The organism is Shinella pollutisoli (genome assembly GCF_024609765.1).
Classification (GTDB): Bacteria; Pseudomonadota; Alphaproteobacteria; order Rhizobiales; family Rhizobiaceae; genus Shinella; species Shinella pollutisoli.
Genome location: NZ_JANFDG010000030.1, coordinates 1 through 54,818, shown reverse-complemented (window position 1 = coordinate 54,818; position 54,818 = coordinate 1). Strand labels below are relative to the sequence as shown.

The 54,818-nt window shown below is 68.2% G+C and carries 53 protein-coding genes (1 of these 53 running past the window's edge); 39 read left to right on the top strand and 14 right to left on the bottom strand.

Going from position 1 to position 54,818, the window contains the following annotated elements; genetic code table 11:
* The 17 genes from ubiT to NNZ72_RS20930 all read left to right on the top strand — a co-directional run.
* Positions 1-384 carry the 3' portion of a ubiquinone anaerobic biosynthesis accessory factor UbiT gene (gene ubiT, locus NNZ72_RS21010; protein ID WP_257317560.1) on the top strand. Its footprint begins 129 nt before the window's first position, so 384 of the gene's 513 nt are visible here — the last part of the coding sequence; the start codon falls outside the window, past its left edge; its stop codon occupies positions 382-384.
* Positions 375-1,352 carry a ubiquinone anaerobic biosynthesis protein UbiU gene (gene ubiU, locus NNZ72_RS21005; protein ID WP_257317559.1) on the top strand — a complete coding sequence of 326 codons (978 nt, stop codon included), beginning with the start codon at positions 375-377 and terminating at the stop codon, positions 1,350-1,352. Before ubiT ends, ubiU begins: the two co-directional genes overlap by 10 nt.
* Positions 1,353-1,451: 99 nt before the next feature.
* On the top strand, positions 1,452-2,387 hold the full coding sequence (gene ubiV, locus NNZ72_RS21000; protein ID WP_257317558.1) for a ubiquinone anaerobic biosynthesis protein UbiV: 936 nt from the start codon (positions 1,452-1,454) through the stop codon (positions 2,385-2,387).
* Positions 2,388-2,656: 269 nt separating this feature from the next.
* Complete coding sequence (gene napE, locus NNZ72_RS20995; RefSeq protein WP_371747800.1) at positions 2,657-2,839, top strand: periplasmic nitrate reductase, NapE protein; 183 nt, start codon at positions 2,657-2,659, stop codon at positions 2,837-2,839.
* A gap of 9 nt (positions 2,840-2,848) precedes the next feature.
* Positions 2,849-3,349 carry a ferredoxin-type protein NapF gene (napF, locus tag NNZ72_RS20990; protein WP_257317556.1) on the top strand — a complete coding sequence of 167 codons (501 nt, stop codon included), beginning with the start codon at positions 2,849-2,851 and terminating at the stop codon, positions 3,347-3,349.
* Positions 3,342-3,626 (top strand): chaperone NapD, encoded by a 285-nt coding sequence (locus NNZ72_RS20985; protein ID WP_257317555.1) that lies wholly within the window; start codon positions 3,342-3,344, stop codon positions 3,624-3,626. The genes napF and NNZ72_RS20985 overlap by 8 nt, the downstream gene beginning before the upstream one ends.
* Positions 3,601-6,105, top strand: a complete 2,505-nt coding sequence (napA, locus tag NNZ72_RS20980) for a periplasmic nitrate reductase subunit alpha (protein ID WP_257317554.1) — start codon at positions 3,601-3,603, stop codon at positions 6,103-6,105. Before NNZ72_RS20985 ends, napA begins: the two co-directional genes overlap by 26 nt.
* Positions 6,075-6,566, top strand: a complete 492-nt coding sequence (locus NNZ72_RS20975) for a nitrate reductase cytochrome c-type subunit (RefSeq protein WP_257317552.1) — start codon at positions 6,075-6,077, stop codon at positions 6,564-6,566. The genes napA and NNZ72_RS20975 overlap by 31 nt, the downstream gene beginning before the upstream one ends.
* Before the next feature lie 2 nt (positions 6,567-6,568).
* The gene (locus tag NNZ72_RS20970; RefSeq protein WP_257317573.1) at positions 6,569-7,273 is read left to right on the top strand and encodes a NapC/NirT family cytochrome c; all 705 of its coding nucleotides are present in this window, start codon (positions 6,569-6,571) and stop codon (positions 7,271-7,273) included.
* 101 nt (positions 7,274-7,374) lie between these two features.
* Positions 7,375-8,580 carry a PepSY-associated TM helix domain-containing protein gene (locus tag NNZ72_RS20965; protein ID WP_257317551.1) on the top strand — a complete coding sequence of 402 codons (1,206 nt, stop codon included), beginning with the start codon at positions 7,375-7,377 and terminating at the stop codon, positions 8,578-8,580.
* Positions 8,577-9,122 carry a PA2404 family protein gene (locus NNZ72_RS20960; protein WP_257317550.1) on the top strand — a complete coding sequence of 182 codons (546 nt, stop codon included), beginning with the start codon at positions 8,577-8,579 and terminating at the stop codon, positions 9,120-9,122. Before NNZ72_RS20965 ends, NNZ72_RS20960 begins: the two co-directional genes overlap by 4 nt.
* On the top strand, positions 9,119-9,445 hold the full coding sequence (locus NNZ72_RS20955; protein ID WP_257317549.1) for a hypothetical protein: 327 nt from the start codon (positions 9,119-9,121) through the stop codon (positions 9,443-9,445). Before NNZ72_RS20960 ends, NNZ72_RS20955 begins: the two co-directional genes overlap by 4 nt.
* Positions 9,442-10,032 carry a DUF6162 family protein gene (locus NNZ72_RS20950; protein WP_257317547.1) on the top strand — a complete coding sequence of 197 codons (591 nt, stop codon included), beginning with the start codon at positions 9,442-9,444 and terminating at the stop codon, positions 10,030-10,032. The genes NNZ72_RS20955 and NNZ72_RS20950 overlap by 4 nt, the downstream gene beginning before the upstream one ends.
* On the top strand, positions 10,022-10,975 hold the full coding sequence (locus NNZ72_RS20945; RefSeq protein WP_257317546.1) for a metal ABC transporter solute-binding protein, Zn/Mn family: 954 nt from the start codon (positions 10,022-10,024) through the stop codon (positions 10,973-10,975). The genes NNZ72_RS20950 and NNZ72_RS20945 overlap by 11 nt, the downstream gene beginning before the upstream one ends.
* Positions 10,972-11,727: a metal ABC transporter ATP-binding protein gene (locus NNZ72_RS20940; RefSeq protein ID WP_257317545.1), complete on the top strand. Its 756-nt coding sequence runs from the start codon at positions 10,972-10,974 to the stop codon at positions 11,725-11,727. Before NNZ72_RS20945 ends, NNZ72_RS20940 begins: the two co-directional genes overlap by 4 nt.
* Positions 11,724-12,629, top strand: a complete 906-nt coding sequence (locus NNZ72_RS20935) for a metal ABC transporter permease (protein ID WP_257317544.1) — start codon at positions 11,724-11,726, stop codon at positions 12,627-12,629. The genes NNZ72_RS20940 and NNZ72_RS20935 overlap by 4 nt, the downstream gene beginning before the upstream one ends.
* The gene (locus NNZ72_RS20930; RefSeq protein WP_257317543.1) at positions 12,626-13,579 is read left to right on the top strand and encodes a metal ABC transporter solute-binding protein, Zn/Mn family; all 954 of its coding nucleotides are present in this window, start codon (positions 12,626-12,628) and stop codon (positions 13,577-13,579) included. The genes NNZ72_RS20935 and NNZ72_RS20930 overlap by 4 nt, the downstream gene beginning before the upstream one ends.
* A gap of 82 nt (positions 13,580-13,661) precedes the next feature.
* Here the strand turns inward: NNZ72_RS20930 and NNZ72_RS20925 are convergent, their stop codons facing one another.
* The 3 genes from NNZ72_RS20925 to NNZ72_RS20915 form a co-directional block, all read right to left on the bottom strand.
* Complete coding sequence (locus tag NNZ72_RS20925) at positions 13,662-16,115, bottom strand: TonB-dependent siderophore receptor (RefSeq protein WP_257317542.1); 2,454 nt, start codon at positions 16,113-16,115, stop codon at positions 13,662-13,664.
* A 98-nt stretch (positions 16,116-16,213) separates the two neighbouring features.
* Entirely contained in the window at positions 16,214-17,170 is a 957-nt protein-coding gene (locus NNZ72_RS20920) for a FecR family protein (RefSeq protein ID WP_257317541.1), read from the bottom strand.
* 88 nt (positions 17,171-17,258) lie between these two features.
* Positions 17,259-17,762, bottom strand: coding sequence for a sigma-70 family RNA polymerase sigma factor (locus NNZ72_RS20915; RefSeq protein WP_257317540.1), 504 nt, complete (start codon positions 17,760-17,762; stop codon positions 17,259-17,261).
* Positions 17,763-18,273: 511 nt separating this feature from the next.
* Between NNZ72_RS20915 and NNZ72_RS20910 the strand changes: the two genes are divergently transcribed.
* The 7 genes from NNZ72_RS20910 (at position 18,274) to apnL (ending at position 26,344) form a co-directional block, all read left to right on the top strand.
* Positions 18,274-19,101, top strand: coding sequence for a phosphogluconate dehydrogenase C-terminal domain-containing protein (locus NNZ72_RS20910; RefSeq protein ID WP_257317539.1), 828 nt, complete (start codon positions 18,274-18,276; stop codon positions 19,099-19,101).
* A gap of 100 nt (positions 19,102-19,201) precedes the next feature.
* On the top strand, positions 19,202-20,143 hold the full coding sequence (locus tag NNZ72_RS20905; protein ID WP_257317538.1) for a D-ribose ABC transporter substrate-binding protein: 942 nt from the start codon (positions 19,202-19,204) through the stop codon (positions 20,141-20,143).
* 67 nt (positions 20,144-20,210) lie between these two features.
* The gene (locus NNZ72_RS20900) at positions 20,211-20,846 is read left to right on the top strand and encodes a DUF2291 family protein (RefSeq protein WP_257317536.1); all 636 of its coding nucleotides are present in this window, start codon (positions 20,211-20,213) and stop codon (positions 20,844-20,846) included.
* 2 nt (positions 20,847-20,848) lie between these two features.
* Entirely contained in the window at positions 20,849-22,378 is a 1,530-nt protein-coding gene (locus NNZ72_RS20895; RefSeq protein ID WP_257317534.1) for a sugar ABC transporter ATP-binding protein, read from the top strand.
* The gene (locus NNZ72_RS20890; protein WP_257317532.1) at positions 22,378-23,442 is read left to right on the top strand and encodes an ABC transporter permease; all 1,065 of its coding nucleotides are present in this window, start codon (positions 22,378-22,380) and stop codon (positions 23,440-23,442) included. Before NNZ72_RS20895 ends, NNZ72_RS20890 begins: the two co-directional genes overlap by 1 nt.
* 2 nt (positions 23,443-23,444) lie before the next feature.
* A complete protein-coding gene (locus tag NNZ72_RS20885; protein ID WP_257317529.1) occupies positions 23,445-24,479 on the top strand; it encodes a Gfo/Idh/MocA family protein in 1,035 nt (344 codons plus the stop codon).
* Positions 24,476-26,344, top strand: coding sequence for a D-apionate lactonase (gene apnL / locus NNZ72_RS20880; RefSeq protein WP_257317528.1), 1,869 nt, complete (start codon positions 24,476-24,478; stop codon positions 26,342-26,344). The genes NNZ72_RS20885 and apnL overlap by 4 nt, the downstream gene beginning before the upstream one ends.
* 2 nt (positions 26,345-26,346) lie before the next feature.
* Here the strand turns inward: apnL and NNZ72_RS20875 are convergent, their stop codons facing one another.
* Entirely contained in the window at positions 26,347-27,063 is a 717-nt protein-coding gene (locus tag NNZ72_RS20875; RefSeq protein ID WP_257317526.1) for a transcriptional regulator NanR, read from the bottom strand.
* A gap of 141 nt (positions 27,064-27,204) precedes the next feature.
* On the opposite strand from NNZ72_RS20875, the gene oiaX reads away from it, so the two are divergent.
* The 3 genes from oiaX (at position 27,205) to NNZ72_RS20860 (ending at position 31,137) form a co-directional block, all read left to right on the top strand.
* On the top strand, positions 27,205-28,461 hold the full coding sequence (gene oiaX, locus NNZ72_RS20870; RefSeq protein ID WP_257317524.1) for a 3-oxo-isoapionate-4-phosphate decarboxylase OiaX: 1,257 nt from the start codon (positions 27,205-27,207) through the stop codon (positions 28,459-28,461).
* 3 nt (positions 28,462-28,464) lie between these two features.
* Entirely contained in the window at positions 28,465-29,766 is a 1,302-nt protein-coding gene (locus tag NNZ72_RS20865) for a four-carbon acid sugar kinase family protein (protein ID WP_257317522.1), read from the top strand.
* Positions 29,767-30,348: 582 nt separating this feature from the next.
* Complete coding sequence (locus tag NNZ72_RS20860; protein ID WP_257317521.1) at positions 30,349-31,137, top strand: pyrroline-5-carboxylate reductase; 789 nt, start codon at positions 30,349-30,351, stop codon at positions 31,135-31,137.
* Positions 31,138-31,222: 85 nt separating this feature from the next.
* Here NNZ72_RS20860 and NNZ72_RS20855 read toward each other — a convergent pair whose 3' ends face one another.
* The 8 genes from NNZ72_RS20855 to NNZ72_RS20820 form a co-directional block, all read right to left on the bottom strand.
* Complete coding sequence (locus NNZ72_RS20855; RefSeq protein ID WP_257317520.1) at positions 31,223-32,044, bottom strand: carbohydrate ABC transporter permease; 822 nt, start codon at positions 32,042-32,044, stop codon at positions 31,223-31,225.
* Positions 32,041-32,925 carry a carbohydrate ABC transporter permease gene (locus NNZ72_RS20850; RefSeq protein ID WP_257317519.1) on the bottom strand — a complete coding sequence of 295 codons (885 nt, stop codon included), beginning with the start codon at positions 32,923-32,925 and terminating at the stop codon, positions 32,041-32,043. Before NNZ72_RS20850 ends, NNZ72_RS20855 begins: the two co-directional genes overlap by 4 nt.
* A 55-nt stretch (positions 32,926-32,980) precedes the next feature.
* A complete protein-coding gene (locus tag NNZ72_RS20845) occupies positions 32,981-34,297 on the bottom strand; it encodes an extracellular solute-binding protein (protein ID WP_371747798.1) in 1,317 nt (438 codons plus the stop codon).
* Between the two features lie 11 nt (positions 34,298-34,308).
* Positions 34,309-35,181 carry an ROK family protein gene (locus tag NNZ72_RS25610; RefSeq protein WP_257317517.1) on the bottom strand — a complete coding sequence of 291 codons (873 nt, stop codon included), beginning with the start codon at positions 35,179-35,181 and terminating at the stop codon, positions 34,309-34,311.
* Between the two features lie 5 nt (positions 35,182-35,186).
* On the bottom strand, positions 35,187-35,873 hold the full coding sequence (locus NNZ72_RS25605) for an N-acetylmannosamine-6-phosphate 2-epimerase (RefSeq protein ID WP_257317516.1): 687 nt from the start codon (positions 35,871-35,873) through the stop codon (positions 35,187-35,189).
* Positions 35,874-35,955: 82 nt separating this feature from the next.
* Complete coding sequence (locus NNZ72_RS20830; protein ID WP_257317515.1) at positions 35,956-36,702, bottom strand: GntR family transcriptional regulator; 747 nt, start codon at positions 36,700-36,702, stop codon at positions 35,956-35,958.
* Positions 36,703-36,810: 108 nt separating this feature from the next.
* The gene (locus NNZ72_RS20825; protein ID WP_257317514.1) at positions 36,811-37,752 is read right to left on the bottom strand and encodes a LysR family transcriptional regulator; all 942 of its coding nucleotides are present in this window, start codon (positions 37,750-37,752) and stop codon (positions 36,811-36,813) included.
* 68 nt (positions 37,753-37,820) lie between these two features.
* Entirely contained in the window at positions 37,821-38,957 is a 1,137-nt protein-coding gene (locus NNZ72_RS20820; protein WP_257317513.1) for a CaiB/BaiF CoA transferase family protein, read from the bottom strand.
* A gap of 191 nt (positions 38,958-39,148) precedes the next feature.
* Between NNZ72_RS20820 and NNZ72_RS20815 the strand changes: the two genes are divergently transcribed.
* Genes NNZ72_RS20815 through NNZ72_RS20800 form a run of 4 tightly spaced genes read left to right on the top strand, consistent with a single transcriptional unit; the run spans position 39,149 to position 43,360 of the window.
* The gene (locus tag NNZ72_RS20815; RefSeq protein ID WP_257317512.1) at positions 39,149-39,970 is read left to right on the top strand and encodes an HpcH/HpaI aldolase/citrate lyase family protein; all 822 of its coding nucleotides are present in this window, start codon (positions 39,149-39,151) and stop codon (positions 39,968-39,970) included.
* A gap of 1 nt (position 39,971) precedes the next feature.
* The gene (locus NNZ72_RS20810) at positions 39,972-41,342 is read left to right on the top strand and encodes an MmgE/PrpD family protein (protein WP_257317511.1); all 1,371 of its coding nucleotides are present in this window, start codon (positions 39,972-39,974) and stop codon (positions 41,340-41,342) included.
* Positions 41,339-42,508, top strand: coding sequence for an acyl-CoA dehydrogenase family protein (locus NNZ72_RS20805; protein WP_257317510.1), 1,170 nt, complete (start codon positions 41,339-41,341; stop codon positions 42,506-42,508). Before NNZ72_RS20810 ends, NNZ72_RS20805 begins: the two co-directional genes overlap by 4 nt.
* 9 nt (positions 42,509-42,517) lie before the next feature.
* On the top strand, positions 42,518-43,360 hold the full coding sequence (locus tag NNZ72_RS20800; RefSeq protein ID WP_257317509.1) for an HTD2 family dehydratase: 843 nt from the start codon (positions 42,518-42,520) through the stop codon (positions 43,358-43,360).
* Between the two features lie 18 nt (positions 43,361-43,378).
* On the opposite strand, the gene ssuD is transcribed toward NNZ72_RS20800, so the two are convergent.
* Positions 43,379-44,548: an FMNH2-dependent alkanesulfonate monooxygenase gene (ssuD, locus tag NNZ72_RS20795; protein ID WP_257317508.1), complete on the bottom strand. Its 1,170-nt coding sequence runs from the start codon at positions 44,546-44,548 to the stop codon at positions 43,379-43,381.
* 383 nt (positions 44,549-44,931) lie between these two features.
* Between ssuD and NNZ72_RS20790 the strand changes: the two genes are divergently transcribed.
* The 7 genes from NNZ72_RS20790 (at position 44,932) to NNZ72_RS20760 (ending at position 51,772) form a co-directional block, all read left to right on the top strand.
* Positions 44,932-45,960: an ABC transporter substrate-binding protein gene (locus NNZ72_RS20790; protein WP_257317507.1), complete on the top strand. Its 1,029-nt coding sequence runs from the start codon at positions 44,932-44,934 to the stop codon at positions 45,958-45,960.
* Between the two features lie 5 nt (positions 45,961-45,965).
* Positions 45,966-46,967: an ABC transporter permease gene (locus tag NNZ72_RS20785; protein ID WP_257317505.1), complete on the top strand. Its 1,002-nt coding sequence runs from the start codon at positions 45,966-45,968 to the stop codon at positions 46,965-46,967.
* The gene (locus tag NNZ72_RS20780) at positions 46,967-47,755 is read left to right on the top strand and encodes an ABC transporter ATP-binding protein (RefSeq protein ID WP_257317504.1); all 789 of its coding nucleotides are present in this window, start codon (positions 46,967-46,969) and stop codon (positions 47,753-47,755) included. The genes NNZ72_RS20785 and NNZ72_RS20780 overlap by 1 nt, the downstream gene beginning before the upstream one ends.
* Positions 47,745-48,044, top strand: coding sequence for a hypothetical protein (locus NNZ72_RS20775; RefSeq protein WP_257317502.1), 300 nt, complete (start codon positions 47,745-47,747; stop codon positions 48,042-48,044). Before NNZ72_RS20780 ends, NNZ72_RS20775 begins: the two co-directional genes overlap by 11 nt.
* A gap of 26 nt (positions 48,045-48,070) precedes the next feature.
* The gene (locus tag NNZ72_RS20770; protein ID WP_257317501.1) at positions 48,071-49,432 is read left to right on the top strand and encodes an O-acetylhomoserine aminocarboxypropyltransferase/cysteine synthase family protein; all 1,362 of its coding nucleotides are present in this window, start codon (positions 48,071-48,073) and stop codon (positions 49,430-49,432) included.
* Between the two features lie 13 nt (positions 49,433-49,445).
* A complete protein-coding gene (locus NNZ72_RS20765) occupies positions 49,446-50,486 on the top strand; it encodes an isopenicillin N synthase family dioxygenase (protein ID WP_257317499.1) in 1,041 nt (346 codons plus the stop codon).
* Positions 50,487-50,566: 80 nt separating this feature from the next.
* On the top strand, positions 50,567-51,772 hold the full coding sequence (locus tag NNZ72_RS20760) for an SfnB family sulfur acquisition oxidoreductase (protein WP_257317497.1): 1,206 nt from the start codon (positions 50,567-50,569) through the stop codon (positions 51,770-51,772).
* 112 nt (positions 51,773-51,884) lie between these two features.
* On the opposite strand, the gene NNZ72_RS20755 is transcribed toward NNZ72_RS20760, so the two are convergent.
* Positions 51,885-53,096 carry an acyl-CoA dehydrogenase family protein gene (locus NNZ72_RS20755; RefSeq protein WP_257317496.1) on the bottom strand — a complete coding sequence of 404 codons (1,212 nt, stop codon included), beginning with the start codon at positions 53,094-53,096 and terminating at the stop codon, positions 51,885-51,887.
* A 217-nt stretch (positions 53,097-53,313) separates the two neighbouring features.
* Here NNZ72_RS20755 and NNZ72_RS20750 point away from each other — a divergent pair, with 217 nt between their 5' ends.
* Positions 53,314-54,729, top strand: coding sequence for an LLM class flavin-dependent oxidoreductase (locus NNZ72_RS20750; protein WP_257317495.1), 1,416 nt, complete (start codon positions 53,314-53,316; stop codon positions 54,727-54,729).
* Positions 54,730-54,818 lie beyond the last annotated feature (89 nt).

Genomic DNA, 54,818 nt, shown 5'->3' with positions numbered 1-54,818 from the left:
GACTATCGCCGCTCCCGCTACTGCTTCTCGCCCAGCGACCTGCCGCTCCATTTCACCGTCGTTCCGGAGAGGGGCACGCTGAGCGTCTCCCGGCGCGGTGCCGCGCCGCCCGCCGCCGATGCACGCGTCGAGGGGCCGCTCGTCGTGCTGCTCGCGCTGCTCGAGGGCCGGTGCGATGCGGATGCGCTGTTCTTCTCGCGCGATCTTTCCGTCACCGGCGACATGGAGGCGATGCTGGCGCTGCGCAACGCGCTCGACGACAGCGCGATCGACCTGCCGCGTGAGCTGGGCGCGCTCGCCGGCCCGTTCTCGCCGCTGGTGGCGGGTACCGCCCGCTACATCCGCACGCGGGCGCTCGAAGGGAGGGATGCGACGTGGAACTGATCTGCCCCGCCGGCACGCCCGCCGCCTTCCGCGAGGCGGTGGAGGCCGGCGCCGACGCCGTCTATTGCGGCTTCCGCGACGAGACCAACGCCCGCAATTTCCCCGGCCTCAACTTCAGCCGCGAGGAGCTGCGCCAGTCGATCGGGCTTGCACGCGCCAAGGGCGTCGAGACCTTCGTCGCGCTCAACACCTTCATGCGGGCGGGCGACGAGGCGCTGTGGTATTCGGCGGCCGACGACGCGGTCGCCATTGGCGCCGACGCGCTGATCCTCGCCGATTTCGGCCTGATGGCCTATGTGGCGGAGAAATATCCCGCGCAGCGGCTGCACGTCTCGGTGCAGGCCTCCGCTTCGAACGCCGACGCGATCCGCTTCCTCGTCGAGGTCTTTGGCGCCAAGCGCGTCGTGCTGCCGCGCGTGCTCACGGTGCAGGACATCGCCCGGCTGACGCGGCAGATCGACTGCGAGGTGGAGGTCTTCGCCTTCGGCGGGCTCTGCGTCATGGCGGAGGGGCGCTGCTCACTCTCCTCCTACGCGACCGGCAAATCGCCGAACATGAACGGTGTGTGCTCGCCGGCGAGCCACGTGCGCTACCGGCAGGACGGCGAGGCCCTCGTCTCCGAGCTCGGCGCCTATACGATCAACCGCTTCGGCCCCGGCGAGGCCTCCGGTTATCCGACTCTCTGCAAGGGCCGCTTCGAGATCGGCGAGGTCGAGGGCTATGCCTTCGAGGACCCGGTCTCGCTCGACGTGATCGACCAGATCGACGCGCTGCGGGCCGCCGGCGTCTCGGCGCTGAAGATCGAGGGTCGCCAGCGCGGCAAGGCCTATGTCGCCGAGGTGGTGTCCTCGCTGAGGAAGGCGCTTGCGGCCGCCCCCGCCGAGCGCGCCGCGCTCGTCGCCCGGCTGCGGACGATGAGCGAGGGCCAGCGCACGACGGCCGGCGCCTACGACAAGCGCTGGCGATAGAGGCTTCCGCTTTTCTCCGATACGCGGAGGCGCTCTATCTGTTTGATTCCGGACGCGAAACCGCTTCGCGCTTTTCATGGAAATACGCTAGGAGACGACATGACGGAGACAAGCAAGCCGGCGCTCAGCCTCGGGCCGGTCTATTTTCTCTGGGACGGGCCGAAATGGCGCGACTTCTACTTCCGTATCGCCGACGAGGCGCCGGTGGAGCACGTCACGCTCGGCGAGACGGTCTGCTCAAAGCGGCAGCATTTCAGCGAGCCGCACATCGCCGAGGTGGTCGAGCGGCTGGAAGCGGCCGGCAAGCGCGTGACGCTGTCGACGCTCGCCATGGTGACGCTGGAGCGCGAAAGCCGTCACGTGCGCGACCTGATCCGCGACAGCGCCCATCCGGTCGAGGCGAACGACCTCTCCGCGCTCGGCCTCGTCAAGGGCAAGCCGCATTCGATCGGCCCGCTCGTCAACGTCTACAACGCGGCGACGGCGCGCATGCTCGCCGCGCGCGGCGCGGACAACATCTGTCTGCCGCCGGAGCTGCCGGCGGGCTCCATCCTGCAGATGCTTGCCGCCATGCCCGGCTTCTCCTTCGAGCTCTTCGCCTTCGGCCGCATGCCGCTCGCCATCTCCGCGCGCTGCGCCCATGCGCGCTCCAAGGGGCTGACCAAGGACAATTGCCAGTTCATCTGCGGCGAGGATCCGGACGGACTGCCGCTGCGCACGCTCGACCGGCAATCCTTCCTAGTGCTGAACGGGGTGCAGACCATGTCGAACACCTGCGCGGTGCTGGTCGACGACCTCGCGCCGCTGGTGGAAGCGGGCCTTTCCCGCGTCCGGCTCTCGCCGCAGGACTGCGACATGGTGCGGGTCGCAGCCCTCTATCGCGCGGTTCTGGACGGGGAGATGGACGGGCGGGAAGCGCTCGCCGGGCTGGCGGAAGCCTATCCGGGCGTGCCCTTCTCGAATGGCTTCCTGCACCAGAAGGAGGGCGCGGCATGGGTCTCCCGCGGCCGGAATGCGGCGGTGGCGCACGGATGATGTTCCGGAGCAACGCTCGAATAATATCGTTCAGAGAATGCGTATATTCTAATTTCTTGAAAATTTTCAATTCGTACCATTTCGTATTGTTCACAATTTAGTGAATCAATACTTTGGATCGTTATATTTACATGTATATATCGACAATCGATTCTGTCATTTTGATTTCATGAGTAAAAAAGTATAGTTTATTCTGCTTTCCTTTCCGGGCGTCGATGCTAGTATCGGGGCAATGATTTGTCGCGCGGAGGAGGCGTGCATTGTCCGAACTGTCGACAGAGCAGCCGCCCCAGACCGCGCCGGGATCGCGCCGGCGCCGGGAATTGATCACCTTCCTCGTCCTCGCCTTCGGCATCTGGCCCATCGTCGCGGTGGGCGTGGTCGGCGGTTACGGCTTCCTCGTCTGGATGTTCCAGATCGTCTACGGCCCGCCGGGCCCGACCGGTCACTGAGGGCCGGCCATGGGACGGGAGGCGTTGTCCAGGCGGGATTTCCTGAGAGGCGGCCGGCATGACGGGGTCGCCCGCATCCGCCCGCCGGGCGTCGAGGAACAAGGCCTCGCCGCCTGCACCGGCTGCGGGGCCTGCGTCGAGCGCTGTCCCGCCGCCATCGTCAGCCTCGTCGACGGGTTGCCGGCGTTGGATTTCGCGGCGGGCGAATGCACCTTCTGCGGCGTCTGTGCGGAAAGCTGTCCCGAGCCGGTGTTCAGCGACGGCGCCGCCGGCCGTTTCGACCATGTCGCGGCCATTTCCGCATCCTGCCTGCCGTTCCGAGGCGTCGACTGCCAGGCCTGCCGGGACGCCTGTCCCGCGGCGGCGATCCGCTTCCGCCCGGTTCGCGGCGGCCCCTTCGTGCCGGAGCTGGACGCCGAGGCCTGCACGGGGTGCGGTGCCTGCATCGCCGTCTGTCCCGTCGGCGCGGTCGCGACCGCGCCCCGCGCCGTGGAGGCCGCCTATGCGTGACAGGCGGCAGCATCATATCTCGAGCGCCGTGATCGCCGTGAAGCCGGAGAGCGCCGACAGCGTGCTCGCCGCACTCGCCGGGCTTGAGAACGTCGAGGTGCACGGCGCCGGGAGAGGCAAGATCGTCGTCGTCATCGAGGGGCCGTCGACGGGCGTGCTCGGCGATACGCTGATGCGCATCTCCACGCTCGACGGCGTGATCGCGGCGAACATGGTTTTCGAACATGTCGAAATGGAAGAGGAAAAGGTGCATGGGCAGCGAACTGACGCGGCGTGACATCCTGAAAGCCCAGGCGGCCAGCGTCGCCGCGGCGGCGGCCGGCATCGCGCTTCCGGCCGCGGCCCAGCCCGTCCCGGGCGGGGTGAGCGCGCTGGAGATCAAGTGGGACAAGGCGCCCTGCCGCTTCTGCGGCACCGGCTGCGGCGTCATGGTGGGCGTCAAGGAGGGCAAGGTCGTCGCCACGCACGGCGACATGCAGGCCGAGGTCAACCGCGGCCTCAACTGCATCAAGGGCTATTTCCTGTCGAAGATCATGTATGGCGAGGACCGCCTGACGACGCCGCTTCTGCGCAAGCGGAACGGCGTCTACGCCAAGGACGGCGAGTTCGAGCCCGTGACCTGGGAAGAGGCTTTCGACGTGATGGCCGAGCAGGCCAAGAAGGTGCTGAAGGAGAAGGGGCCGACGGCCGTCGGCATGTTCGGCTCCGGTCAGTGGACGATCTTCGAGGGCTATGCGGCGACCAAGCTGATGCGCGCCGGCTTCCGCTCCAACAATCTCGACCCGAACGCCCGCCATTGCATGGCGTCGGCCGCCGTCGCCTTCATGCGCACCTTCGGCATGGACGAGCCGATGGGCTGCTACGACGATTTCGAGCATGCCGACGCCTTCGTGCTGTGGGGCTCGAACATGGCCGAGATGCATCCGATCCTGTGGACGCGCATCGCCGACCGGCGGCTCGGCCACGAGCATGTGCGCGTGGCGGTGCTCTCCACCTTCACCCATCGCAGCATGGACCTCGCCGACATCCCGATGGTGTTCAAGCCGGGCACCGACCTGGTGATCCTCAACTACATCGCCAATCACATCATCCAGACCGGCCGGGTGAACGAGGACTTCGTACGCAATCACGCGAAGTTCGTGCGCGGCGTCACCGATATCGGCTACGGGCTGAGGCCCGACAATCCGGTCGAGGTCAATGCGGCCAACGCCGCCGATCCCGGCAAGACGGAGCCGATCGACTTCGAGGCCTTCAAGGCCTTCGTCTCCGAATACACGCTGGAGAAGGCGGTCGAGATGACCGGCGTCGAGGCCGGCTTCCTCGAACAGCTCGCCGAGCTCTACGCGGACCCGAACCGCAAGGTCATGTCGCTCTGGACCATGGGCTTCAACCAGCACGTGCGCGGCGTCTGGGCGAACCAGATGGTCTACAACCTGCACCTGCTCACCGGAAAGATCTCCGAGCCGGGCAACAGTCCGTTCTCGCTGACCGGCCAGCCGTCGGCCTGCGGCACGGCGCGCGAGGTCGGCACCTTCGCCCATCGCCTGCCGGCCGACATGGTCGTCACCAATCCGGAGCACCGCAAGCACGCCGAGGAGATCTGGCGCGTGCCGCACGGCCTCCTGCCGGACAAGCCCGGCTATCACGCCGTCCAGCAGGACCGCATGCTGAAGGACGGCAAGCTCTCGTTCTACTGGGTGCAGGTCAACAACAACGTGCAGGCCGGCCCCAACACCGCGAACGAGACCTACCAGGGCTATCGCAACCCGGAGAACTTCATCGTCGTCTCCGACGCCTATCCGACGATCACGGCGATGAGCGCCGACCTCGTTCTGCCGGCCGCCATGTGGGTGGAGAAGGAGGGCGCCTACGGCAATGCCGAGCGGCGCACCCATGTCTGGCACCAGCTCGTACAGGCGCCGGGCGAGGCGCGCTCCGACCTCTGGCAGATGGTCGAGTTCTCCAAGCGCTTCACCACGGACGAGGTCTGGCCGGCCGACATCCTCGACGCCAATCCCGGCTACAAGGGCAAGACGCTCTACCAGGTGCTGTTCGCCGAGAGCGACGTGGCGAAGTTCCCGCTGTCCGAGATCAGCCCGGACCACGAGAACGTCGAGGCGAAGGCCTTCGGCTTCTACATCCAGAAGGGCATCTTCGAGGAATATGCCGCCTTCGGCCGCGGCCACGGCCACGATCTTGCGCCCTACGAGACCTATCACGAGGTGCGCGGCCTGCGCTGGCCGGTCGTCGACGGCAAGGAGACGCTCTGGCGCTACCGCGAGGGCTACGATCCCTACGTCAAGCCCGGCGAAGGGGTGAAGTTCTACGGCAACGCCGACGGCAAGGCCGCCATCATCGCCGTGCCCTACGAGCCGCCGGCGGAATCGCCGGACGACGAGTTCGACATCTGGCTCGTCACCGGCCGCGTGCTGGAGCACTGGCATTCCGGCTCGATGACCATGCGCGTGCCCGAGCTCTACAAGGCCTTCCCCGGCGCGCGCTGCTTCATGAACGCGGACGACGCCCGCAAGCGCGGCCTCAACCAGGGGTCTGAGATCCGCATCATCTCGCGGCGCGGCGAGATCCGCTCGCGCGTCGAGACGCGCGGGCGCAACCGCATGCCGCCCGGCGTGATCTTCGTGCCGTGGTTCGACGCCAGCCAGCTCATCAACAAGGTCACGCTCGACGCCACCGATCCCATCTCGAAACAGACGGATTTCAAGAAATGCGCAGTCAAGATCGAACCCGTCGCCTGATCCCAAGTCCCCGATGGATCCTGGCTGCGATCGCCGCGGCCGTCGTCGCCACCGGCGCCATGGCGCAGATGGTCCCCTCGCTTTCGGGGCCTGAGGGCGACAAGATGCAGACGCTGCCGGCCGATCCGCTGCCGAAGTGGGTTGTCGACGACGTGCGCAAGATGCGCGCCTATCCCGAGCAGCCGCCGATCATCCCGCATTCGATCGACGGCTACCAGCTGTCCGTCAACACCAACCGCTGTCTCTCCTGCCACAAGCGCGAGTTCTCGCAGGACGCCGGCGCGCCGATGATCAGCATCACCCACTACATGACGCGGGAGGGGCAGATGCTCGCGGACGTCTCGCCGCGCCGCTACTTCTGCACGGCCTGCCACGTGCCGCAGGCCGATCACAAGCCCCTCGTCGGCAACACGTTCAAGGACATGAGCGAACTGGGCGTCACGAAGGCGGGAAGCGAGTGATGATGGCACGCATCAAGGCAATCCTCGTCTGGGTCTGGGGCCTTCTGACCATGCCGGCGGCGACGCTGAGCCTTGCCTTCCTGACGCTGGGCGGCTTCATCGGCGGGGTGATGTTCTGGGGTGCCTTCAACACCGCGCTGGAGCTCACCAACACCGAGAAATTCTGCACCACATGCCACGAGATGCGCGACAACGTCTATCAGGAGCTGACCAACACGGTGCATTTCACCAACCGCTCCGGCGTGCGCGCCTCCTGTCCGGATTGCCACGTGCCGCACGAATGGACCGACAAGATCGCCCGCAAGATGCAGGCGTCGAAGGAGGTCTGGGGCAAGATCTTCGGCACGATCAACACGCGCGAGAAATTCCTCAACCACCGGCTGGAGCTCGCCAAGCACGAATGGGCGCGGCTGAAGGCCAACGACAGCCTGGAATGCCGCAACTGTCATTCCTCCGTGGCGATGGACTTCACCAAGCAGACGCAGCGCGCCGCCGACATCCATTCGAAATTCCTGCTGACCGGCAAGGCGACCTGCATCGACTGCCACAAGGGCATCGCCCACGAGCTGCCCAACATGGAGGGCATCGATCCCGGCTGGAAGATGCCGCGCGAGCTCGAGGGCGAGATGCTTCCCGCCGCCTCGAACGACGCGATCGGCGACCTGCGCCGGGCCGTCGCCAGCGCGCACGGTGCGGCCGCGTTCTAAGCTTGGAAAAATATTTCACCTTCCGGGGTGTGACGCGGGCCTCCTCCGTTCGTCTTAACGGATAGAGGCATTGTCTCGCCCGTTTCGGAATGTGGAATCCCATGCAAGCGACCCGGCCCGCGAGGGACAAGAAGAAGGCGTCCCGCCTGTGGCTGATCATCCATAGCTGGCTCGCGCTGCCGCTGTGGATCTTCGTCTTCTTCGTCTGTCTGACCGGGACGATCGCCACGGTGAGCCAGGAGATCGTCTGGCTCGCGAAGCCGGAGGTGCGGGCGAACCGTCCGGCGGCCGACGCCGTCCCGCTCGGCTACGACGCGGTGCTCGCCGCCGTGGAAAAGGCGCAGCCCGGCGTGGCGGTGACCTATATCGCGCGGCCGGTGAAGTCGATCTTCGCGCTTGACGTCGGCGTGACCTATCCGGACGGCAGGTCGCGCTCGCTCTTCGTCAATCCCTATACCGGGGCCATCCAGGGCGTCGGCGGCGCGTTCGACTTCCGTTATTTCATGCGGGCGCTGCACGGCTGGCTGCTCGTGCCCTTCGTCGGCGCGAGCAACTGGGGCTGGTATCTCGTCTCGGCGCTGTCGATCCCGATGCTGGGATCGCTGGTGACCGGGCTCGTCGTCTACAAGAAGTTCTGGCGCGGCTATCTCCATCCGCGGCTGCGTCTGCGCAACGGCGCGCGCATCTTCTGGGGCGACCTCCACCGGCTCGCCGGCATCTGGTCGGTGCCGTTCATCGCCATCATGGCGGTGACGGCGGGCTGGTTCCTGATCCAGCAGATCCTCGTCGACAACAACGTCACGGTGTCGACGGCGGGCGTGCCGCCCATCGTCGCGCGCGAGGACGTGCCGGCCGAAGGCAGGGCGAAGGCGCCGTGGATATCGCTCGACCGGGCGGGTGCGCTCGTTCGCGAGCAGTTCCCGGACCTGAGCTTCGACTTCGTGTCGCTGCCGGCCAATGCCTTCAGCCATATCGTCGTCGGCGGGCGCGGCGCCTATCCGCTGATCTTCGAGACCGCCAACGTCAATCCCTACAACGGCAAGATCGAGTGGACGCGCCGGGTGTCCGACCGCTCGGCGCTGGAACTCGTCACGGAGAGCATGCGCCCACTGCACACCGGCGATTTCGCCGGGCTCTGGCTGAAGCTCGTCTATTTCGTCTTCGGACTGCTGCTGACGATGATGGTGTTCTCCGGAATGATGATCTGGACGAAGCGCACGGCACAGGCGACCGCCAAGCTCGTCCGCGGGGCGAGGACCGGGCGCGCCCTCGATGCGGCCGGCCACGTCGGGGAGGCTGCGGAATGAGCACCGTCAGGCCGAAGGCCAATCCCCATGCCGGCCTGCCCGGCGGCCGGCACGGCTGGCGCTTCCATCTGAGCGTCCTGCTCCTCATCATCCCGATCTCCGCCGGACCGCGCTTCTTCCGGGACGAGGCGCTGTTCTTCGGCGATTCCGGCCTCGGCCAGCGCGAACTCGGCATGAAGGCGGTCGGCCCGTGGCACGTGAGCGTCGCCGAATACACCGCCGACGCACCGATCGACCAGGGCCTCGCCGGCCATATGAAGACCTTCGCCATCCGCTGGAGCCCGGAGGACGCCGACCGCATCAAGGCGAGCTATTTCCGGATCGGCAAGCCGCGCTCGCTGCGGGCGGCCGGCGTCGTCCTCTCCGGCAGCCCCTACCGCCAGACGGTGGATGTGCCCATTCCGGAGCGGGCCGTGCCTGACGACGAGCTCTGGCTCACCGTCGAGGGCTGGGACGGCGCCGTCCACCAGACGGCCATTCCGCTCGCCGAAGCATCACCCGCCACGGTCGCGTGGCTGAAGGAACGCGGAGAAATGCGATGAGAAGACGGATCCTGGCGCTTGCGGCCGGGCTGGCGGCGGCCTGCCTCGCATCCCCCGCCCGGGCGCACTACCCCTATTGCACCTGCGCCATGGAGAACGGGCAGATCGTCTGCAGGGGCGGCTTTTCCGACGGAACGGGCGCCGAAGGCGTGACCCTCGACGTCATTTCCTACGACGAGGAGATCCTCGTTCCCGGCAAGTTCGGGCCGGATTCGACCGTGCATTTCGAGCGGCCGGCGGGTGAATTCTACGTCCTGTTCGACGCAGGGCCGGGCCATGTGGTCGAGGTGGACTGGCGCGACATCGACGGTCTCGCGCCATGACGGCAGGGCAGGGAACGCGCGTCGTCGTCCGGCCCGCCGGCGCCGAGCGGGAGACGCTCTTCGTGGCACTGCTCTGCCTGGCGATCCTGCTTGCCGCCGGAACGGCGGTGGGATTGCGCACGCGCGCACCGGAGGCCGTCGCCACGCAGGCATGGCAGGTCGACGCGCGCGACGGCCTGACGGCGGCCGAGCAGGGCATCAATGCCGATCTCCGGGTCGCGGCCGACGACATCGCCTTCGCGCTCGAAGGCGGCGGCGTGCCGACGCCCGAGGAACTGGCGGAGGATGCGCTGCCGCCTTTTGCGAGGGACGCGACGACGGCGGGGCGCGGCGGCCATGCCTGGAGCCTCGTTCCGGCGGCCGACGGGTTTGCCGCATGGCTCGGCCGATCCGCCGCGCCGGATGCCGCGGGCTCGCTGCTCCTGCGCATCGCGACGGAGGACAGGGCCGTTTCCGTCTGGCTCGACCGCTCGGCGGATGCCGCCGTTCCCGGCCTGTCCGACGAGGCGCTGATCGCCGCCGGCTGGAAGGAGGTCGTCAGCAGCTACGACGCCTCGGTGACGCGGGGCCATGCCCATGACCGCTAGGCTGTCGCGCCGTTCGCTCGTCGCGGGTGCCGCGGCGTTCCTCCTGTCGGGCCCGCCTGCCCGCGCTGCCGGCCGGCGGCTGCGGATCGGCGTGACGCTGCATCCCTATTATGCCTTCGTCGCCAACATCGTCGGGGACAGGGCCGAGACGGTGCCGCTGATCCCGGTCGGCTTCAATCCGCATGCCTACGAGCCGCGGGCCGAGGACATCCGCCGCGTCGGGACGCTCGACGTCGTGGTGCTGAACGGCATCGGCCACGACGATTTCGCCGAGCGGATGATCGCCGCCTCGCAAAACCCGTCCATCCCGGTGATCGAGGCCAATCGCGACGTGCCGCTGCTTGCCGCCGTCGGCGGCGTGTCGAGCCGCATGGGCAACAGCCGCACGATCTCCGGCCAGGTTGTGAACTCCCATACGTTCCTGTCGATCTCCGGCGCCGTCAGCCAGGTGCAGACCATCGCCCGCGAGCTCGGCCGGCTCGACCCCGGCAACGCGGCGGAATACGCGAACAATGCCCGCGCCTATGCCAGGCGCCTGCGGAAGATCCGCGCCGTCGCGCTTTCCGAGTTGAAGGAGATGCCGGGGGCGAGCTTCCGCGTCGCCACGATCCACGGCGCCTACGACTATCTGCTGCGCGAGTTCGGCCTCGAGGTGACGGCGGTGGTCGAGCCGGCGCACGGCATCGAGCCGAGCCCGGCCCAGCTTGCCAGGACCATCGATGCGATCCGGGCGCTCGACGTGAAGGTGATCTTCTCCGAGCTCAATTTCCCATCGACCTACGTGGAGACCATCGAGCGCGAGACGGGCATAAGGCTCTATCCGCTTTCCCACATCATCTACGGCGAATACACGCCGGAAAAATTCGAGGTCGAGATGGCGGAGAATTTCGCGACCGTGGTGAAGGCGATCCGCGAGCAGGCCGGCGCGGGAGCGGACCGATGAACGCGCCCGTCTTACCTCCTGCCGTTTCGCCGGTCGCCGCGAGGGGACCCGCCGTCGCCTTCGAACGCGTCTCGCTCCTCCTCGGCCGCACGCAGATCCTCGCCGGTATCGACCTTTCGATCGAGGCGGGCACGGTCCATGCCATCGTCGGCCCGAACGGTGGAGGGAAATCCTCGCTGGTGCGCTGCCTGCTCGGCCAGGCGCCGCACGGGGGGACGGTGCGCATCGACTGGCCGGGTGCGCCGGGGCGCATCGGCTACGTGCCGCAGGCGCTGGAGTTCGACCGCGGCCTGCCGATGACGGTGATGGACTTCCTGTCGGCGCTCGTAACCCAACGCCCGGCCTTCCTGCCGCCGAAGGCTCCGGTGAGGGCGGCCATCCTCGCCGCGCTCGCCGAGGTCGGCATGGAAGGCAAGGCGGGGCGGCGCATGGGCGCGCTTTCCGGCGGCGAGCGGCAGCGGGTGATGCTGGCGCAAGGCCTGATGCCGGCGCCCGACCTTCTGGTGCTCGACGAACCGATGGCCGCGCTCGACGAGGCGGGCGCGCTCATCTTCGAGACCCTGGTCGGAGCGCTGGCGGCGCGCGGCACCACCGTCGTCTGGATCGAGCACGATCTTGCCGCCGTGCGGCGTCTGGCGGATCGCGTCACCGGGCTCAGCCGCGGCGTGCTGTTCGACGGCGTGCCGGAGGCTGAGCTGACGCCGGAGCGCGTGCTGGCGCTGTTCTCGCACCGGGCAGGGGGTGCGGCATGAGCACGGGGTTCGAGGCCTTCCGGCAATGGGTGCAGGCGCTCGCGGAGGGCGGCTATCTCCCGCCGTCGCTCGCCTACGGCTTTGCGGTCAACGCGCTCCTGGCGGGGCTCATCGCCGGACCGGTGCTCGGCGGGCTCGGCACGCTGGTCGTGGTCAAGCGCCATGCCTTCTTCTCGGAGGCCGTCGGCCATGCGGCGCTGACGGGGGTGGCGATCGGCATCCTCGCGGGTGAGCCCTATACCGGCCCCTACGGCGCGCTCTTCGGCTACTGCCTGATCTTCGGCATCGCGCTCAATTACCTGAGGAACCGCACCGGCCTTTCTGCCGACACGCTGATCGGCGTGTTCCTCTCCATGTCGCTGGCGCTCGGGGCGAGCATCCTGCTCGTGCTCGCCGGCCGCATCAACATCCACATCCTGGAGAACGTGCTGTTCGGGTCGATCCTGACCGTCTCCGGCACGGACATCGCGATCCTCGCCGGCGTCGGCCTCGTCGTCCTCGCGCTGACGGCTTTCTTCTTCAACCGCTTCATGGCGGCGAGCTTCAACCCGACGCTCGCGTCGGTGCGCGGCGTGCCGGTCAAGGCGCTCGACTATCTCTTCGTCATGCTGGTGACGGTGGTGACGGTGGCAAGCGTCAAGATCATTGGCGCGATCCTCGTCGGCGCGCTGCTGGTCATCCCCGCGGCGGCGGCGCGCACGGTGTCGCGCTCGCTGAAGGGCTTCGTCGCGCTCTCGGTCCTCTTCGCGCTCGTCGCGACGCTTGCCGGCATCCTGATCCCGATGGAGCTCGATCTGCCCGTGCCGTCGGGCGCGGCGATCATCCTCTGCGCCGGCATCCTCTTCCTCGGCTGCACGGCCGCGCGCGCGGTCCTTCCCGCCCTCAAAGGAGACCCCGCATGAACGGCCGCCTCTCCCGCCGCCGGCTGCTGTCGGCAACGCTCGCCGTGCCTGTCGCGGCCTTTCCCGGCCCCGCCGCGGCGTCGGCGGCCACCCGCGTGCTGACCGCCCATCCGGCCGCCTTCGCCCTCGCCTCGACGCTGACGAAAGGGAGCGCGATCGCCGTCGCGGCGGTCCAGCCGGCCAAGCTGCCGGCCACGCGGCTCGCCGCCTATCTCGCCGGGCGCGGCCGGGCCACTTTGGCGGAAGCGGCGGTGGAAGCGGATGCGGTCGTCACCTTCCGCTCCTTCTGGCCGGAGGACCCGCTCTATCCGCATGCCCGGCGCGCCAACATCCGCATCGTCGAGATCGATGCCGGTCGCCCGCTCGACGGTGCCCTGAACGGCATCGCCATCGCCGAACCCTCCGACGACGGCGCCGTCCATGCCGCGCTCGGTCTCTCGCCGATGCCCGCGACGGGTGAAGGCTCCGCGCCCTGGCTCGCGCCGAGCAGCCTGGGCCGCATGGCGGACGTGCTGGCGGCCGATCTTTCCCGCCTCGATCCGTCGTCGGCCGAGGCGATCGCCGCCAATCTCGCCAATCTCAAGCGGGCGCTCCTTTCGCTGAAGGCGGATGCCGACGTGGCGCTCGCCGAAGCCGACGACCTGACGGCCGTCGCGCTCTCGCCGCACTTCGCCTATCTCGCGGCCGACCTCGGCATCGACCTCCTCGCCTCCATCACGGCCGCGCCCAACGAATGGACGGCCGAGCGGGCGGCGAAGCTTGCCGCCTGGATCGCGGCGAACGGCGTGTCGGCCGTCCTTCTCGACGGCGAACCGGGTCCCGATCTCGCAGAGGGTCTTGCGGGGGTGAAGACGGCCGTGCTCGCCGATGTCGAAGGCGGCAGCGCGGATATCGCCGGAGTCGTGGCGGCCAATCTCGAAAGGCTGAAGGCCGTGTTCCGGTCCGGCTGAAGCGCGGGCTTCGGCGCAGCGAACGATTTGCCCTGCTGCGGTGTCGCGGCAGGGCAGGTCCGGGCGTCGATGCCGGTGCGTGTCACCAGCGGTATTTCAGCGTGGCCGTCACGTTGCGGCCTTCGCCGTAGAAGCAGCCTTCCCAGAAGGAGCAGGTCGAGAGGTACTTCTTGTCGAAGATGTTGCGGGCGCTGACGGTGAGGTCCAGTCCGGCGAGCTCGGGGTTCGCCTTGCCGAAGTCGTAGGTGAGGCTGGCGTCGAACAGGGTATAGGCCGGCACCTCGATCTCGTGGGACGATCCCCAGACCTTGCCGCGGTAGCGCATGCCGACCCCGGCGCCGAGGCCGGCGGCGGCACCGTCCTCCACCGTATAGTTGGCCCACAGCGCCACTTGGTGGCGCGGCGTCAGGAAGAGCGGCTTGCCGAGATCGGGATTGTTGCTCCTGGTGATCTCGGAATCGAGATAGGTATAGGCGCCGACGAGGTCGAAACGGTCGGTGAGGCTGACCTTCGCCTCCGCCTCGAAGCCGCGCACGCGCGCTTCCCCGGTCTGCGTCTCCGCCCAGGGATTGGTGGGCGGCGGGTTGAGGTCGCGCGTGCGGATGTTCTGGCGCGTGAGATCGAAGACCGAGAGGGCGACGAAGCTCTCCCCGCCGACGGGCTGGTACTTGATGCCGACCTCGTATTGCTGCGCGGTCGTCGGCTTGAAGGGATCGCCGTTGCCGTCGAGGCCGATTTCCGGCTCGAAGGACGTCGAATAGCTGACGTACGGCGCCAGTCCGTTGTCGAAGAGATAGCCGAGGCCGACGCGGCCGGTGAAGGCCTCGTCCTTCTGCGTCGTGCTGACGGCGGCGAAGCGATCCGTCGTCGTGCCCTTCGCCCAGTCGTAGCGGCCGCCGAGCGTGAGCCGCCAGTTGTCCCAGGCGATCTGGTCCTGCGCGTAGACGCCGAGCTGGGTGGCGGTCTTGAGCTCGGAGATCGTCGGCACGAGCGGGCCGATCGGCGAATCGTAGACCGGGTCGAAGGCGTCGATCGGGTCGAGCGTCGCCGAGGCGAAGCGCCAGTCGCTGCGCGACCGCGAATAGTCGAGGCCGAGGATCAGCTTGTGGGCGAGGTCGCCGGTGTCGAACTCGCCGATAAGCTGGTTGTCGATGCCGAGCGTGCCGATCTCGTTGACGTCGTGCCAGCCGGTGCGGTCGACCGTGCGTCCGTCGAGGGCGAAGGAGCCGTAGTCGAAGGCCGTCAGCGTGTAGTCCTCGGTCTGGTCGACATGCGTGTAGCGCAGGTTCTGCCGGACGCTCCAGGTATCGTTGAAGCGGTGCTCGAACTCGTAGCCGGTCGAATATTGCTTGCGGTCGAAGTCGTCGAAGCCGGGCTCGCCCAGGAAGCGGTCGCGCGGGATCCTGCCGTGGACGCTGTCGAACAGCGTGCCGAAGGCGGGCAGCGGCACCGGCCGCAGCGCATCCTTGTCGTGCTGGAGCTGGCCGAAGACGGTGAGCGTGGTGTCGGCGTCCGGCGACCAGGTGAGGGCCGGGGCGATGAAGAGGCGGTCGTCGCCCTGGAAGTCCATCTGCCCGTCGGCACTGCGGGCGAGGCCGGTCAGGCGGTAGCGGAGCACGTCGTCCTCGCCGACCGGCCCGCTGAAGTCGAAGGCGGCCTGCAGGCGGCGGGGATCGCCGAGGGTGAGCTGCACCTCCCGCAGCGGCTCGGGCGTCGGCCGCTTGGCGACCTGGTTGACGATGCCGCCCGGCGCGATCTGGCCGTAGAGAACGGAGGCGGGACCGCGCACCGTCTCGATGCGCTCCAGCCCGTAGGGCTCGACGCCGAGCTGGGCGCCGACGATGTAGTCCCGGTACTGGCGGGTGCCGTCCAGGAAGAAGGGCACCTGGAAGCCGCGCATGAAGACGTAGTCCTGCTCGGGGTTGAAGCCGTAGCTGCCGACGCTGACGCCCGGCGTGTAGGTGAGCGCGTCCTCCAGCCGCTGGGCGCCCTGCTTCTCGATCTGGTCGCGCGTGACGACGGAGATCGACTGCGGCGTCTCGACCAGCGGCGTGTCCGTCTTCGTGCCGCTCGCGCTGCGCGTGGCGACGAAGCCGTCGACGGGTCCCCAGGCCGTCTCGCCGCCGCCGACGGTGATCCGCTCCAGCACGGTCGATCCGTCGGCGGGCACGCCGCCGAGGTCGGCCGCCGGCGCGGTGACGAGGATGGAGGACGGGTCGGTGAAGGAATGGTTGAGGCCGGTGCCGGAAAGCAGGCGGGCGATCGCCTCCTCGCGGCTCGCCGATCCGGAGAGGCCCGGCGAGGTCTTGCCGCGGGCGATCGAGGCGTCATAGGAGATCTGCGTGCCCGACTGCCGGCCGAAGGCGGCGAGGGCGGCTGCGAGCGGTCCTGCGGGGATGGAATAGGTCTGCACCTGGGCGAAGGCGGGCGCGGCGCCCGCGAATGTGTCCGCGGCGAAGGCCGCCGTCGTCAGCATCGTCGCCAGCAGGGCCTTCCGGCCGATACCCGCAAGCCCGTCTTGATATCCCCGTCGCATCGAAAAAGCACTCCATCCTGAACTGTCGTCGGCACGGCGTCGCCGCGCGTCCCTACAGTCCTCTACGAGCGGGGTGCGGATTTTTTCCCTTTCGATGGCTAGACCGGCGAGACGACCGTCACGAGCGGCGCGATCCGGCGGACCCGGGCGCCGAACGGCCGCACGACGGCCTCCAGCGCACGGACGGGATCGCCGAGGTCGAAGACGCCGCTCACCAGGCGCGAGCCCAGGAAGGGGTCGGCCACGACGACCTTGCCGGGCAGCCAGCGGGAGACGCGGGCGATCAGCGCGGCGACGGTCTCGCGTTCGGCGACGATCATGCCGCTGCGCCAGGCGGCGATCTGCGAGGCCTCGCGCGTGCCGCGGCCGGCGATGCCGTGGGTCGCCGGGTCGAAGACGATCCAGTCGCCGGCGGCAAGCTCCTCGCCGGCCGTGCCGTCGACGATCCGCGCGGCCACCCGCCCGTGGTCGACGGAGACGGAGACGATGCCGGCATCGTTCGAGACATCGTAGGCGGTGCCGAGCGCGGTCGCCGCGACGTCGTCGGAAAGCACCGAGAAGGGACGGGACAGATCGGCCGCGACCTCGAAATAGGCCATGCCCGACAGCAGCCGGACGGTCCGGTGCGACGGCGCATAGTCGACCGCGATCGCGCTCGCCGGCCCGAGCGTCACCACGCTGCCGTCGGCAAGGTCGATGCGGCGGATCTCGCCGGTCGCCGTGACGTAGTCCGCGCGGAGACCGACCAGGAGATCGGGAAGGGTGAGCGAGCCGGCCGCAAGCGCACCGGCGCCGGCAAGGGCCGCGATCATGAACGTGCGCCGGCCGGCGCCCTGCGCGGGGCGCTCCGCCGCGTCGTAGCGTTCCGTCAGGATGCGGCCGGTCATGCCGTGGATTTCGGCGACCCGCGCCCAGGCCTCGCGGTGGGCGGCGCTGCGGGAGATCCACGCGCGCACCGTGTCGATTGCCACGCGGTTGTCCGGGTCGCCCTGCAGGCGGATGGCGAGGTCGGCCGCCTCGCGAAACAGGCGCCTCTCCTCGGGCAGCTCGCTCATTGATGGTTCTCCACGCGATTCCGGCCGGCCGGCGGCTCCTGACCTGTTCTACGAACGGACGTCGGGGAATTTCCGCGCGGGATGTCTATCACAGGCCGTTGAGGCGCGCATCGATATGTTCGTAGGCGTCGCGGAGCAGGATCCAGGTGCGCGTGGTGGAAAGGCCGATCGCCTGCGCGGTCTCGGCGATGGTCAGCTCGCCCAGCCGGTGCAGCTCGAAGGCCCGGCGGGTCCTCTCCGGCAGTTCGGCGAGCGCCGCTCGCGTCAGGGCGAGGCGCTGGCGGTCGTAGACGATGGTCTCGGCGGTCGGGGAATGGTCGGCGATCTCGGCGAACTCGGTGTCGCTCAGATCGACGCGCACGAGCAGCCGCTCGCGCCGCTGGTGGTCGATGCGCAGGTTGCGGGAGATGCGGAAGAGATAGGCGGCCGGATTGTGCACGCCCGCGCTTTCCTTCGGCGGGGAGGCGAGAACGCGCACGAACGTATCCTGGGTGATGTCGGCCGCCGTCTCGGCGCTGAGGCCGCGCCGGCGCAGCGACCGCGCGATCTCCTTGGCATGGCGACGGAACAGGGTCGGAATGTCCCAGCTCATCGCGGATTCCTTCCCGTCTTCCGGCGGTCGGCCGGCCGTGCGGTCGAGGGGGCGGCGGGATGTCGGCGGAATGCGTTCAACGTCGTTCGATCTTGGTAGTTGCTATCCGCCGAACCTTTTCGCCGACCATCGGCCGGCACGCAAGTTCGGTAGATTAGAGCGATTCCAAGCTGTGCGGCCGCGTCAGGAGGCCTGCCGGAAAAACCTTCCGATAAAACTCATATTAATCCGGACGATAGCGGATCGCCAGACGGGTAGGTGGCGCGCGGTATCATTCATCGCACACGGAAAACTTCGGCCAGTGTTGCGCAAGCGCCACGCTTGGCCGGCCGATCGTGCCGCAGTCCCTCACATGACGTTCGGCATGCTCATGACGGGGGGCACATATTTTGAGAAATAGTCATTGACATGTTATACCAGTTGGAAAATATAGGCCGCGTCGGGTAACCGGCGATGGAAAGATCCGGCCGGCTCGGGGCATGTCCCGGCCGCCGCAGTCAGGAGAACTTCGATGACATCGATCGCGCTGTTCGGCGCCGGCGGCAAAATGGGCTATCGGCTCGCCAAGAACCTCAAGGGTTCGCGCTTCGACGTCCGCCACATCGAGGTGAGCGACGCGGGCAAGGCCCGCCTCTCGGACGATCTCGGCATCGCCTGCGTTCCGGCCGACCAGGGCCTCGACGGCGCCGACGTCGTCATCCTCGCCGTGCCGGACACCGCCATCGGCAAGGTCGCCGCCGGCATCGCCGACAGGCTGAAGCCCGGCACCATGCTCGTCATCCTCGACGCCGCCGCCCCCTTCGCCGGCCACCTGCCGGCACGCGACGATCTTACCTATTTCGTCACCCACCCCTGTCATCCGCCGATCTTCAACGACGAGACGGACCCGGCCGCCAAGCGCGACTTCTTCGGCGGCGTCGCCGCCAAGCAGCACATTGTCTCGGCGCTGATGCAGGGTCCGGAGGAGGCCTATGCGCTCGGCGAGGAGATCGCGAAAATCATCTGGGCGCCGGTCATGCGCTCGCACCGCGTCACCGTCGAGCAGATGGCCATGCTGGAGCCGGGGCTTTCCGAGACCGTCTGCGCCTCGCTGCTCGTCGTCATGCGCGAGGCGATGGACGAGTGCGTGGCGCGCGGCGTGCCGAAGGAGGCGGCGCGCGACTTCCTGCTCGGCCACATGAACGTGCTCGGCGCGGTGATCTTCGAGGAGACGCCCGGCGTCTTCTCCGACGCCTGCAACAAGGCCATCGAGTTCGGCAAGCCGGTGCTCATGAAGGACGACTGGAAGCGCGTCTTCGAGCCGGAGGAAATCGCGGCCAGCATCCGCCGCATCACCTGATTGCCGGCGCATCGCGCCGGTCCACGAGATCGCACCGGGGCGGCCATTTTCAATTGGGGGAATGGCCGCTGGACGCCGGTGCCTAACCGGGAGGAAAACCATGAACATTACCCGCAGACTGATCACCGTCGGCTTCGCCGCCGTGCTTGCCGCCGGCGTCGCCATGCCGGCGTTTGCCGCCGATCTCATCGCCATCATCACGCCGAGCCACGACAACCCGTTCTTCAAGGCGGAAGCGGTCGGCGCCGAGGCGAAGGCCAAGGAACTCGGCTACGAGACGCTGGTGCTGGTCCACGACGACGACGCCAACAAGCAGTCGCAGCTGATCGACACGGCCATCGGCCGCGGCGCCAAGGCGATCATCCTCGACAATGCCGGCGCCGACGCCTCCGTCGCCGCCGTGCAGAAGGCCAAGGACGCCGGCATCCCCTCCTTCCTGATCGACCGCGAGATCAATGCCAGCGGCGTCGCCGTCTCGCAGATCGTCTCGAACAACTACCAGGGCGCGCAGCTCGGCGCGGAGGAGTTCGTCCGGCTGATGGGCGAGAAGGGCAACTATGTCGAGCTTGTCGGCAAGGAATCCGACACCAATGCCGGCATCCGCTCGAAGGGCTACCATGACGTCATCGACGAATATCCGGACCTGAAGATGGTCGCCCAGCAGTCGGCCAACTGGAGCCAGACGGAGGCCTATTCGAAGATGGAGACGATCCTCCAGGCCAACCCGGACATCCAGGGCGTGATCGCCGGCAACGACACGATGGCCATGGGCGCGATCGCCGCCCTCCAGGCCGCCGGCAAGAACGACGTGATCGTCGTCGGCTTCGACGGCTCGAACGACGTGCGCGACTCGATCAAGGCGGGCGGCATCAAGGCGACCGTGCTGCAGCCGGCCTATGCCCAGGCGCAGATGGCCGTCCAGCAGGCGCACGACTACATCACCACCGGCAAGACGCCGGCGGAGGAGAAGCAGCTCATGGACTGCGTGCTGATCAACGCCGACAACGCCGACAAGCTCGAGACCTTCGCGCTCGCCGACTGATCTCCCAGGACCGGGGCGCGGGGTGTATATTCACCCCGCGCCCGCCATTTGCCGGAGTTTACCAGCGATGCGTCTCAAGGCCGCCGCCGTCATCCTGCTCGCCTCGGCCCTCGGGCTTACGGGGTGCAAGCTCGTCAAGACCGCCGACAAGGACAGGGAAGCCGAGGCCGGCGCCTTCGATCCCGACAGGCTGGTCGCCGAAATGTGGGACGGCAAGGTGATCCCCTATCTGGAACAGCGTGCCGCCCCGCTCCGGGACGTGCTCGCCGCGACCGCTGCCGATCCGGATGCGGCCGGCCGGAAGCACGGCTACAAGGCAAAGCAGGGCAATGCGCCCTGGACCTTCATCGCCAGGGTCGACGGCACGATCGTCGCCGAGGAGACGAAGTCGCGCGCAGCTTACGTGGACGTCGACGTCGACGGCGACGCCAAGGCGGACGTGCGCGTCGCCATCGGCCCGGCGATCCGCGGCACGGCGCTGCGCGACAGCCTGGATTTCGTCGATTTCAACGCCTTCAAGAACCAGATCGAATGGGCGCAGTTCGGCAAGTCGTTCAACACTTACGTGAACGGCACGCTGCTCGAAAAGCTGCCGCGCGAGAACCTCACCGGCAAGACGCTCACCGCCACCGGCGCCTATCCGCTGCCGGCCAAGGGCCAGTTGCCGCAGATGGTGCCCGCCACGATCGCCATCGGAGGCTGACGATGGACGACGTCATCCTCGAACTCAAGGACATTACCAAGGCCTATTCCGGCATCGTCGCGCTGAAGAAAGCGAACCTGAAGCTGCATCGCGGCGCGGTCAACGTGCTCGTCGGCGAGAACGGCGCCGGCAAGTCGACGATGATGCGCATCATCGCCGGCGTCGAGCGCCCGACGCTCGGCGAGATCTTTCTCGACGGCGAGCGCATCGAGCTTTCGAGCCCGGCGGACGCGGTGCGCCACGGCATCGGCATCGTCTTCCAGGAGCTGAACCTCTTCGGCAACCTCTCCGTCGCCGAGAACATCTTCGCGACCCGCGAGATCACCCGCGGCCTTCGCGGCATCGACCACAAGGCGCAGGTCGAGAAGGCGAACGAATTCCTGAACCGGCTCGAAGCCGGCATTTCCGCAGAGACGCTCGCGGAGGACCTGCCGATCGGCCAGCAGCAGCTCGTCGAGATCGCCCGCGCCGTCTCGCTCGATACCCGCATCCTCATCATGGACGAGCCCACCTCGGCGCTGAGCGCAGCAGAAGTCGACGTGCTCTTCCGCGTCATTGCCGACCTCAAGACGCGTGGCGTCGCCATCGTCTATATCTCGCACCGGCTGGAGGAGCTGATGCGCATCGGCGACTACATCACCGTGCTGAAGGACGGCGAGATCACCGGCCACGCCCTGGTCAAGGACATCGACACACGCTGGATCGTCCGCTCGATGATCGGCTCCGACGCCAAGGACTTTGCCAAGCCCGTCGAGCACGAGCCGGGCGAGGAGGTCTTCCGCACCGAGGACATCTGCCTGCCGCGCGCGCAGGGCGGCTATGCCGTCGACCACGTCTCGCTCGGCGTGCGCAGGGGCGAGATCCTCGGCATCTACGGCCTGATGGGCGCGGGGCGCTCCGAGCTCTTCGAATGCATCATGGGCCGGCACGCGCATTCCTCCGGCAAGGTCTTCGTCGAGGGCGAGGAGCTGAAGGGCCGCGACACGACCCGGCGCATCCGCGAGGGGCTGGCGCTGATCCCGGAGGACCGGCAGCGCGAGGGCCTCGTGCAGTCCATGTCGATCGCCGACAACCTCTCCATGGCGAGCCTCGGCCAGTTCGTGCGGGCCGGCTTCCACATCGACCTCAAGCGGGAGAAGAACGCCATCCTGGAGGCGATCCGCAGCCTGTCGATCAAGGCGCGGAACCCGGAATTCGACGTCACCTCCATGTCGGGCGGCAACCAGCAGAAGGTGGTGATCGGCAAGGCGCTGATGACCGGGCCCAAGGTTCTGCTGATGGACGAGCCGAGCCGCGGCATCGACGTCGGCGCCAAGGCGGACGTCTTCCGCACCATGCGGCGGCTCGCCGGCGAGGGGCTCGCCATCCTGTTTTCCACCTCCGACCTGGAAGAGGTCATGGCGCTCTCCGACCGCATCGCCGTGATGAGCAACGGCCGCCTTGTGACGGTGGTCGACCGCAGGGACGCCACCGAGGAGATGATCGTCTCGGCTTCCGCCGAGGGACACAAGACCAGAAGGATGCATGCGTGATGACGACAGCAACGCAAACTGCCGCCGCCGGCAGCCTCTCCGGGGGTGCGGCCCTCCTCACGCTGATGAAGCTCCGCACCTTCATCGCGCTCTTCGCGGTGATCATCTTCTTCTCGATCTTCGCGCCGAATTTCCTCTCGACCGCGAACATGATCCTGATGTCGAAGCACGCGACGCAGAACGCCTTCCTCGCCATCGGCATGACCTTCGTCATCATCACCGGCGGCATCGACCTCTCGGTCGGCTCCATCGTCGGCCTCTGCGGCATGATCGCCGGCGGCCTCATCATGTACGGCGTGGCGCTGCCGCTCGGCTACACGGCCTATTTCAACGTCTTCGAGGTGGCGCTGATCGTCGCGGTCGTCGGCATCCTGATCGGCGCGGTCAACGGCCTGCTCATCACCAAGCTGAACGTTGCGCCCTTCATCGCCACGCTCGGGACCCTCTATGTCGCGCGCGGCATGGCGCTCCTCTATTCCGACGGCCAGACGCTGCCCAACCTCACCGGCCGCGAGGACCTCGGCAACCAGGGCTTTTCCTATCTCGGCTCCGGCACGATCCTCGGGCTGCCGGTCTCCGTGTGGATCCTCATCGTCGTGGCGCTGGGGGCGGCCTATTTCGCCCGCTTCGTGCCGCTCGGCCGGCATATCTTCGCCGTCGGCGGCAACGAGCGCGCTGCGCGCATGTCCGGCATCCGCGTCAACCGGGTAAAGATGTTCGTCTACATGTTCTCCGGCTTCTGCGCGGCGATCGTCGGTCTTATCATCTCCTCCGAGCTGATGGCCTCGCATCCGGCGACCGGCACGAACCTGGAGCTGAATGCCATTGCGGCGGCCGTTCTCGGTGGTACATCCATGTCGGGCGGGCGCGGCACGATCGGCGGCACGATCATCGGCGCCTTCGTGATCGGCATCCTGTCCGACGGGCTGGTGATGATGGGCGTGAGTTCCTTCTGGCAGATGGTGATCAAGGGTCTGGTGATCATCGTCGCGGTCGTGGTCGACCAGGCGCAGCGCCGCCTGCAGCAGCGCGTCACCCTAATGCAACTGGCGAAGGCGGGCTGAGAATGGCAAGGTTCAAGGGCGCCCTGATCGGCTGCGGCTTCTTCGCCGTCAACCAGATGCACGGCTGGCGGGATCTCGCCGACGTGGAGATCGTCGCCATCTGCGACCGCGATCCGGAGCGGCTGAAAATCGTCGGCGACCAGTTCGGCGTCGCCCGGCGCTATGCCTCGGCGGACGAGATGTTCTCCGACGGCGGCTTCGATTTCGTCGACATCGCCACGACGGTCGGCAGCCACCGGGCGCTGGTGGAGCTTGCCGCACGCCACAAGGTGCCGGCGATCTGCCAGAAGCCCTTCGCGCCGACGCTCGCCGACGCCAAGGCCATGGTCGCCGCGGCGGAGGCCGCCGGCATCCCGCTGATGATCCACGAAAACTTCCGCTGGCAGACGCCGATCCTCGCGGTGAGGCAGGTGCTGGATTCCGGCGCGATCGGCGCGCCGTTCTGGGGCCGCGTCTCCTTCCGCTCCGGCTTCGACGTCTTCTCCGGCCAGCCCTATCTCGCCAAGGGCAAGCGGTTCATCATCGAGGACCTCGGCATCCATTCGCTCGACATCGCCCGCTTCCTGTTCGGCGATGCGACCCGCATGACCGCGCGCACCCGCCGCATCAATCCGGCGATCGCCGGCGAGGACGTGGCGACCATGCTCCTCGACCACGAGGGCGGCGTCACCTCGATCGTCGACGTCAGCTATGCGACGAGGCTGCCGGAGGAGCCGTTCCCGGAAACCTTCGTCGAGATCGACGGCGACAGGGGCACGCTCCGCCTCGGCAAGGATTATCGCCTCACCGTCCACAGCCCGGATGGCACGACGCAAAGCACTGTCGCGCCGAGCCTGCTGCCCTGGGCCTCGCGGCCCTGGCACAATATCCAGGAGAGCGTGGCGCTGATCCAGAGGCACTGGATCGAGCGGCTCGCCGCGGGCCGGGAGCCGGACACGTCCGGCCGGGACAACCTGAAGACCTTCGCGCTGGTCGAGGCCGCCTACCTCAGCGCCGAACGCGGAGAGACCGTTTCCCTCGGAGAGCTGCTGGCATGAGCGACGACCGGCTCCGGCTCTACGGCACGAGCGAGCGCGAGCCGGAAAGCCGGACGCTCGCCGCCGGCGATCTCGCCGTGACCCTGCAGGACGGCAATCTCCGCACCCTGCGTTTCCGCGGCCACGAGGTGCTGCGCGGCATCGCCTTCCTCGTGCGCGACCGGGACTGGGGCACCTGTAATGCCACGATCGCCGATCTCGCCGTGAAGGAAACCGAAGACGGCTTCTCCGTCACCTACCGTGCCCGCTTCACCGCGCCCTCCGGTGCCAATCTCGATTGCGCGATCGCCATTTCCGGCACGCCGCAAGGTGTGACCTTCTCCGCCGATTGCGTCAGCGACGCCGATTTCGAGACGGCGCGGGCCGGCTTCGTCGTGCTGCATCCGGTGGTCGGCGTGGCGGGCGAGCCGGTCGAGGTCCGCCACGGTGACGGCAGCGTCGAGCGGGCGCGCTGGCCGGAGCGGATCGAGCCCTGGCAGCCCTTCAAGGACATCGCCGCGATCACCCATCGCGTCGCGCCCGGCATCGAAGCGACGACGGAATTCGCGGGCGATACCTTCGAGATGGAGGACCAGCGCAACTGGACCGACGGCTCCTACAAGACCTATGTGCGGCCGCTGGCGCTGCCGTGGCCCTATCTCGTGCCGAAGAACGTGCCGTTCCGCCAGGAGATCTCCGTCGACATCCGGTCGGAGGAGGGGGCTGCGCACGCCGCCGGCGCGTCGGACGCGATCTCGCTGCGGCTGGCGCCGACGGGAACCCGGCTTCCGGAGATCGGCGTCGGCCTCAGACCGGAGTGCCTCGCCGGGGAACTGACCGCGCTCGATCTCCTGAAGACGGTCGGCGCCCGGCATCTGATCGCCCATTTCGATCCCGGTGCGGGGCACGGCATCGCGGCGCTGGAGGGCTACGCGGAGATCGCCGCGCGGTCCGGCCTCAGGGTGACGCTGGAACTGGCCGTCCCGTGCCGACGTCCGCTCGATGAGGAAATGGCCGGGTTCGCCGCACTCGTCGGTAAGTCGGGATTGACGCTCGACACGCTGTTCGTCTGCCCGTCGGTCGATCGGCAGTCGACGCCACCCGGCAGCGCGTGGCCGGATTGCCCGCCGCTTGCGGACGTCTATGCGGCGGCGCGGAAAGCCTTTCCCGGCATCCGTCTCGGCGGCGGCATGATGAGCTATTTCACCGAGCTCAACCGCAAGCGCGTGCCCGGCGACCGGATCGACTATGTCAGCCATTGCACCAACCCGATCGTGCATGCGGCCGACGATCTTTCCGTCATGCAGACCTTCGAGGCGCTGCGCCATGTCGTTGCCTCGACGCGCGCGATCTACGGCGACAAGCCCTACCGCATCGGTCCCTCGACCATCGCCATGCGGCAGAATCCCTATGGCAGCGCGACGAAACCGAACCCCATGCGCTCGCGCATTCCGATGGCGGACTCCGATCCGCGGCACAACGGCCTGTTCGGTGCGGCCTGGACGCTCGCCTACGCCGCGACGGTCGCGCCGGCGGCGCTGGAAGTGCTGACGCTCTCGACGCTTGCCGGCCCCTTCGGCCTTGTCGCCGGAGACGGCGAGGCGGCCGCGAAGGGGGAGCCGCGGCCGCTTGCGCATGTGCTGGCGCGGCTCGGCGCCCTGGCGGGCGAGGAACTCGTCGCCGTCGAGACGTCGAGGCCGGATGCGGTGCTGGGGCTCGCCACGCACGCGCGTCTTCTGCTTGCGAACATCACGCCGGAAGCGCAGACGGTCGTCCTGCCGGCAGGGCCGCGTGAGGTTTCGACGATCGCGGCCGATCGTGCAGAGTTGGCGGCGGGCGACCGCATCGTGCTTCCGCCCTACGGCTGTGTCGAGGTTGCGCGCTGAGCCTATTTCTGGCCCTTGAGGGCGTAGAGCGCGCGGGAGCGTTCGAGATGCTTGATCATCGCCCGTTCGGCGAGGTCGGCGTCGCCCTTCTCGATCGCGCGGATGATCTCCTCGTGCTCGGCGAGCGTGAAATTCTCGCGGCCCGTCCAGATGAGCATTTCCGTATGATAGGACTTCAGCCAGCCGAGCATCGCGCCGCTGACCGCGGCGAAGATCGGGTTGCCGGAAATCCGCGCGATGCACTGGTGGAATTCCATGTCGGCGTCGATGAAGGCGTCGGCGTCGCCGAGGCTCTCCTTCTGCTTGTCGAGCAGGGCGCGCAGCTCGGCGATATGCGCCGGCGTCGCCTTCGCGGCGGCCTCGCGGACCATGCCGCGCTCGAAGAAGATGCGGGCGCTCTTCAGGTGCTCCAGCGAATCCGACGAGCCGGAGAGCATCAGCTTCGCCGGCAGATCCACCTGCCGGATGATCGATTCGGCGGTGATGTGCAGCACCCTGGCGCGCTCGCCGTGGGAGATCTCGACGAGCCCCTTGCCGGCGAGCGCCTGCATCGCCTCGCGGATGGCCGGCCGGCCGACGCCGTAGCGCTCCATGAGCTCGCGCTCGGAAGGCATCTCGTCGCCCGCCTTGAGCTCTCCGGTCTCGATCATCAGCTTCAATCGGGCGAAGACCTCATCGGCGAGCTTCTTGCGGACGATCGGTTCGGAAACGACGGTCATGGGGCACCCGATTTCGACAGGCCTGATTATGCATCAAGTTCCATCGCCGCAACAGCTTTCGCCATCCTCGGCTTGCAATAACATAAATACTCATTATACCAGTTTGCAAACGCCAACAAGCGCTGCGGCGGAGGGAATACCGTGATACGCCTGACCTATCGGATAGAGACCCCCGGCTCCGTGGAGGCGATGGCGACGAAGATTGCGAGCGACCAGTCGACGGGTACCTTCGTGGCGCTGCCGGGCGAGACGGAGGAGCTGAAGGCCCGCGTGGCAGCGCGCGTCGTCGCCGTGCGCCCGCTGCCGGCGGCCGATCACGCCTCCTTTCCCGGCGAGGCGGCGGGCGCGACGGCGTTCAATCGTGCCGACGTGGACATCGACTTCCCGATGGACGCGATCGGCACCGACCTTTCGGCGCTGATGACGATCGCGATCGGCGGCGTCTTCTCCATCAAGGGCCTGACGGGCATCCGCATCGTCGACATGAAGCTGCCGCAGGAATTCGCCGCGGCGCATCCGGGGCCGCAGTTCGGCGTGCCGGGCAGCTTCGCGCTGACGGGCGTCCGGGGCCGGCCGATCATCGGCACGATCGTCAAGCCCGCGCTCGGCCTCCGGCCGCACGAGACGGCCGAGATGGTCGGCGAACTGATCGCGGCGGGCGTCGACTTCGTCAAGGACGACGAGAAGCTGATGAGCCCGGCCTATTCGCCGCTGAAGGAGCGCGTGGCGGCGATCATGCCGAAGATCCTCGACCACGAGCAGAAGACGGGCAAGAAGGTCATGTATGCCTTCGGCATCAGCCATGCCGATCCGGACGAGATGATGCGCAACCACGATCTGGTGCTCGAGGCCGGGGGCAATTGCGCCGTGGTCAACATCAACTCGGTCGGGTTCGGCGGCCTGTCCTTCCTGCGCAAGCGCTCCGGCCTCGTGCTGCACGCCCACCGGAACGGCTGGGACATCCTCACCCGCCACGCCGGCCTCGGCTTCGAATTCTCCGTCTGGCAGCAGTTCTGGCGGCTTCTCGGCGTCGACCAGTTCCAGATCAACGGCATCCGCGTGAAATACTGGGAACCGGACGAGAGCTTCGTGCGCTCCTACAGGGCGGTCAGCGCGCCGCTCTTCTCCGCGAAGGATGTCGCCCTGCCGGTCGTCTGCTCCGGCCAGTGGGGCGGGCAGGCGCCGGAGACGATCGCGGCGACGGGCGGCTCGACGGATCTGCTCTATCTGTGCGGCGGCGGCATCGTCAGCCATCCCGGCGGGCCGGGCGCCGGCGTGAAGGCGGTGCAGCAGGCGTGGGAGGCCGCGGTCGCCGGCGTGCCGCTCGAAACCTACGCGAAGGATCATCCCGAACTCGCCCAGTCCCTGGAGAAGTTCGCCGACGGCAAGGCGTCCTGAGCCATGGTCCGGCCCCTGATCAGCTATTACGGCGACGACTTCACCGGCTCCACCGACGTCATGGAGGCGCTCGCGTCGAGCGGCGTCGAGACCGTGCTCTTCCTGAAGGTGCCGGATGCCGGGCTATTGTCGCGCTTCGCCGGTGCGCGGGCCTTCGGGCTCGCCGGTACCAGCCGCAGCGAGACGCCGGCCTGGATGGACGTGCATCTTCGCGAGGCCTTCGGCTGGCTGAAGACGCTCGATGCCGAGCTCTGCCACTACAAGGTCTGCTCGACCTTCGATTCCGCCCCGCATGTCGGCAATATCGGCCGGGCGATCGAGATCGGCCGCCAGATCTTCGGCGACGCGACGGTGCCGCTCGTCGTCGGCGCGCCGCAGATCCGCCGCTACACGGCCTTCGGCGAGCTCTTCGCCGCCTACCAGGGCCGCAATTATCGCATCGATCGCCATCCGGTGATGTCGCGCCATCCGGTCACGCCGATGGACGAGGCCGACCTGCTGCTGCATCTCGCGCGGCAGACCGGGCTTTCCTCGGCGCTCCTCGATTTCGTCGGGCTTCTCGGCGGCGAGACGCCGCAGGAGGCCGACATCCTGCTTGTCGACGTGCTCGACGCGGCGACGCAGGCGGCGGCCGGCGCGCTTATATGGAACGGCCTGCGCCGGAAGAGCCGTTTCGTCTGCGGCTCGTCCGGCGTCGAATACGCGCTGATCCCCGCCTGGCGCAGCGAAGGCCTGATCGGCGAACGGCCGGTCTTTGCCGATGCCGGCCCGGTGGACCGCATCGCCGTGGTCTCGGGCAGCGTCTCGCCCACGACCGAACGGCAAATCCGCCATGCGCTGGCAAACGGCTTCGAGGGCATCATGCTGGATCCTCTCGCCCTGTCCGGCGATGCGGCGGACGGCGCGGTCGCAGACGCGGTCGACGCGGGCCTCGGGGCGCTGGCGAACGGTCGCAGCGTCGTGCTCTATACCGCGCTCGGCCCGGCGGCCGACCGGGGCGGGGCGCTCGACGCGTCGTCCGGCGCCCGCCACCGCCTCGGCAGGGCGCTCGGCCGCATCCAGTCGGCGCTCGTCTCGCGTGCCGGCCTCGCCCGCGCCGTCGTCGCGGGGGGCGACACGTCCAGCCACGCGCTCGGCGAGATGGGTATTTCCGCCCTGACGCTGAAGATGCCGCTGCCGCAGACGCCGGGCTCTCCGCTCTGCATCGCCCATGGCGGCCCGGTCGACGGCCTGGAGATCGCCCTCAAGGGCGGCCAGATCGGCGGCGAGGACTATTTCTCCATGATCCGGGCCGGGCGCGCGTAGATCAGTGGAGGCCGGGACAGGCCTTGCGCACCTCGGCGTGGCGCGCCGAGGCGCTGCCGCCGGCAAGATGGTTCTACCCGTCGGCCATCCCATAGGCGTGCCGCGAGATTTCAACACTGCGCCGCCCGGAAGATCGTCTTGTCCACGACAGTGGCTTCGCCCGGTACCTCGAAGACGCGCCTGACGACGAGCGGCGCCGGCCCGAGGGTGGCTCATCGCGGCATCTCCATTCCCGGCAATCGGGTGAATGCTGCGCTTCATGTCAGCCGGGAAGCATTCCGCAGATCATCGGCGAGGTGATCGCGCTGCCCCGTGTCAACGTCACCTGCGCCGAGGCCTTTCCGACCGACCAGGCGACGGAACGATGGTGAGGTCCGGGAGACCTGAACGGGCGGCCAAAGAAGGCGAGCCCGGCCGGCAAAGCCGAGCGGGATACGCCGGATATTCTCGGGCGCTATCGTCCGGCCGCGATCTGCTCCGCGCACGCGATGATTCCGAAAAACTCCGTGCAATCGCCGGCGGGGCCCTTGACCGGCATCGTCTTTGCCTGAAGGCTTTCACGGCATTTGCGAGGATTGAGCCATGAACCCTTCGACGTCGACCCGCCTCGGTTTCATCGGAACCGGTACGATCACCGAGGCGATCGTGACCGGCGTCCTGTCCGGCGACACGCCGGCGCCGGCCATCGCCGTCTCGCCCCGCTCCGCCGCGACGGCCGCCCGTCTCGCGGCCCTTTCGGACAGGGTATGCGTCGCGCGCGACAACCAGCATGTGGTCGACGCGGCCGACATGGTCTTCCTCGCGATCCGTCCGGACGTGGCGGAGGAGGTGGTGCGCGCCCTGCGTTTCCGGCCGGCACAGCGGGTGGTCAGCCTCGTCGCGGCGGTGGACCATGCGACGCTCCGGGACTGGATCGGCGTTCCGGTCGAGCTTGTCCGTGCGGTCCCGCTGCCCTTCGTCGCCAGCCGCAGCGGCGTCACCGCGATCTTTCCGCGGGATTCCGCAGTCGAGGCCTTCTTCGCGGGCCTCGGCTCGGCGGTCGCATGCCGCACGATCGAGGAATACGACCTGCTGGCGACCGCCAGCGCCCTGATGGGTCCCTATTTCGGCATCATGGACCACGTCGTCGGCTGGCTGCAGGCGCGGGGCCTGCCCGCCGAAAGCGCGCGTGCCTATCTCGCTCCGCTCTTCGCCAGCCTTTCGACCGTCGCGCTGACGGCGCCGTCCCGGTCGCTGGAAGACCTGCGCCACGAGTTCTCCACCAAGGGCGGCCTGAACGAGCAGATGTTCGCCCGCTTCCGCGAGCACGGCGGCGCCGACGCGCTGACCAAGGCCTTGGACAGCGTGCTGGAGCGGGTACGCAGCCGCTAGGATAGGTCCGCTGCGAGAGCGCGTTGTCCGCAACGCATTGGAGCCGGTGGAGATCGCCCCGGTCAGCGCGCGCGGCTCGGCCGCGTCACCCCTTGATGGCGCCGGCGGTCATCGAGCCGCTGATCTGGCGGTACATCACCAGGCCGAGCAGGACCGGCGGCAGCGCGCCGACGATCATGACGGCGGAGGCGACGCCCCATTGCACCCCGCCGCCGCTCGCGGCGAAGAAGAAGGAGGCGCCGACGGTGATCGGCACCGCCTTGGAGGTCGTCAGCATCAGGCCGAAGAGGAACTCGTTCCAGGCGGTGATGAAGCCGAAGATCAGGCTGGTGACGATCGCCGGGCGGCAGACGGGAGCGAGCACCCTGACGAGGATCTGCGTGCGGCTAGCCCCGTCCATCAGCGCCGCCTCGTCGAGCTCCGGCGGCACGTCGTTGACGGCGTTGACGAGGATCACCAGCGCCAGCGGCAGGTTGACGATGGCGAGGATGAGCCCGAGGCCGATCCGCGTGTCGAGCAGCGAGAGCCACTGGAACATCATGTAGAGCGGGATGGCGAAGATGATCAGCGGCACGGCGCGCAGGTTGACGATCAGCGGCAGCAGCGTGCGCTCGCCGAGCCGGCCGCGGGCGATGGCATAGGCCGCCGGCAGCGCCAGCGCGACCGCGAGCCCCGTGCCGATCAGCGACACCGCCAGGCTGTTGAAGAGATAGAGGAAGATGTTGAGCCGCTCGCTCACCTGGAACACCGCGAGGTAGTTCTCGAGCGTCGGCGACCATACCCACAGGCCCGGATTGGCGGAGAGCTCGCGGGCGCTCTTGAAGGACGTCGAGAGCGTCACGAGGATCGGGAAGTTGAGGGCGAGGGCGGCGATGGCGAAGACGGCCCAGCGGAGTGCTGCGATCATCGGCCTTTTCCTTTGCGGCGGGCGGCGATGGCGTTGAGGCCGTAGAGCACGGCGAAGGAGACGGCGAACAGGATCACCGAGGCGGCGACGGCCTTGCCGATGGCGCCCTGCTTGAAGAAGGCCTCGTAGATGTAGATCGACAGCGACGCGGTGGAGCCGCCCGGTCCGCTGCCGGTGAGCACGTAGACATTGTCGAAGACCCGGAAGCCGTCGATGAAGCGGATGAGCAGCGCGACGACGATCGTCGGCCTCATCAGCGGCAGCTCGATATGGCGCAGCCGCTGGAGACCGCCCGCGCCGTCGAGCGTCGCGGCCTCGTTCACCTCCGCCGGGATCGCCTGGTAGGCCATGTAGAAGAGCAGCAGCGCGAAGGGCGTCCATTGCAGCGTCTCGATGGCCACGAGCGTCCAGAAGGCGGAACCGGCGCCGAGGAAGGAGATGCTCGCGCCGAGATAGGCCCAGAGATAGTAGGGCACGGGGCCGACGAACTCGTGTAGCACGAGGCGGTACATCAGGCCGACCAGCGCCGGGGCGACCATCAGCGGCATCATCAGGATCGCCAGCAGCCAGCTTCGCTTCTCGATCAGCGGCGAGAGGAAGATCGCCAGGAACAGGCCGAGGCCGCATTCGATGACGGCGGTCAGGAGGCCGAAGCGGAAGGAGAACCAGCTCGCCCGCCAGAAGGCCGCATCGCCCAGCACGGCCGCGAAGTTTCCGAAACCGGAAAGCGCCGGCCGCCTGAGCGTCTCGAAGCTCACCTCGGACACGGAATAGACGAGATTGACGACGGCCGGAAAGCCGAGGAACAGGACGAGGAATGCGACCAGCGGCGCGGCGAGGATCCGGAATTCGGAGATCTCGATCTTCCTTCTCGTCGTCATGGCGCCCCTTTCCGGTAAGCGGACGGACGCGCGGCGGCGCGTCCGTCCAGGTCGGCTACTCCTTCAGGAGGTCGGCCATGCCCTTTTCCGTGTTCGCCAGCGCGTCGTCGAGCGATTGCTGGCCGGACCAGTAGCCGGTGAACTCCTTCGCCTGCAGCTCGTAGACGGAAAGCGCCTTGGCGGAGGTGCCGCCGTTCATGACGTAGCCGTACTTGCCGGCGAATTCGCCGAGCTTGACGAGGTCGGGCCGCTCGCCCGCGACCTCGGCCACCACCTCGGGCGTCAAGGCCGGGGCACCGTTGTTGCGGGCATAGATCAGCGCGGCCTCCTTCGAGGACAGCCATTTCAGGAAGCGGACGGCGCCGTCCTTGTTCTCGGCGTTCTTGTTGAGGCCGAAGCCGAGGCCATGGATATGGGTGAAGCGGCCCGCGGGGCCGGAGGGCGGCGCCACGGTGTCGGTCACCTCGGCGACGGCGGGCGATTTCTCCGTGCTGGTCAGGTCGCCTGCCGCGGCGTTCCATTGCAGCATGGCGGCCACCTGGCCGGAAGCGTAGGCGGCGTTCGCTTCCGCGAACTCGTAGGAAAGCGAATCGCGCGGCGTCGCGCCGGCGTCGTAAAGCAGCTTGTAGACTTCGAGGCCCTTGCGGTAGGCGTCGGAATTGACGGTGATCTTGCCGCCGTCGTCCCTCCAGTCCGCACCGTAGGCGCGCGGCAGGGACTGCCAGACCATGATGTTGAAGAGCAGGTTCTTCATCTGCAGCACGGTGCCGTAGCGCGTCGGGCTGTCCGGGTTGACCGCCTGGGTGAAATAGAGCGCGGTCGCGGTGTAATCGTCCCAGTCCCAGGCGTCGGGCTGCTTGGGCTCGAGCTTCTTGCCGAGATGCTTTTCCGCGATCTCGGCATATTTCGCCTTGGCCGCGTCATCGTTCAGCAGGGCGTCGATCAGGTCCTTGCGATAGTACATGAAATGCAGGGAAAGGTCGGTCGGCACGCCGTATTGCTCGCCTTGGTACTGCATCGTCGCCAGCACGGAATCGCCGTAGACCGCCTTCGCCTCGTCGGAAAGCGCGATCGGCTCCATGAACGGCGCGTAGCGGCCGATGGAGTAGGTTGCGAGCAGGTTGATGTCGAAGGCGGTGGAGCCGGCGGCGAGGTCCGCCTGCAGCTTGTCCCAGAAGCCGTCGCGGTTGAAGAACAGAAGCTCGACCTTGTCGGCGTCGGCGAGGTCGGCCTTGGCGTTGTAGGCGTCCGCGGCGGCGCGCAGCGCCACCTCCTCCGGCCCGCCCGGCCAGCCGAGCACGGTCACCTCGGCCAGTGCCGGACCGGTGAAGAGGCTCAGCATGCAGGCGGCATAGAGCGCCCGGATCTTCATCGTCGAATGTCTCATGTCTCGTTCTCCCTCGAGGTTGCCTGTCGTTGTGCAAGACTTGCGATGCCGATGATCCCCGCATTTTCTCCCAATGCGGCGGAATGGAGCGAAGGCCGCAGGCGGGCCGGAACGGGCGCGAGCGCCTGTTCCACCGCGGCGAGATAGCCTTCGGCAAGGCCGATGCTGCCGCCGATGACGATGCGCCGCGGGTCGAGCGCGAGCTGCACGTTGCGGCAGAGAAGGGCGGTGCGGCCGGCGGAGACCCGCACGAGCGCCTGCGCCCAGCCTTCGCCCGCCTTTGCTGCGGCGAAGACGTCGCGCGCCGTGGCGTCGGTCCGATGCGGGCGGGCCTGGGCGGCGAGCCACCGGCCCGAGACGCGGTCCTCCAGCGCCTCGTCGGGATGGTCGTCGTCGCGGAGCTGGCCGAAATGGCCGGCAAGGCCGCCGAACAACCGGCCGCCGAGCACGATCCCGCCGCCGATCCCGGTGGAGACGGTGAGGAATACCATGTCTTCCCCTGCGCCGGCGCCGAAGGCGTGCTCGCCCCAGGCGGCGGCCTGGGCGTCGTTGGCGGCGAAGACGGGCCGGTCGGTGAAGCGGGCGACCGTGGCGGCAAGGGGAAAGCGGTCGGGAATGTCGAGCGTCCTGCGGTTCAGCGCCGACCAGTGCCCGTCGTCGACGATGCCGGTGACGGCGAGCCCGACGGCCGAATAGCGGCCCTGCCAGGAGGCGATCTCCGCAAACAGCGCCTCGAACCATGCGGACGGGTCGCCGCCCCGCGGCGTCGCCAGCCGGACCGTCTCCAGAACGGCACCGTCCCGCACCAGCGCCGCCAGCATCTTCGTGCCGCCGACGTCGATGGACAGGACGCTGTCGGGAACGGCCATGACGGTCAGCCCCCGCCTGCCGTGGCGGCGCCGTCGAGCGCGCCGCGGAACCAGGAGGTCACGTGCTCGGGGCGGGTGATGGCCGAGCCGACGACCACCGCGAAGGCACCCGCGGCCTTTGCGCGCACCGCCTGTTCCGGCGTGCGCACGCAGCCCTCGGCGATCACGTAGGGCGTCAATGCGCGCATGCCGGCCATGAGCGCGAAATCCGGCTCGGTCGGCTCGATGGGGCCGGTATAGCCGGCAAGCGTCGAGCCGACGACGGCGGCGCCCTCGGCGAGCGCGCGTTCGGCGTCGGTAAGCACCGAGCAGTCGGCCATGGCGACCTTGCCGGCGGCGCGGATGCGGGCGACGAGGGCGGCGGTCTCCACCGGGCGCGGCCGCGCCGTCGCGTCGTAGGCGATGATGTCCGCGCCGGCTTCGGCAAGGTCGTCGACATCCTGAAGGAGGGGCGTGATGCGGACGGGCGAGTCCGTCAGGTCGCGCTTGACGAGGCCGATGACCGGGCGGTCCGTCGCCTTGCGCACGGCGCGCACATAGTCGGCGGATTCGATCCTGAGGCCGGCGGCACCGCCGTCGAGGGCCGCGAGCGCGAAGCCGACGACCATGGCGGCATGATCCATCGGGCCGCCCTTCACCGGCTGGCAGGAGACGATCAGGCCGTTCTCGAGCTGGCGGATATCGAAGGTCACGCGCATCCTCCCGCACGTCCATTCCCACATGTCCGGCACGCTAGCAGGAAGAAACCAGAATGCAACAGGAATTAAACTGGTATTATCGCGTCAGCTCGATGACGAAATCGTAGACGTCGCCGCGGTATTTCGTCTGGGTGAACTCGACGATCTGGTCGTCGGCAAGAAAGCAGCGCCGTTCCATCGTCAGGAGGCTTGAGCCCTCGGGCGTGGCGAGCAGCCGGCGCTCCTCCTCGGAGGCGGGCTTGGCCTGCATGCGCTGCATGGCGCGCACCGGCAGGGCACCGTGGCCGGCGAGATATTCGTAGAGGGAATCGCCGATCGCCTGCGGGTCGGGCACGAAGCGCGCGGGCAGGGTGGCGGTCTCGATGGCAATCGGCGTGCCGTCCGCCGTGCGCAGCCGCCGCAGCCGCACGACCCGCTCGTGGGCGGGAATGCCCAGCGCCATCATCTCCGCGGGCGAGGGGCGGCTGATTTCTCTGGAAATCCAGACGCATCCGGGTTCGAGCCCGCGCAAGCGCATGTCCTCGGAGAAGCTCGTCATCGTCGCCAGCGACTTCTCCAGCCGGGGAGACACCACCGTCTTGGCGCCCTGGCGCCGGTCGAGCAGCCCTTCGGACACCAGCCCCTCGATGGCCTTGCGCACCGTGACGCGGGATATGCCGAGCCCTTCGCCGAGGTCGCGCTCGCTGGGGATGACGGCGCCCCGCTTCAGGACCGACGTGTCGATGGCGGTCTTCAGCGCCGTCCCGAGCTGACGGTAGAGCGGCTCGCCGCTCTCGGGGGACACCAGGCCCGCCAGAAAATCGATGATGGCCTGATCGTTCATGGGGCACCCGCGCGGAACATGCCCCTTTATGCAATATTTTTTTCGTGTGTTGAACTGGTATTATTCCCTTCCGCCACGGTGTGGATCGGCGCCGTCCGTTCCGGATCGTCAGAGGACGCGGGTGCCGGCCCAGGCGCCGGTGCGGGCGAGGTCCTGCAGCACGTCCCGCATGAGCGCGTCGATCGCCCTGACCGCGTTCGTCATCGGCCGTTCGGTGGAATGGGCGAGATGGATCGAGCGCTTGAGCGGCGGGTCGGCGATCGGCCAGCTCGACAGTTCGCCCGCGCCCGCGGCCTGCGCGATGGCGTTGAGCGGCAGGATCGAATAGCCGAGGCCGGCCGCGACGAGCTCCTTGATGTTCGAATAGGAATCGACGTCGATCACCGGGTCGAGCGTCGCCCCGCAGGCCGCGGCCTCCCGTTCCAGCAGCTCGCGCAGCCCGTGCGCGCCGCCCGGCAGGATCAGCGGCATCCGTGCGACGGCGCGGAACGGCAGCGTCGTTCCCGGCAGGGGAAGCGCGATTCCCGGCGATGCCGCGGGCGGGCCGAAGAAGACGAGCTCCTCCTCCAGCAGGCGGACCGTGGCGATGCCGCCGTCGCCGACCTCGCGGTAGAGGACCGCGAGGTCGATGCGCGCGGCCCGCATCCATTCCAGCACGAAGCCGCTCATCGCCTCCGCGATGCGCAGCTTGATCCTCGGATAGCGCGCCCGTGCGGCGAGGATCAGCGGGACGGCGAGGATCTGGCCGATCGTGCCCGGCAGGCCGATGCGGACCTCGCCGGCGGGATCGCTGTCATGGCCGCGGATTTCCTCCTCGGCGATCGCGATCTGGCTGAGGATGGCGCGGGCGTTGCGCAGCAGGATCTCCCCCGCCTCCGTCGGCACCACGCCCTTCGGATTGCGGAACAGCAGCGGCGTCCCGAGCGCCGCCTCCATGTTGCGCACATGCAGCGAGAGGGCCGGCTGGGCGATGTGAAGCTGCGCCGCCGCGCGGGAGAACGACCCCAGCTCCGCGATGGCCACGAAATAGCGCAGTTGGCGGATGTCCATCCTGTTTCCGGTATGCTCCCGTCGGTCGGTAGAGCGGCATGGTATAGCCTGCCGCCGACGGGGGCAATTCACGCGGAGCCGGGCGTGCCGAATTCCGCGAGGATCGCCTGCGTGTGCTGGCCGAGCGCCGGAACGGGACCGAACGTGCCGGCGGCACCGTCGGCGAGCGCGCCGGGCGCCAGCATCCTGACGGGGCCGCTCGGCGTGGCGACCTCGACATAGCGGTTCTGCGGATGGCTCGCGAGGTCCTCCATGGTCGAGACGCGGCCATAGGCGACCCTGGCGGCTTCGAGGCGCCGGACGATCTCGTCGCGGGTCAGGGTTTCGAAGACTGCATGGATGATGGCGTCGAGCGCCGCGCGGTTGGCGACGCGCTTCGTGTTGCCGTCGAAACGCGGGTCGGCCGCCACCTCGGGCCGGCCGAGCACGGCCGCGCAGAACTGCGCCCATTCGCGCTCGTTCTGGACGGAGAACAGCACCTGGCGGCCGTCGCTGCCCGCATAGGCGCCGTAGGGCGCGATGGTCGGATGGGCGAGGCCGTTGCGCTCCAGCACCTTGCCGCCATAGACGAACTGCAGGTAGGGCACGTTCATCCAGTCGGTGAGCGAATGGAACAGCGAGACGGAGACGTGCCGGCCCTTGCCGGTCCTGCCGCGGGCGATCAGCGCCTCGAGCACGGCCTGGTAGGCGGTCATGCCGGCGGCGATGTCGCAGACCGAGACGCCGACGCGCGCCATGCCCTCCGGTGTGCCGGTGATGGAGGAGAGGCCGCTCTCCGCCTGCACCAGCAGGTCGTAGGCCTTGAGGTCGCGGAAGGGGCCTTCGTCGCCGTAGCCGGAGATCGAGACGGTGATGAGCCGGGGGTGCCTTTCACGCAGCGTCGCCGGCGCGTAGCCGAGCCGGTCGACGGCGCCGGGCGCGAGGTTCTGGATGAAGACGTCGGCCTTGGCGATCATGCTGCTCAGCACCCGCCGCGCCTCCTCCTCGCGCAGATCGAGACAGACCGATTCCTTGCCGCGGTTCAGCCAGACGAAATAGGCGCTCTCGCCGTGCACGAGGTGGTCGTAGTTGCGCGCGAAGTCCCCCTCCGGCCGTTCGACCTTGATGACGCGCGCGCCGGCCTCGGCAAGCCGCGAGGAGAGATAGGGGGCCGCGACGGCCTGCTCGATGGAGACGACGAGGAGACCTTCGAGATCGGATGTCATGGCTTGGCCTGTGCGCTTCGTTCGGAAGAGCGCAGGATCGGCGAAACCGGCGATCACTTCAAATAACAGCTTCCTGGGGCGGCTATATGCGAATGTTATGGCCGCTTTTCCGGATGCCATACCGCCACGTTATGGGCTCCGTAGGAAAAATATATTTCCCATATGGATGCCGGGCGCGCATCCTCGGCGCCATGAGCCATCGCCTCGACACCGTCTGCCTGCCCCTCTTCGTCCCGGCCGACCGGCCGGAGCGGTTCGCGAAGGCGTTCGCGGCAGGCGCCGATGCGGTGCTGGTCGATCTGGAGGACGCCGTCGCGCCGTCGGACAAGGTTTTCGCCCGCACGGGGCTGAAGGAGGCTCTCTCCGGGATGCAAGGCCCGGTGCCGGTGATGGTGCGCATCAACGGTGTCGGCACGCCATGGCACGAGGACGGCCTCGCGGCGGTCGCTGGCCTCGGCGTCGATGCAGTGATGCTCTCCAAGGCCGAAAGCGCGCATGACGTGACAGCCGTCGCGGAGCGTACCGGCCTGCCGGTCTTCGCGCTGGTCGAGAGCGCGCAGGGGCTTCGCGACGTCTTCGAGATCGCCGGGGCGGCACGGCGGATCGCCTTCGGCTCCATCGATTTCGCCGCCGACCTCGCGATGGGCCACACGCGCGACGCGCTGCTCTACGCGCGCAGCCTCATCGTGCACGCCTCGCGCGTCGCCGGCATCCCGGCACCGATCGACGGCGTGACCCGCGCGATTTCGGACGAGGCGGCGATCGTGGCGGATTGCGTCCATGCCGCGGAGCTCGGCTTTTCCGGCAAGCTGCTGATCCACCCGGCCCAGATCGACCCCGCCCGCAGGGGTTTCCGGCCGGCCGACGCCGAGATCGGCTGGGCGCGGCGGGTGCTGGCGGCTGCGGATGGCGGCGCGGCCGTGGCGGTCGACGGCGCGATGGTCGATGCGCCGGTCCTTCTGCGCGCACGCCAGATCCTTTGCAAGGCCGGTCTCGACGAGGGAAGGTCCTGACATGTCCGTGACGCAGACCCTCGCCGCCTTCGCCGCCGCCACGCCCGCGGCCGCGATCCCCGAAGCGGTGCAAGCCCGTGCGCTGGCGCTTGCGACCGACCTGATCGGCTCCGCCATCCGCGCGGCGAACGAGGCGGAATCCTCGCCCGCGATCCTTGCCATGCTGGCCCGGCTCGGGCTGGACGGGCCCGGGCCGTGCACCGTCTTCGGGCTGAACCGCCGCTATGCGCCGGCGGCGGCCGCGCTGCTCAACGGCGCCTTCGGCCACTCGCTCGATTTCGACGACACGCATGCGGCAAGCTCGCTGCATCCGAGCGCCCCGGTCGTTCCCGCGGCCTTCGCCGCGGCGGAGATGACGGGCGCCGCGGGCGGGGACCTGCTTGCGGCCGTCGTCGTCGGCTACGAGGTCTGTTGCCGGCTCGGGCTCGCGCTCGACCCGACGGCGCATTACGCGCGCGGCTTCCACCCGACGGCGACGGCCGGCGTCTTCGGCGCCGCGGCGGCGGCGGGGCGCCTGCTGGGACTTGATGCCGCGGGGATTGTTAATGCCTTCGGCATCGCCGCCAGCCAGGCGTCCGGATCGCTGCAGTTCCTCGCCAACGGCGCCTGGAACAAGCGCTACCAGGTGGGCGAGGCCGCCATGAAGGGGCTGATGGCCGCAACGCTCGCGTCGGAAGGCTTTTTGGGCGCTGCGGACGCCATCGACGGGAAGCACGGCTTTCTCGCCGGCTACAGCGACGGCGCCGATCCCGCCCGCGCGGCGGAGGGTCTCGGCACGGCGTGGGAGACCATGGCGATCGGCGTGAAACCCTATCCCGCCTGCCGCTATACCCATGCCGCCGTCGACGGCCTCCTGGCGCTCCGGCGCGAGCACGGCTGGACGGCGGGCGAGATCGAGCGGATCGTCGTCGGCCTGCATCGGAACGGCGTCATCCTCGTCGGCGACCCGGTCGATGAGAAGCGCCGCCCGCGCGGCATCGTGGCGGGGCAGTTCTCGATGCCCTTCGCCGCCGCCGTCGCGCTCCTCCGCGGCCGGTTCGGCTGGGACGACTACGACCTGCTCGGTACCGCGGAGGCGGACGCGCTCGCCGACCGCGTCGCGGTGGTCGAGGACGAAAGCCTTGCCGGTGCCGCGCATCCCTTCGGCGCGACGCTCGCCGTGACCGCGCGCGGAAAGACGCACCGGCTGCGCGTGGCCGATCCCTCCGGAGAGCCGGACACCTTCCCGCCGGACGAGGCGCAGGCCGCGAAATTCCGCGCCCTTGCCGGCCCCGTGCTGAATGCGGGAACCGACGCCCTGCTGGCAAGGCTCGCCGGGTTGCGGGCGGCAGCGGACGTGCGCGACCTTTTCAACAGGAGAGACGAGCCGTGAGCACCGGTGCAAGCCAGACCGAATCCTATCCCGAAATCCGCGAGGGCATCCGCGCGCTCTGCCAGAGCTTTCCGCCGGAATACCATCGCGGCGTCGACGCGGCGCACGCCTATCCGGAGGCCTTCGTCGATGCGCTGACGCGGGAAGGCTGGATGGCCGCCCTGATCCCCGAGCAATATGGCGGGACGGGGCTGGGACTCACGGAAGCCTCGGTGATCATGGAGGAGATCAACCGCGCGGGCGGCAATTCCGGCGCCTGCCACGGCCAAATGTACAACATGAACACGCTGATCCGTCACGGCTCGGAGGCGCAGCGCGCCCGATACCTGCCGAAGATCGCCGCGGGCGAGCTCAGGCTCCAGTCGATGGGCGTGACCGAGCCGACGACCGGCACCGACACGACGAAGATCAAGACGACCGCCGTCAAGAAGGGCGACCGCTACGTCGTCAACGGCCAGAAGGTCTGGATCTCGCGCGTGCAGCACTCGGACCTGATGATCCTGCTCGCGCGCACGACGCCGCTCGGCGAGGTCAGGAAGAAGTCGGAGGGCCTTTCCATCTTCCTGGTCGACATCCGGGAGGCGGTGAAGGCGGGGATGGAGGTCCGGCCCATCCCCAACATGGTCAACCACGAGACCAGCGAGCTCTTCTTCGACGACCTGGAGATCCCGGCGGACAACCTGATCGGCGAGGAGGGGCAGGGCTTCAAGTACATCCTGACGGGCCTCAACGCCGAGCGGACGCTGATCGCCGCCGAATGCATCGGCGACGGCTACTGGTTCACCGACAAGGTCGTCGAATACACCAAGAACCGGGTGGTGTTCGGCCGCCCGATCGGCCAGAACCAGGGCGTGCAGTTCCCGATCGCCGAGGCGCATATCGAGGTGGAGGCCGCGAACCTGATGCGCTACGAGGCCTGCCGCCTCTATGATGCCGGGCTGCCCTGCGGGGCTGAGGCCAACATGGCGAAATATCTCGCCGCCAAGGCCTCCTGGGAGGCGGCGAACGCCTGCATCCAGTTCCATGGCGGTTTCGGTTTCGCCTGCGAATACGACATCGAGCGGAAATTCCGCGAGACGCGCCTCTATCAAGTCGCGCCGATCTCCACCAATCTGATCCTGAGCTATGTCGCCGAGCATATCCTCGGCATGCCGCGTTCCTATTGAGAAAGGCCCATGTCCGCATCCCTCGACATCGATCACCTGAGAACATGGATCGGCGCCGAGCGCCGGTCGACCGACGTCATCACGCCGCGGCTCGCCAACGGGCTGGCGGCGGTGCTCGACCGTCCCTGCGACCTCGCCGCGGGGAACCCCGCGCCGCCCGGCATCCACTGGTGCCTCGCTCCGGAGATCGCACCGATGTCGGCGCTCGGCAGCGACGGCCATCCGGCGCGCGGCGTCTTCATGCCGCCGGTGCCGCTGCCGCGGCGCATGTGGGCCGGCGGAGAGCTGCGCTTCTCGGGCGCGTTCCGCGTCGGAGACGAGGTACGCCGCGTCTCGCGCATCGCCGACGTCGCCGAGAAGGCCGGCCGGACGGGAACGCTCTGCTTCGTGACGATCAGCCACGATTATTCGACGGCGGCCGGCCTGGTGCTGAGCGAGCGGCAGGATCTCGTCTACCGGGCGATCGAAGCGCCGCCGGCCGGCGAGCCGCGTAAGGCCGACCTGCCGCAACCGGACAGGCGTGCCGAGATCGAGGGCACGGCGACGCTGCTCATGCGCTATTCCGCCGTGACCTTCAACGGCCACCGCATCCACTACGACCGGGACTATTGCCGCAACGAGGAGCTCTATCCCGGCCTCGTCGTGCACGGTCCGCTGCAGGCGACCTTCCTGCTGCAGATGGCCGTCGACATGGACGGGGGACGCCTGCCGTCGCAGTTCGGCTTCCGCGCGACGGCGCCGCTCTTCGACGGCACCGTCTTCTCGCTGAACGGCAGGCGGGAAGACGACGTCACGCGCCTCTGGGTCGTGAACGACCAGGGCGTCGTGACGATGGAGGCGCGGAGCGCGTAGCCCGGGGCGGCCCGCGGCCTACGACGCCGATGCCAGCTTGACGTTGCCGCCGTGGCCGCCGCCGCCGAAGACCTGATGGTCGCCGAAGGAGGAGCGCAGCTGGTTGCGCGGGCCGGGCAGGCCGAGTTCCGGGAACAGCAGTTCCGCGACACGATAGGCTTCCTCCACATGCGGGTAGCCGGAGGCGATGACGGTGTCGATGCCGAGTTCCTGGTATTCGCGCAGCCGCGCCGCGACCGTCTTCGGGGAGCCGACCAGCGCCGTGCCCGCGCCGGAGCGCACCAGCCCGATGCCGGCCCACAGGTTCGGCGATACTTCGAGCCGGTCGCGTCGCCCGTTGTGGAGCGCGACCATGCGGGCCTGGCCGACGGAATCGGAGTTCTTCGTCAGCGTCTCCTGCGCGGCGGCGATGGCCTCGTCCGAGAGCCTGGAGATCAGCCGGTCGGCCGCGTCCCACGCCTCCTCGTCGGTCTCGCGCACGATGAAATGCAGACGGATGCCGAAGGTCACCTCGCGGCCCCTGGCTGCGGCGGCCCTGCGGGCATGGGCGATCTTCTCGGCCACCTGCGCCGGCGGCTCGCCCCAGGTCAGGTACTTGTCGACGAGGCCGCCCGAGAACTCGATCGCCGCATCCGACGAGCCGCCAAAATAGATCGGCGGGCGGGGTTGCTGCACCGGCGGCAGGCCGAGCCGGGCATCGATCGCCTTGATGTACCTGCCGTCGAGGTTGGACCGGCCGGTCTCGATCAGCTCGTTGAAGACCTGGAAGAATTCGGCGGCGTGGTCGTAGCGCTCGTCATGCGGCAGGAAGATGCCGTCGCCGGCAAGCTCCTGCGCGCTGCCGCCGACGACGATGTTGAGCAGCAGCCGGCCGTTCGACACGCGGTCGAGCGTGGAAGCGAGGCGGGCGTAATAGGCGGGCGTCGCCGTCCCCGGGCGGATCGCCACCAGGAATTTCAGCTTCTCCGTATAGGCGGCGAGGTTGGCGGCCAGCACGAAGGATTCCTCGCAGGCCACGCCGACCGGGATGAGCACGCCCGAATAGCCGAGCCGGTCCACGGCGGTCGCGATCTCGCGGAAATAGCCGGGGTCGGCCGGACGGCTGAGCTCGTCGGAGCCGAGATAGGCGCCGTCGCCGGAGGTCGGGATGAACCAGAGGAAATCAAGGGGCTGGTCGGCTTTCGTCATCTGGATGTCTTTCTGCCGGTGCGGCTGGGGGCGGTCGAAAACGGTGCCGCCTGCGGTGGCCGCCGGCGGGATGCGGCATCATAATAAATTCTATAGGTTCAGTAAGGAATTCTATTCTCTTGTTGGCCGGGGTGTTGGGATTATTGATCGCGAGGCCTTGCGAAGAGGATCGGAGAAGACGGAATTCCGCGTATCCTGAAGGGGAGGCGCCGCGATGGCTCTCGCCCGTTCGCCGGTCCCGCCCGGGTGAGGATAGCCGTCCGCAAGGCCGGCTTCCGAAAGAAAGAATATTCTCCGCCTGCCCGGCGATATAATCTATAAAATCTATCAACAAAATGCGATTTTGATAATCTGGCCTCCTCAACTTCCCGAGGGGACCTTCGATGAACCAGGACACCAACGCATCCAGAGGCATCTCGCGCCGCGGCCTGATCAGGGCGGCGGGCGTGACGGCGGCGGCCGCCGCCGCCGGCGTGATCGGCGCCCGTTCGACGCGCTATGCCATCGCCGGCAATCTCATCCCGATCAAGCTGGAGTGGACCGAGGTGGCGGCCTGCCACTCGCCCGTGGGCTTCGGTCTCGCCAAAGGCATCTATGCCAAGCACGGTCTCGATGTTGAACTCTTCTACCAGGGCTCGAGCGGCCAGACGCTGATCCAGGCGCTCGCCACCCGCAAGGCGGAAGCCGGGCCGGGCCTGCTCTACGACTGGCTGAAGCCGATCGAACAGGGTTTCGACGTGCGCCTTTTCGCCGGTTCGCACGGCGGCTGCCAGAGCGTGCTGGTCAAGCCGGATTCCGACATCAGGACGCTGACCGACCTCAAGGGCAAGACGATCGGCACCTTCGACGTCATGTCGCCCTCGCGCGTCGCCTTCTCGGTCGCGCTCGCCAAGGCCGGCCTCGATCCGGAGGCCGACGTCACCTGGAAGGTCTTCCCGTTCGATCTGGTGGCCGAAGGCGTGCTGAAGGGCGAGGCGGATGCCGTCGCCCACATGGACCCCTGGGCCTATTCCTACGAGAAGCAGCACGGCTTCCGGCGCGTGGCGGACACGCAGACCGGCACGTTCAAGGACCGCGTCTGCTGCGTGCTCGGCGTCAACGGCGACTATTACGAGGCCAACAAGGACGCCATCAAGCGCGTCGCCGCGGCGAACCTCGAGATCCACCAGTACACGGCCAAGCACCCGGACGAAGTGGCGAAGTGGTATTTCGACACGCTGAAGCCGGGCCTGCCGCTCGAGGACCTGACGGAGGTCCTCTCTTCCTTCACCTATCACGACCACTGGTTCGGCAAGGAGCTGCTGAAGGAGGTGCGGATCGGCTACGAGGACCTCAAGCTGACGGGGGTCGTCGACGCCTCCACCGATCCGGAAGAGATCGCCAACCGCATCACCATCGATATCTTCGCGTGATCCCGATGAGCGCCGCTGTCGAAGAAACATTCGGTGGGGCAGGGCGGCAGCCTTTCGCCCTCACCGCCGCCGGGATCTGGCGAAACGGGCTGCTGGCGGCCGGAACCTGGTTTCTCGCGGCGGCGCTGACCTACGGATTGCCCGACGTCATCGTCTGGGGGGCGACGGACGCGTTTGCGGCCGTGATGCTGGCGGGGGCGGGCGTCTTTCTTACGCTCTCCGTCACGGTCCACCGGCTCGGCGGCCTCGGGCGGACGCTGGTGCATTACGGGCCGTGGTTCGTCGTGCTCGGCCTCTGGCTCGCCGCCTGGGAAGTGCTGACGGCAAAGCTCGGCTGGCTGCCCAAGCCCTTCTTCTCGCCGCCGCAGGGTCTCCTCCACGTCTATGTGACCGACTGGGAGCGCCTGCTGATCTGCGTCGCCTATACCGGGCGGCTCTGGGGGCTCGGCTTCTTCTCTGGCATCCTCGTGGGCTTTGCCGCCGGCGTGGCGCTCGGCTGGTCGAAGCGCTTCGCCTACTGGGGCATGCCGCTCCTCAAGCTGATCGGTCCCGTGCCGGCGAGCGCCTGGATCCCCTGCACCTTCTTCATCTTCCCGACGACCTTTCACGCCTCGATCTTCCTCGTGGCGCTCGCCTCCGGCATCCCGGTCGCCATACTGACGGCCGCCGGCGTCGGCCAGGTGAACCGGTCCTTCTATGACGTCGCGCGCACGCTCGGCGCAGACAACCGCTTCCTCGTGCTCAAGGTGGCGATCCCGGCCTCGCTGCCGAACGTCTTCGTCGGGCTGTTCATGGGGCTCTACTATTCCTTCGCCGTGCTGGTCGTCGCCGAGATGCTCGGCGCCAAGTTCGGCCTCGGCTGGTACCTCCAGTTCAACACGGCCTATTCGGCCTATGCCAACGTCTATGCCGCCCTCATCGTCATGGCGCTGATCTGCGCCGGGCTCGTGCGCCTGCTCTTCCTCGTGCGCGACAGGCTGCTCGGCTGGCAGAAGGGGATCCTCTGATGTCGCTCGCCATCGCCGAATCCCCGGTATCGCGCAGCATCGCTCTCGACGTCGAGGCGGTTTCCCACCGCTACGAGCTGGACGGCAAGGAGCTCCAGGTCCTCGACGGCGTCAGCCTCTCCATCGCGCCGGGCGAGTTCGTGGCGCTGCTCGGGCCGTCCGGCTGCGGCAAGTCCACGCTGCTCAGGCTCGCCGCCGGGCTGGAGACGCCGACGGCGGGCAGCGTGCGCGAGGACGGCCGGCCGATCACGGCGCCGGACCCCGACCGCATCCTCGTCTTCCAGGACGCGACGCTGTTTCCGTGGCGCACCGTGCGCGCCAATGTGGCGACGGGCCTGGAGGCGCGCGGCCTCCTGCGCGCGCAGGCACATCGCATCGACGAGGTGCTGAGGCTCGTCAAGCTCGAAGGCTTCGCCGAGTTCTTCCCGCACCAGCTCTCGGGCGGCATGGCGCAGCGCGCCGCGCTCGCCCGGGCGCTCGTCAACGATCCGAAGCTCCTGCTGCTCGACGAGCCGTTCGGCAAGCTCGACTCGCTGACGCGGCTGAGGATGCAGAACGAGCTGCTGGATCTCTGGAAGAGCGCCGGCTTCACCGCGCTGCTCGTCACCCACGACGTCGAGGAGGCGCTGCTGCTCGCCGACCGGGTGATCGTGCTGTCGGATCGCCCGGCCTCGATCGTCGCGGAGGTGCGCGTCGACCAGCCGCATCCGCGCCGGCGCGACGATGCGACGCTCGTGGCGCTCCGCCGTTCGCTGCTGGAAAAGCTGGGGATTTCCCATGACGTCTAGCGGGCGCGCGTTCTATCCGGCCGTGGCTGCCGCGGGCGGCCTCCTCTCGCTGACCGCGCTCGGCTGGTGGTGGCTGATCTTCGGCAAGGTCGTCGCCAACGACTATCTCACGGTCCGCCAGGCCGTCACCTGCATCGCGGGCGCGACCGACCTTTGCGCGCTCGCCCAGGCGCTCTGCGCCGACGACCATCTCTACGGCATCCGGTGGTACGCGCCGGAGGCCTTCTGGGCGGCAGCCAGCATCCTCGTCGCAGGCGCCCTTCTGTCCGCCCGTCCCTCACGCGCCTGAGGGCGCATCATCAAAGGAGAAGCGTCATGACGATCCACCAGTCCCCCGAGATCGCCGAGCAGGACACTGTGCAGCCGCCGGCCGGAACCGCCCTCTTCAAGAGCCGGCATCCGGAAACGATCGCGCTGCACGGCGGCAGCTTCCGCTTCGATCCGGCAAGCGGCGCCGTGGCCGTGCCGATCTACCAGACGACCTCCTTCCAGCTTCCCGGCACGGACGGTGCCGACAAGCTGTTCGCGCTGGAGGCGGCGGGCCATCTCTATACCCGCGTCTCCAACCCGACGCAGGACGCCTTCGAGCAGCGGCTCGCCGAGCTGGAAGGCGGTGCGGCGGCGCTCGCGCTCTCCTCCGGCCAGGCGGCCTCCGCCTTCGCCATCCTCAACGTCGCGCGGGCCGGCGACAACATCGTCAGCGCCGCCGGTCTCTACGGCGGGACCTGGGCGCTCTTCGCCGCCACGCTGAAGAGCTTCGGCATCGAGACGCGCTTCGTCGACGCGGCCGATCCGGAGGCCTTCGACAAGGCGACCGACGGGCGCACCCGCGCCTATTATGCGGAATCGCTGCCGAACCCGAAGCTGGAGGTCTTCCCCATCGCCGAGGTCGCCGCCATCGGCCGGCGCCACGGCATCCCGCTGATCGTCGACAACACGGCCGCGCCGCTGATCATCCGGCCGCTGGAGCACGGCGCGGCCGTCGTCGTCTATTCCACCACGAAATACATCGGCGGCCACGGCACCTCGATCGGCGGCGCCATCGTCGACGGCGGCAATTTCCCGTGGGCGGAGCATATCGACCGCCAGCCGAACCTCAACGAGCCGGACCCGAGCTACCAGGGCAAGACCTGGATCGAGAAGGCCGACGCCATCGCCTTCCATCCCTATATCCTGCGCGCCCGCGCCGTGCTGCTGCGCGATCTCGGCGCGGCGATCAGCCCGCAGAACGCCTTCCAGTTCATTCAGGGCCTCGAGACCCTACCGCTGCGCCTGCGCCAGCACAACGAGAACGCGGTGAAGATCGCCGAATATCTCAAGGGCCATGCGAAAGTGGAGCGGGTGATCTTCCCGAAATTCCAGGAGGGCGAGGCGCGGGCCCGGGCGGAGCGATATTTCGAGCCCGGCCATTTCGGCGCGCTCGTCGGCTTCGAGCTGAAGGGCGGGCGCGAGGCGGGCCGCCGCTTCATCGACAGCCTCCAGCTCTTCTATCACCTCGCCAATATCGGCGACGCCCGGTCGCTGGCGATCCATCCCTCGACGACAACCCATTCGCAGCTCTCGCTGGAAGACCAGCTCGCAACCGGCGTGACGCCCGGCTACGTGCGGCTGTCGATCGGCCTGGAGCATCCGGACGACCTGATCGCCGACCTGGAACGCGCGATCGCACTGGCCTGAGCAGGAGCAGCCCATGACCATCCACACCAAGCCCATCCACCTGCCGACGATCGACTTCTCCCGCTTCCACGGCGGGCCGGCCGAGCGGGCCGCATTCGTCGAGGAACTGACGCGCGTCCTGCACGATCACGGCTTCTTCTATCTCACCGGGCACGGCGTGCCGCAGAGCCTCATCGACGAGGTGCTCGCCGCCTCCAAGCGCTTCTTCGCGCTTCCCGAGGCGGACAAGCTTTCGATCGAGATGGTCAAGTCGCCACATTTCCGCGGCTACAACCGGGCGGGCTACGAGCGCACCCGCGGCGAGCAGGACTGGCGCGAGCAGCTCGACATCAACACGGAGGGCGCGCCGGTCGAGGCCGGGCCCGATGCGCCCTGGAACCGGCTCTACGGCCCGAACCAGTGGCCGGAGGCGCTGCCGGAGCTGAAGCCGCTGCTGCTGCGCTACCAGGCGGAAGTGACCCGCGTCGGCATCGACGTGCTGAAGGCGATCGCGCTCGCCCTCGGCCAGCCGGAGAACGCCTTCGCCGAGATCTACGAGCCGTCGCCCTCGCAGCTCCTGAAGATCATCCGCTATCCCGGCCGCGAGGCCGCCGGCAGCGACCAGGGGGTCGGCGCGCACAAGGACGGCGGTTTCGTCACCGTGCTGCTCCAGGACACGACGCCGGGCCTGCGCATCCGCACGGAGGAAGGGGAATGGATCGAGGCGCCGCCGGTGCCCGGCACCTTCGTCATCAACAGCGGCGAGCTTCTCGAACTGGCGACGAACGGCTTCGTGCGCGCCGACGTGCACGACGTCGTCACGCCGCCCGCCGGCACGGAGCGCTTCTCGGTCGCCTTCTTCCTCGGCGCCCGCTACGACGCGACGATCCCGGTGATCCCGCTGCCGGACGCGCTGAAGCGCGGCGAGCGCGGCGTCACCGTCGATCCGCTGAACCCGATCTTCCGCGAGGTCGGCATCAACCATCTGAAGAGCCGGCTGCGCTCCCATCCGGACGTGGCGGCGCGCCACCATCCGGACCTGCTCCATCTCCTGGAGAAGCCGGCGAATGCCTGACCGCAGGACGGGACGACCATGACCGACGACATTGCTTCCGGCGCGTGCCGCCGCCACCCTTTCCAGGAAAGGTCCGTCGCATGACCAATCTTGCCCGACTTCCCCAGACCGTCCGGCGCATCGCCAGCGAGGAGGATGCACTTGCGGTCGCGCGTGAGCTCGCGGCCGAATTTGAAAGCGGCGCGAGCCGGCGCGACTACGAGCGGGCCCTTCCCTACGAGGAACTGGACCGGCTCTCGGCCTCCGGACTGCTCGCCATCACCGTCCCGGCCGAATTCGGCGGCATCGACGTGTCGAACGCCGTGCTGGCGGAGGTGACGGCGATCCTGTCGGAGGCGGACAGCTCGATCGGCCAGATACCGCAGAACCATTTCTACATCCTCGAGGCGCTCCGCCATGACGGCAGCGAGGAGCAGAAGCGTTTCTACTACGGCCGGGCGCTCGCAGGCGACCGCTTCGGCAATGCCCTGTCGGAGGTCGGCACGAAGACCGTCGGCCACTACAACACGCGCATCGTCCCGGACGGCACGGGCTTCCGCATCAACGGCCGCAAGTTCTATTCGACCGGCGTGCTCTTCGCCCACTGGGTGGCGATCTTCGCGCTCGACGGCGAGGACCGGCTGACCATGTCCTTCGTGCCGCGCGGCGCGGAGGGCATCGAGATCGTCGACGACTGGGACGGCTTCGGCCAGCGCACGACCGGCAGCGGTACGACGATCCTGCGCGACGTCTACGTGCCCGCCGACGCGGTGGTGCAGCATCAGAAGGGCTTCGAGCGCCCGGGCACGATCGGCTCGGTCGGGCAGATCATTCATGCGGGCATCGACCTCGGCATCGCCCGCGCCGCGTTCAAGGAGACGATCGGCTACGTCCGCGACAAGGCGCGGCCGTGGACGGACAGCGGCGTCGAGCGGGCCGCCGACGATCCGCTGACCATCGCCCGGATCGGCGATCTCGCGATCCGCCTCGCGGCCGCCGAGGCGACGCTGGAGCGGGCGGGCCGCAAGGTGGACCAGGCGCAGGTCAATCTCACGCAGGAGAACGCCGTGCAGGCGACGCTCGCGGTCGCCGCCGCCAAGGTGCTGACGAGCGAGCTGGCGATAGAGGCCACCAACGTGCTTTTCGAGCTTGCCGGCACATCCTCGACGAAGCGCGGCCTCAACCTGGAGCGCCACTGGCGCAATGCGCGCACCCACACGCTGCACGACCCCGTGCGCTGGAAATATCACGTCGTCGGCAACTATCACCTGAACGGCGTCGTGCCGCCGAGGAACGGCGCGCTCTGATCCGCAATCCCTCGTGGCGAGGGGTGGTCGACTCGGCCGCAACCGGAAGGTTGCGGCCGCTTTTTTTGGTCGCGAAAAGGCGGCCGATGCGGGCCGCCTTTCGGTTTGCGCCTCAGCTGTAGAGGCTCGGTTCCGGGATGCGCCCGTTCAGGGAGAAGTCGCCCACTTCGCGGGCCTTGTAGAAGACCGGGTCGTGCAGCGTGTGGGTGCGCACGTTGCGCCAGTAGCGGTCGAAGCGGTAGCGGGAGGCCGTGGAACGGGCGCCCGTCAGCTCGAAGATGCGCGCCGTGACGTCGAGCGCCACGTGGGTGGCGTTGACCTTGGCCGCATAGGCCTCGATCGCCGCTTCGCCCCGTTCGCGCTCGGTCACGGCGCGGCCGCGGGCGAGTGCCGCCTGCACGGCGGCCGCGGCGATGTCCGCCAGCGCGGCGGAGGCCTTGAGCGCGGCCTGGAATTCGCCGATCCGCTCGAGGATGTAGGGGTCTTCGCTCGCCGACCCCACGCCGGAGGTGATCCAGGGCCGCGTCGTCGTGCGCACGTAGTCGAGGGCGGCGGCAAGCGCGCCCTCCGCGGTGCCGATGTAGAAGTTGACGAAGACGAGCTGGATCAGCGGCGTGTTGAAGGTCGCCTGCACGGCGGGTGCCGCATCCCTGGCGACGAGCGGCAGGAGGAAGTCGCTCTCGTAGACCGGGAAATCGCGGAACTCGACGCTGCCGCTGTCCGAAAGCCGCTGGCCGATATTGTCCCAGTCGTCGTTGGCGACGTAGCCGGGCCGGTCGGTGGGCAGCACGAGGTTGGCGACCTGGTCGCCGAAGGCCGCGTTGGCGTTGATGCGGTCGGACACGTGGGCGCCGGTGGAAAACGTCTTGCGGCCGTTGAGGAGATAGCGCTCGCCGTCCTTCGTCAGCGTCAGGCCGGGGTCGCGGGGGTTGACGGACGCGCCCCAGTAGAGCTTCCGGGCGACGGTATCCACGCCGAGGTCCCAGGCCTTGTCCGGATCGTCCGCCGCCCAGTAGACATACTGGCTGTTGACGTAGTGATAGCCGAGGAGCTGGCCGATCGAGCTTTCGCCGCGCGCGAGGATGCGCACGAGGCGCAGGCCGTCGACCCAGTCGAGCCCGCCGCCGCCGATCTCCCGCGGATGCAGCGCCGCAAGCAGGCCTTCCGCCTTCAGCCGCTCGATTTCCGCGCTCGGCGGCCTGCCCTCCGCGTCCAGTTCCGCGCCGCGGCGGGCGAGGTCGGCGGATATCTCCTCGGCCCTGGCGAACAGCAGCGCGCGGTCGTCCGGATGGTCGGTCTCCTTGAGGCGGTGTAGGGCGTTCATGGCTGGGTCTCCCGCGTTTCGGCCGAACCCGCAACCTGCCGCGGACCGGCTGCCTGATGATGTGGCGCCATAGTCCCAAGCCCTCGGCCCGCGCGCCAGCAAAGCCGTTCCGGAAATTAGTATATATAAAAGATAGAATTTCTGTATTTAGGATGCGAAGGCGCTATCCTTCGTCACCGTACGATGCCGCTCGGCATCCAAGACGCTGGAGACCGCCATGGCGCGCCACATTCGCTTCAATGCCTTCGACATGAACTGCGTCGGCCACCAGTCGCCGGGACTGTGGGCCCATCCGCGCGACAAGTCTTGGAAATACAAGGATCTGGACTATTGGCAGGATCTCGCCCGCACGCTGGAGCGCGGCGTCTTCGACGGCATCTTCATCGCCGACGTCATCGGCTACTACGACGTCTACAAGGGCTCGAACTACCATGCCATCCACCAGGCGGCGCAGATCCCGGTGAACGACCCGCTGCAGCTCGCGGCACCGATCGCGCTTGCGACCGAGCACCTCGGCATCGGCATCACCGCCTCGACCTCCTTCGAGCATCCCTATACCTTCGCCCGCCGGCTGGCGACGGCCGATCATCACACGAAGGGCCGCGTCGGCTGGAACATCGTCACGTCCTATCTGGAGAGCGGGGCGAAGAACGTCGGGCAGGGCGGCCTTCGCCGCCACGACAACCGCTACGAGGTCGCGGCCGAATATGTCGAGGTGCTCTACAAGCTGCTGGAAGGATCCTGGGAGGAGGGGGCGGTGGTGCGCGACGGCGAGAGGCGCATCTTCACCCATCCGGAGAAAGTCCACGAGATCGGCCACAAGGGCAAGTATTTCGAGGTGCCGGGCTACGGGCTGACGGAGCCGTCGCCGCAGCGCACGCCGGTGCTCTACCAGGCGGGCGCGTCCGGTCCGGGCAAGGCCTTCGCGGCCGCCCACGCCGAATGCATCTTCGTCGCCGCGCCGACGAAATCCGTGCTGAAGGCCTATGTCGCCGACATCCGCCGGCGCATCGCCGAGGCCGGCCGCGATCCGGCAAAGGTCCATATCTACACGCTGATCACCATCATCACCGACGAGACGGAGGAGAAGGCGCAGCGGAAGCTCGAGGACTACAGGCGCTACGTCTCCTACGACGGCTCGCTCACCTTCATGTCCGGCTGGAGCGGCATCGACTTCGGGCAATATGCGCCGACGGACGTGGTCGAGAGGATCGAGACCAACGCCATCCATTCCTTCGTCGAGCACATCGCCGGCGGCGACAAGTCCTGGACGATCGACGAGCTCGCCCGGTTCGGCGGCATCGGCGGCATGGGGCCGGTCTTCGTCGGTGCGCCCGGCCGCATCGCCGACATCCTGCAGGAATGGGTGGAGGATACCGACGTCGACGGCTTCAACATCGCCTATGCGGTGACGCCGGACAGTTTCGAGGACGTCGTCGGCCATATCGTGCCGGAGCTGCAGAGGCGCGGCGCCTATCCCACCGCCTACCGGCCCGGCACGCTGCGCGAAAAACTCTTCGGCGAAGGCCCGTACCTGCCGAAGGACCACCCCGCCGACGGCTATCGCGACATCGAGGCCGTGAAGCGGCGCGAGGCCGAAGGCGCGGTGCCGCTCAAATCGGTGGGGGCGTAGGCGTCCGGAAACCGGATGCGGAGCGACCTGCGAATAAATTATACCATTTTTATATGTTTTTCGCACTTCGGTGCCTAGAATGAGCCAGA

What these genes read in the sequence shown, in the direction of transcription:
- ubiV (WP_257317558.1), top strand. Translation starts at nt 1,452, where the DNA reads ATGACGGAGACAAGCAAGCCGGCGCTCAGCCTCGGGCCGGTCTATTTT.
- napF (WP_257317556.1), top strand. Translation starts at nt 2,849, where the DNA reads ATGGGACGGGAGGCGTTGTCCAGGCGGGATTTCCTGAGAGGCGGCCGG.
- NNZ72_RS20985 (WP_257317555.1), top strand. Translation starts at nt 3,342, where the DNA reads ATGCGTGACAGGCGGCAGCATCATATCTCGAGCGCCGTGATCGCCGTG.
- napA (WP_257317554.1), top strand. Translation starts at nt 3,601, where the DNA reads ATGGGCAGCGAACTGACGCGGCGTGACATCCTGAAAGCCCAGGCGGCC.
- NNZ72_RS20975 (WP_257317552.1), top strand. Translation starts at nt 6,075, where the DNA reads ATGCGCAGTCAAGATCGAACCCGTCGCCTGATCCCAAGTCCCCGATGG.
- NNZ72_RS20970 (WP_257317573.1), top strand. Translation starts at nt 6,569, where the DNA reads ATGGCACGCATCAAGGCAATCCTCGTCTGGGTCTGGGGCCTTCTGACC.
- NNZ72_RS20965 (WP_257317551.1), top strand. Translation starts at nt 7,375, where the DNA reads ATGCAAGCGACCCGGCCCGCGAGGGACAAGAAGAAGGCGTCCCGCCTG.
- NNZ72_RS20960 (WP_257317550.1), top strand. Translation starts at nt 8,577, where the DNA reads ATGAGCACCGTCAGGCCGAAGGCCAATCCCCATGCCGGCCTGCCCGGC.
- NNZ72_RS20955 (WP_257317549.1), top strand. Translation starts at nt 9,119, where the DNA reads ATGAGAAGACGGATCCTGGCGCTTGCGGCCGGGCTGGCGGCGGCCTGC.
- NNZ72_RS20950 (WP_257317547.1), top strand. Translation starts at nt 9,442, where the DNA reads ATGACGGCAGGGCAGGGAACGCGCGTCGTCGTCCGGCCCGCCGGCGCC.
- NNZ72_RS20945 (WP_257317546.1), top strand. Translation starts at nt 10,022, where the DNA reads ATGACCGCTAGGCTGTCGCGCCGTTCGCTCGTCGCGGGTGCCGCGGCG.
- NNZ72_RS20940 (WP_257317545.1), top strand. Translation starts at nt 10,972, where the DNA reads ATGAACGCGCCCGTCTTACCTCCTGCCGTTTCGCCGGTCGCCGCGAGG.
- NNZ72_RS20935 (WP_257317544.1), top strand. Translation starts at nt 11,724, where the DNA reads ATGAGCACGGGGTTCGAGGCCTTCCGGCAATGGGTGCAGGCGCTCGCG.
- NNZ72_RS20930 (WP_257317543.1), top strand. Translation starts at nt 12,626, where the DNA reads ATGAACGGCCGCCTCTCCCGCCGCCGGCTGCTGTCGGCAACGCTCGCC.
- NNZ72_RS20925 (WP_257317542.1), bottom strand. Translation starts at nt 16,115, where the DNA reads ATGCGACGGGGATATCAAGACGGGCTTGCGGGTATCGGCCGGAAGGCC.
- NNZ72_RS20920 (WP_257317541.1), bottom strand. Translation starts at nt 17,170, where the DNA reads ATGAGCGAGCTGCCCGAGGAGAGGCGCCTGTTTCGCGAGGCGGCCGAC.
- NNZ72_RS20915 (WP_257317540.1), bottom strand. Translation starts at nt 17,762, where the DNA reads ATGAGCTGGGACATTCCGACCCTGTTCCGTCGCCATGCCAAGGAGATC.
- NNZ72_RS20910 (WP_257317539.1), top strand. Translation starts at nt 18,274, where the DNA reads ATGACATCGATCGCGCTGTTCGGCGCCGGCGGCAAAATGGGCTATCGG.
- NNZ72_RS20905 (WP_257317538.1), top strand. Translation starts at nt 19,202, where the DNA reads ATGAACATTACCCGCAGACTGATCACCGTCGGCTTCGCCGCCGTGCTT.
- NNZ72_RS20900 (WP_257317536.1), top strand. Translation starts at nt 20,211, where the DNA reads ATGCGTCTCAAGGCCGCCGCCGTCATCCTGCTCGCCTCGGCCCTCGGG.
- NNZ72_RS20895 (WP_257317534.1), top strand. Translation starts at nt 20,849, where the DNA reads ATGGACGACGTCATCCTCGAACTCAAGGACATTACCAAGGCCTATTCC.
- NNZ72_RS20890 (WP_257317532.1), top strand. Translation starts at nt 22,378, where the DNA reads ATGACGACAGCAACGCAAACTGCCGCCGCCGGCAGCCTCTCCGGGGGT.
- NNZ72_RS20885 (WP_257317529.1), top strand. Translation starts at nt 23,445, where the DNA reads ATGGCAAGGTTCAAGGGCGCCCTGATCGGCTGCGGCTTCTTCGCCGTC.
- apnL (WP_257317528.1), top strand. Translation starts at nt 24,476, where the DNA reads ATGAGCGACGACCGGCTCCGGCTCTACGGCACGAGCGAGCGCGAGCCG.
- NNZ72_RS20875 (WP_257317526.1), bottom strand. Translation starts at nt 27,063, where the DNA reads ATGACCGTCGTTTCCGAACCGATCGTCCGCAAGAAGCTCGCCGATGAG.
- NNZ72_RS20865 (WP_257317522.1), top strand. Translation starts at nt 28,465, where the DNA reads ATGGTCCGGCCCCTGATCAGCTATTACGGCGACGACTTCACCGGCTCC.
- NNZ72_RS20860 (WP_257317521.1), top strand. Translation starts at nt 30,349, where the DNA reads ATGAACCCTTCGACGTCGACCCGCCTCGGTTTCATCGGAACCGGTACG.
- NNZ72_RS20855 (WP_257317520.1), bottom strand. Translation starts at nt 32,044, where the DNA reads ATGATCGCAGCACTCCGCTGGGCCGTCTTCGCCATCGCCGCCCTCGCC.
- NNZ72_RS20850 (WP_257317519.1), bottom strand. Translation starts at nt 32,925, where the DNA reads ATGACGACGAGAAGGAAGATCGAGATCTCCGAATTCCGGATCCTCGCC.
- NNZ72_RS20845 (WP_371747798.1), bottom strand. Translation starts at nt 34,297, where the DNA reads ATGAAGATCCGGGCGCTCTATGCCGCCTGCATGCTGAGCCTCTTCACC.
- NNZ72_RS25610 (WP_257317517.1), bottom strand. Translation starts at nt 35,181, where the DNA reads ATGGCCGTTCCCGACAGCGTCCTGTCCATCGACGTCGGCGGCACGAAG.
- NNZ72_RS20830 (WP_257317515.1), bottom strand. Translation starts at nt 36,702, where the DNA reads ATGAACGATCAGGCCATCATCGATTTTCTGGCGGGCCTGGTGTCCCCC.
- NNZ72_RS20825 (WP_257317514.1), bottom strand. Translation starts at nt 37,752, where the DNA reads ATGGACATCCGCCAACTGCGCTATTTCGTGGCCATCGCGGAGCTGGGG.
- NNZ72_RS20820 (WP_257317513.1), bottom strand. Translation starts at nt 38,957, where the DNA reads ATGACATCCGATCTCGAAGGTCTCCTCGTCGTCTCCATCGAGCAGGCC.
- NNZ72_RS20815 (WP_257317512.1), top strand. Translation starts at nt 39,149, where the DNA reads ATGAGCCATCGCCTCGACACCGTCTGCCTGCCCCTCTTCGTCCCGGCC.
- NNZ72_RS20810 (WP_257317511.1), top strand. Translation starts at nt 39,972, where the DNA reads ATGTCCGTGACGCAGACCCTCGCCGCCTTCGCCGCCGCCACGCCCGCG.
- NNZ72_RS20800 (WP_257317509.1), top strand. Translation starts at nt 42,518, where the DNA reads ATGTCCGCATCCCTCGACATCGATCACCTGAGAACATGGATCGGCGCC.
- ssuD (WP_257317508.1), bottom strand. Translation starts at nt 44,548, where the DNA reads ATGACGAAAGCCGACCAGCCCCTTGATTTCCTCTGGTTCATCCCGACC.
- NNZ72_RS20790 (WP_257317507.1), top strand. Translation starts at nt 44,932, where the DNA reads ATGAACCAGGACACCAACGCATCCAGAGGCATCTCGCGCCGCGGCCTG.
- NNZ72_RS20785 (WP_257317505.1), top strand. Translation starts at nt 45,966, where the DNA reads ATGAGCGCCGCTGTCGAAGAAACATTCGGTGGGGCAGGGCGGCAGCCT.
- NNZ72_RS20780 (WP_257317504.1), top strand. Translation starts at nt 46,967, where the DNA reads ATGTCGCTCGCCATCGCCGAATCCCCGGTATCGCGCAGCATCGCTCTC.
- NNZ72_RS20775 (WP_257317502.1), top strand. Translation starts at nt 47,745, where the DNA reads ATGACGTCTAGCGGGCGCGCGTTCTATCCGGCCGTGGCTGCCGCGGGC.
- NNZ72_RS20770 (WP_257317501.1), top strand. Translation starts at nt 48,071, where the DNA reads ATGACGATCCACCAGTCCCCCGAGATCGCCGAGCAGGACACTGTGCAG.
- NNZ72_RS20765 (WP_257317499.1), top strand. Translation starts at nt 49,446, where the DNA reads ATGACCATCCACACCAAGCCCATCCACCTGCCGACGATCGACTTCTCC.
- NNZ72_RS20760 (WP_257317497.1), top strand. Translation starts at nt 50,567, where the DNA reads ATGACCAATCTTGCCCGACTTCCCCAGACCGTCCGGCGCATCGCCAGC.
- NNZ72_RS20755 (WP_257317496.1), bottom strand. Translation starts at nt 53,096, where the DNA reads ATGAACGCCCTACACCGCCTCAAGGAGACCGACCATCCGGACGACCGC.
- NNZ72_RS20750 (WP_257317495.1), top strand. Translation starts at nt 53,314, where the DNA reads ATGGCGCGCCACATTCGCTTCAATGCCTTCGACATGAACTGCGTCGGC.